This window comes from Flavobacterium sedimenticola, from assembly GCF_030053345.1.
Classification (GTDB): Bacteria; Bacteroidota; Bacteroidia; order Flavobacteriales; family Flavobacteriaceae; genus Flavobacterium; species Flavobacterium sedimenticola.
The window spans coordinates 57,672-113,447 of record NZ_JASGBP010000010.1; the positions used below are offsets into that span (position 1 = coordinate 57,672).

The 55,776-nt window shown below is 39.3% G+C and carries 57 protein-coding genes (1 of these 57 cut by a window edge); 29 read left to right on the plus strand and 28 right to left on the minus strand.

Translation table 11 applies throughout. From position 1 onward, the window contains the following. Positions 1-1,087, plus strand: partial view of a glycosyltransferase family 39 protein gene (locus tag QHT84_RS12650; RefSeq protein ID WP_283239931.1) — the 3' portion only. The gene continues 173 nt to the left of window position 1, outside the view; only the last 1,087 of its 1,260 coding nucleotides appear in the window; the start codon falls outside the window, past its left edge; its stop codon occupies positions 1,085-1,087. Here QHT84_RS12650 and QHT84_RS12655 read toward each other — a convergent pair. Beyond that, the gene (locus QHT84_RS12655) at positions 1,056-1,739 is read right to left on the minus strand and encodes a cell division ATP-binding protein FtsE (RefSeq protein WP_283239932.1); all 684 of its coding nucleotides are present in this window, start codon (positions 1,737-1,739) and stop codon (positions 1,056-1,058) included. The genes QHT84_RS12650 and QHT84_RS12655 overlap by 32 nt on opposite strands. A gap of 199 nt (positions 1,740-1,938) precedes the next feature. On the opposite strand from QHT84_RS12655, the gene QHT84_RS12660 reads away from it, so the two are divergent. The 7 genes from QHT84_RS12660 to secDF all read left to right on the plus strand — a co-directional run bounded on the left by QHT84_RS12660 (position 1,939) and on the right by secDF (position 15,501). After that, a complete protein-coding gene (locus QHT84_RS12660) occupies positions 1,939-4,953 on the plus strand; it encodes a tetratricopeptide repeat protein (protein WP_283239933.1) in 3,015 nt (1,004 codons plus the stop codon). Positions 4,954-4,964: 11 nt separating this feature from the next. Then, complete coding sequence (locus tag QHT84_RS12665; RefSeq protein ID WP_283239934.1) at positions 4,965-6,701, plus strand: TonB-dependent receptor; 1,737 nt, start codon at positions 4,965-4,967, stop codon at positions 6,699-6,701. A gap of 69 nt (positions 6,702-6,770) precedes the next feature. Then, on the plus strand, positions 6,771-7,220 hold the full coding sequence (locus tag QHT84_RS12670; RefSeq protein ID WP_283239935.1) for a hypothetical protein: 450 nt from the start codon (positions 6,771-6,773) through the stop codon (positions 7,218-7,220). Between the two features lie 168 nt (positions 7,221-7,388). Beyond that, positions 7,389-9,005 carry an asparagine synthase B gene (gene asnB, locus QHT84_RS12675; RefSeq protein ID WP_283239936.1) on the plus strand — a complete coding sequence of 539 codons (1,617 nt, stop codon included), beginning with the start codon at positions 7,389-7,391 and terminating at the stop codon, positions 9,003-9,005. A gap of 185 nt (positions 9,006-9,190) precedes the next feature. Next, entirely contained in the window at positions 9,191-11,131 is a 1,941-nt protein-coding gene (gyrB, locus tag QHT84_RS12680) for a DNA topoisomerase (ATP-hydrolyzing) subunit B (RefSeq protein WP_283239937.1), read from the plus strand. 241 nt (positions 11,132-11,372) lie between these two features. Further along, entirely contained in the window at positions 11,373-12,308 is a 936-nt protein-coding gene (gene mdh, locus QHT84_RS12685) for a malate dehydrogenase (protein ID WP_283239938.1), read from the plus strand. 226 nt (positions 12,309-12,534) lie between these two features. Next, a complete protein-coding gene (gene secDF / locus QHT84_RS12690) occupies positions 12,535-15,501 on the plus strand; it encodes a protein translocase subunit SecDF (RefSeq protein WP_283239939.1) in 2,967 nt (988 codons plus the stop codon). A 56-nt stretch (positions 15,502-15,557) separates the two neighbouring features. Here secDF and QHT84_RS12695 read toward each other — a convergent pair whose 3' ends face one another. The 5 genes from QHT84_RS12695 to QHT84_RS12715 all read right to left on the minus strand — a co-directional run bounded on the left by QHT84_RS12695 (position 15,558) and on the right by QHT84_RS12715 (position 19,562). After that, complete coding sequence (locus tag QHT84_RS12695) at positions 15,558-15,929, minus strand: DUF4258 domain-containing protein (protein ID WP_283239940.1); 372 nt, start codon at positions 15,927-15,929, stop codon at positions 15,558-15,560. A 66-nt stretch (positions 15,930-15,995) separates the two neighbouring features. Beyond that, positions 15,996-17,189: an alanine dehydrogenase gene (locus QHT84_RS12700; protein ID WP_283239941.1), complete on the minus strand. Its 1,194-nt coding sequence runs from the start codon at positions 17,187-17,189 to the stop codon at positions 15,996-15,998. Positions 17,190-17,234: 45 nt separating this feature from the next. After that, positions 17,235-17,642, minus strand: a complete 408-nt coding sequence (tsaE, locus tag QHT84_RS12705) for a tRNA (adenosine(37)-N6)-threonylcarbamoyltransferase complex ATPase subunit type 1 TsaE (protein ID WP_283239943.1) — start codon at positions 17,640-17,642, stop codon at positions 17,235-17,237. A gap of 14 nt (positions 17,643-17,656) precedes the next feature. Next, positions 17,657-19,210, minus strand: coding sequence for a T9SS response regulator signal transducer PorX (gene porX / locus QHT84_RS12710; protein ID WP_283239944.1), 1,554 nt, complete (start codon positions 19,208-19,210; stop codon positions 17,657-17,659). A 148-nt stretch (positions 19,211-19,358) separates the two neighbouring features. Further along, on the minus strand, positions 19,359-19,562 hold the full coding sequence (locus QHT84_RS12715; protein WP_283239945.1) for a YgaP family membrane protein: 204 nt from the start codon (positions 19,560-19,562) through the stop codon (positions 19,359-19,361). A gap of 119 nt (positions 19,563-19,681) precedes the next feature. On the opposite strand from QHT84_RS12715, the gene QHT84_RS12720 reads away from it, so the two are divergent. The 13 genes from QHT84_RS12720 (at position 19,682) to QHT84_RS12780 (ending at position 31,663) form a co-directional block, all read left to right on the plus strand. Continuing rightward, positions 19,682-20,314 carry a Crp/Fnr family transcriptional regulator gene (locus QHT84_RS12720; RefSeq protein WP_283239946.1) on the plus strand — a complete coding sequence of 211 codons (633 nt, stop codon included), beginning with the start codon at positions 19,682-19,684 and terminating at the stop codon, positions 20,312-20,314. Positions 20,315-20,442: 128 nt separating this feature from the next. Further along, positions 20,443-21,861 (plus strand): MBL fold metallo-hydrolase, encoded by a 1,419-nt coding sequence (locus QHT84_RS12725; RefSeq protein WP_283239947.1) that lies wholly within the window; start codon positions 20,443-20,445, stop codon positions 21,859-21,861. A 9-nt stretch (positions 21,862-21,870) separates the two neighbouring features. Beyond that, positions 21,871-22,074 carry a hypothetical protein gene (locus QHT84_RS12730; RefSeq protein WP_283239948.1) on the plus strand — a complete coding sequence of 68 codons (204 nt, stop codon included), beginning with the start codon at positions 21,871-21,873 and terminating at the stop codon, positions 22,072-22,074. Continuing rightward, the gene (gene trxA / locus QHT84_RS12735) at positions 22,067-22,372 is read left to right on the plus strand and encodes a thioredoxin (RefSeq protein ID WP_283239949.1); all 306 of its coding nucleotides are present in this window, start codon (positions 22,067-22,069) and stop codon (positions 22,370-22,372) included. The genes QHT84_RS12730 and trxA overlap by 8 nt, the downstream gene beginning before the upstream one ends. Before the next feature lie 5 nt (positions 22,373-22,377). Continuing rightward, the gene (locus QHT84_RS12740) at positions 22,378-22,650 is read left to right on the plus strand and encodes a heavy-metal-associated domain-containing protein (protein ID WP_283239950.1); all 273 of its coding nucleotides are present in this window, start codon (positions 22,378-22,380) and stop codon (positions 22,648-22,650) included. Between the two features lie 19 nt (positions 22,651-22,669). Next, the gene (locus QHT84_RS12745) at positions 22,670-22,840 is read left to right on the plus strand and encodes a hypothetical protein (RefSeq protein WP_283239951.1); all 171 of its coding nucleotides are present in this window, start codon (positions 22,670-22,672) and stop codon (positions 22,838-22,840) included. Positions 22,841-22,959: 119 nt separating this feature from the next. Next, positions 22,960-23,160 carry a hypothetical protein gene (locus QHT84_RS12750; RefSeq protein ID WP_283239952.1) on the plus strand — a complete coding sequence of 67 codons (201 nt, stop codon included), beginning with the start codon at positions 22,960-22,962 and terminating at the stop codon, positions 23,158-23,160. Between the two features lie 136 nt (positions 23,161-23,296). After that, positions 23,297-24,604: a TolC family protein gene (locus QHT84_RS12755; protein WP_283239953.1), complete on the plus strand. Its 1,308-nt coding sequence runs from the start codon at positions 23,297-23,299 to the stop codon at positions 24,602-24,604. Between the two features lie 49 nt (positions 24,605-24,653). Further along, positions 24,654-25,739, plus strand: coding sequence for an efflux RND transporter periplasmic adaptor subunit (locus QHT84_RS12760; protein WP_283239954.1), 1,086 nt, complete (start codon positions 24,654-24,656; stop codon positions 25,737-25,739). Positions 25,740-25,779: 40 nt separating this feature from the next. Beyond that, positions 25,780-29,007 carry an efflux RND transporter permease subunit gene (locus tag QHT84_RS12765; protein ID WP_283239955.1) on the plus strand — a complete coding sequence of 1,076 codons (3,228 nt, stop codon included), beginning with the start codon at positions 25,780-25,782 and terminating at the stop codon, positions 29,005-29,007. Between the two features lie 4 nt (positions 29,008-29,011). After that, the gene (locus tag QHT84_RS12770; RefSeq protein WP_283239956.1) at positions 29,012-29,317 is read left to right on the plus strand and encodes a hypothetical protein; all 306 of its coding nucleotides are present in this window, start codon (positions 29,012-29,014) and stop codon (positions 29,315-29,317) included. Positions 29,318-29,329: 12 nt separating this feature from the next. Further along, entirely contained in the window at positions 29,330-29,515 is a 186-nt protein-coding gene (locus QHT84_RS12775; RefSeq protein ID WP_283239957.1) for a YgaP family membrane protein, read from the plus strand. Positions 29,516-29,623: 108 nt separating this feature from the next. Continuing rightward, positions 29,624-31,663: a M13 family metallopeptidase gene (locus QHT84_RS12780; protein WP_283239958.1), complete on the plus strand. Its 2,040-nt coding sequence runs from the start codon at positions 29,624-29,626 to the stop codon at positions 31,661-31,663. 38 nt (positions 31,664-31,701) lie between these two features. Here QHT84_RS12780 and QHT84_RS12785 read toward each other — a convergent pair whose 3' ends face one another. From QHT84_RS12785 to rsfS, 7 genes are all read right to left on the minus strand, one after another. After that, the gene (locus tag QHT84_RS12785; protein ID WP_283239959.1) at positions 31,702-32,478 is read right to left on the minus strand and encodes a superoxide dismutase; all 777 of its coding nucleotides are present in this window, start codon (positions 32,476-32,478) and stop codon (positions 31,702-31,704) included. A 2-nt stretch (positions 32,479-32,480) separates the two neighbouring features. Next, a complete protein-coding gene (locus tag QHT84_RS12790) occupies positions 32,481-32,756 on the minus strand; it encodes an acyl-CoA-binding protein (protein ID WP_283239960.1) in 276 nt (91 codons plus the stop codon). A 12-nt stretch (positions 32,757-32,768) separates the two neighbouring features. Then, the gene (locus QHT84_RS12795) at positions 32,769-33,419 is read right to left on the minus strand and encodes a phosphatidylserine decarboxylase family protein (protein WP_283239961.1); all 651 of its coding nucleotides are present in this window, start codon (positions 33,417-33,419) and stop codon (positions 32,769-32,771) included. Beyond that, positions 33,409-34,212, minus strand: a complete 804-nt coding sequence (locus tag QHT84_RS12800) for a phosphatidate cytidylyltransferase (protein ID WP_283239962.1) — start codon at positions 34,210-34,212, stop codon at positions 33,409-33,411. Before QHT84_RS12800 ends, QHT84_RS12795 begins: the two co-directional genes overlap by 11 nt. A gap of 1 nt (position 34,213) precedes the next feature. Then, complete coding sequence (locus tag QHT84_RS12805) at positions 34,214-34,819, minus strand: LUD domain-containing protein (protein ID WP_283239963.1); 606 nt, start codon at positions 34,817-34,819, stop codon at positions 34,214-34,216. Positions 34,820-34,933: 114 nt separating this feature from the next. Continuing rightward, positions 34,934-36,856: an ATP-dependent zinc metalloprotease FtsH gene (ftsH, locus tag QHT84_RS12810; protein WP_283239964.1), complete on the minus strand. Its 1,923-nt coding sequence runs from the start codon at positions 36,854-36,856 to the stop codon at positions 34,934-34,936. Between the two features lie 20 nt (positions 36,857-36,876). Then, entirely contained in the window at positions 36,877-37,248 is a 372-nt protein-coding gene (gene rsfS, locus QHT84_RS12815; RefSeq protein WP_283239965.1) for a ribosome silencing factor, read from the minus strand. A 93-nt stretch (positions 37,249-37,341) separates the two neighbouring features. On the opposite strand from rsfS, the gene QHT84_RS12820 reads away from it, so the two are divergent. Then, complete coding sequence (locus QHT84_RS12820) at positions 37,342-38,070, plus strand: biotin--[acetyl-CoA-carboxylase] ligase (protein ID WP_283239966.1); 729 nt, start codon at positions 37,342-37,344, stop codon at positions 38,068-38,070. Here QHT84_RS12820 and QHT84_RS12825 read toward each other — a convergent pair whose 3' ends face one another. The 10 genes from QHT84_RS12825 to QHT84_RS12870 form a co-directional block, all read right to left on the minus strand. After that, positions 38,071-38,439 (minus strand): VOC family protein, encoded by a 369-nt coding sequence (locus QHT84_RS12825; protein WP_283239967.1) that lies wholly within the window; start codon positions 38,437-38,439, stop codon positions 38,071-38,073. It lies immediately after the preceding gene. Further along, on the minus strand, positions 38,436-38,918 hold the full coding sequence (locus tag QHT84_RS12830) for a DUF1572 family protein (protein WP_283239968.1): 483 nt from the start codon (positions 38,916-38,918) through the stop codon (positions 38,436-38,438). Before QHT84_RS12830 ends, QHT84_RS12825 begins: the two co-directional genes overlap by 4 nt. Before the next feature lie 10 nt (positions 38,919-38,928). Further along, complete coding sequence (locus QHT84_RS12835; protein WP_283239969.1) at positions 38,929-39,492, minus strand: DUF4256 domain-containing protein; 564 nt, start codon at positions 39,490-39,492, stop codon at positions 38,929-38,931. Then, positions 39,489-39,887, minus strand: coding sequence for a VOC family protein (locus tag QHT84_RS12840; RefSeq protein WP_283239970.1), 399 nt, complete (start codon positions 39,885-39,887; stop codon positions 39,489-39,491). Before QHT84_RS12840 ends, QHT84_RS12835 begins: the two co-directional genes overlap by 4 nt. Before the next feature lie 52 nt (positions 39,888-39,939). Continuing rightward, positions 39,940-40,290 (minus strand): DUF2200 domain-containing protein, encoded by a 351-nt coding sequence (locus QHT84_RS12845; RefSeq protein WP_283239971.1) that lies wholly within the window; start codon positions 40,288-40,290, stop codon positions 39,940-39,942. A gap of 221 nt (positions 40,291-40,511) precedes the next feature. Beyond that, the gene (locus tag QHT84_RS12850; RefSeq protein WP_283239972.1) at positions 40,512-40,739 is read right to left on the minus strand and encodes a hypothetical protein; all 228 of its coding nucleotides are present in this window, start codon (positions 40,737-40,739) and stop codon (positions 40,512-40,514) included. 17 nt (positions 40,740-40,756) lie between these two features. After that, positions 40,757-41,338, minus strand: coding sequence for a hypothetical protein (locus tag QHT84_RS12855; RefSeq protein ID WP_283239973.1), 582 nt, complete (start codon positions 41,336-41,338; stop codon positions 40,757-40,759). A 211-nt stretch (positions 41,339-41,549) separates the two neighbouring features. Next, the gene (locus tag QHT84_RS12860) at positions 41,550-42,164 is read right to left on the minus strand and encodes a response regulator transcription factor (RefSeq protein WP_283239974.1); all 615 of its coding nucleotides are present in this window, start codon (positions 42,162-42,164) and stop codon (positions 41,550-41,552) included. Continuing rightward, the gene (locus tag QHT84_RS12865; RefSeq protein ID WP_283239975.1) at positions 42,161-43,864 is read right to left on the minus strand and encodes a sensor histidine kinase; all 1,704 of its coding nucleotides are present in this window, start codon (positions 43,862-43,864) and stop codon (positions 42,161-42,163) included. Before QHT84_RS12865 ends, QHT84_RS12860 begins: the two co-directional genes overlap by 4 nt. 96 nt (positions 43,865-43,960) lie before the next feature. Continuing rightward, complete coding sequence (locus tag QHT84_RS12870; RefSeq protein WP_283239976.1) at positions 43,961-44,413, minus strand: hypothetical protein; 453 nt, start codon at positions 44,411-44,413, stop codon at positions 43,961-43,963. Between the two features lie 223 nt (positions 44,414-44,636). On the opposite strand from QHT84_RS12870, the gene QHT84_RS12875 reads away from it, so the two are divergent. Further along, a complete protein-coding gene (locus QHT84_RS12875; RefSeq protein ID WP_283239977.1) occupies positions 44,637-46,124 on the plus strand; it encodes an aminotransferase class V-fold PLP-dependent enzyme in 1,488 nt (495 codons plus the stop codon). Between the two features lie 8 nt (positions 46,125-46,132). On the opposite strand, the gene QHT84_RS12880 is transcribed toward QHT84_RS12875, so the two are convergent. Beyond that, on the minus strand, positions 46,133-47,005 hold the full coding sequence (locus QHT84_RS12880; protein WP_283239978.1) for a lysophospholipid acyltransferase family protein: 873 nt from the start codon (positions 47,003-47,005) through the stop codon (positions 46,133-46,135). A gap of 104 nt (positions 47,006-47,109) precedes the next feature. On the opposite strand from QHT84_RS12880, the gene QHT84_RS12885 reads away from it, so the two are divergent. Then, the gene (locus QHT84_RS12885) at positions 47,110-47,751 is read left to right on the plus strand and encodes a rhomboid family intramembrane serine protease (protein ID WP_283239979.1); all 642 of its coding nucleotides are present in this window, start codon (positions 47,110-47,112) and stop codon (positions 47,749-47,751) included. Between the two features lie 55 nt (positions 47,752-47,806). Continuing rightward, the gene (locus tag QHT84_RS12890; protein ID WP_283239980.1) at positions 47,807-48,535 is read left to right on the plus strand and encodes an SIMPL domain-containing protein; all 729 of its coding nucleotides are present in this window, start codon (positions 47,807-47,809) and stop codon (positions 48,533-48,535) included. 59 nt (positions 48,536-48,594) lie between these two features. On the opposite strand, the gene QHT84_RS12895 is transcribed toward QHT84_RS12890, so the two are convergent. Further along, positions 48,595-49,146 carry a hypothetical protein gene (locus QHT84_RS12895; protein WP_283239981.1) on the minus strand — a complete coding sequence of 184 codons (552 nt, stop codon included), beginning with the start codon at positions 49,144-49,146 and terminating at the stop codon, positions 48,595-48,597. 922 nt (positions 49,147-50,068) lie between these two features. On the opposite strand from QHT84_RS12895, the gene QHT84_RS12900 reads away from it, so the two are divergent. Genes QHT84_RS12900 through QHT84_RS12915 form a run of 4 tightly spaced genes read left to right on the plus strand, consistent with a single transcriptional unit; the run spans position 50,069 to position 51,961 of the window. After that, positions 50,069-50,827 (plus strand): hypothetical protein, encoded by a 759-nt coding sequence (locus QHT84_RS12900; protein ID WP_283239982.1) that lies wholly within the window; start codon positions 50,069-50,071, stop codon positions 50,825-50,827. 51 nt (positions 50,828-50,878) lie between these two features. Then, complete coding sequence (locus QHT84_RS12905) at positions 50,879-51,274, plus strand: DUF5675 family protein (RefSeq protein ID WP_283239983.1); 396 nt, start codon at positions 50,879-50,881, stop codon at positions 51,272-51,274. A gap of 12 nt (positions 51,275-51,286) precedes the next feature. Beyond that, positions 51,287-51,730: a hypothetical protein gene (locus QHT84_RS12910; RefSeq protein ID WP_283239984.1), complete on the plus strand. Its 444-nt coding sequence runs from the start codon at positions 51,287-51,289 to the stop codon at positions 51,728-51,730. 12 nt (positions 51,731-51,742) lie between these two features. Then, complete coding sequence (locus QHT84_RS12915) at positions 51,743-51,961, plus strand: hypothetical protein (RefSeq protein WP_283239985.1); 219 nt, start codon at positions 51,743-51,745, stop codon at positions 51,959-51,961. A gap of 267 nt (positions 51,962-52,228) precedes the next feature. Here QHT84_RS12915 and QHT84_RS12920 read toward each other — a convergent pair whose 3' ends face one another. The 3 genes from QHT84_RS12920 to QHT84_RS12930 form a co-directional block, all read right to left on the minus strand. Then, the gene (locus QHT84_RS12920) at positions 52,229-53,179 is read right to left on the minus strand and encodes a DUF4476 domain-containing protein (RefSeq protein WP_283239986.1); all 951 of its coding nucleotides are present in this window, start codon (positions 53,177-53,179) and stop codon (positions 52,229-52,231) included. A 197-nt stretch (positions 53,180-53,376) separates the two neighbouring features. Further along, the gene (locus QHT84_RS12925; protein WP_283239987.1) at positions 53,377-53,799 is read right to left on the minus strand and encodes a DUF6943 family protein; all 423 of its coding nucleotides are present in this window, start codon (positions 53,797-53,799) and stop codon (positions 53,377-53,379) included. Between the two features lie 1,306 nt (positions 53,800-55,105). Beyond that, a partial coding sequence (locus tag QHT84_RS12930) for a T9SS type A sorting domain-containing protein (RefSeq protein ID WP_283239988.1) occupies positions 55,106-55,776 on the minus strand: 671 nt, incomplete at its 5' end.

A 55,776-nucleotide genomic window follows, 5' to 3' on the forward strand; every position in this document is an offset into this window, starting at 1 on the left:
CTTTTACCGACCGATGGTGATGGCTTTTATTACAGGAATCCCGTATTTGTTCGGGAGTTCGGATGCCGGAATTTTTACATGGAGTTTGGTGGTGAATATTTTCTGTTGGTTATCGACTTCCATTTTACTCTTCGAAATCCTCAAAAATTTTGTGAGCCCAAAAAAAGCTTTTGGTGTTGCGATTTTGCCTTTTTTGGTGGTAGGGAATACCGTACTCAACTTTCATTTGCTTACCGAAAACATCTTTGTGTTTTGTATCATGCTGGCGTTTTATACGTTGCTGCAGTATTATAAAACCCGGCATTTCGGTTACTTGTCTTTTTCGTTGGCGGTGTTTATAAGCAGTATGCTCATTAAGCCGGGAGCTAAATTTTTAGCTATTGTAATCGTATTGTTCTATTTCAAAGAACTCCTTAAAAACTACCGACAACGCAGTATGATTTTCTTTTACGGCAGTGTTTTGATGGTACTGATTCAGGTGGTTGGGATGCGAATTCAATATGGTGATTTTACGATTAGTTACATCGACGGTGTCACCTATCACAATTACATTTGCAGTAAGGCCGAATGTTTTAAAAACGGAACGACGTACGACCAAATTAATAATCCGAGAGCCGAATATTTGTTTACACTCGATTTTACCGAGCAGAAAAAAATAGCGGCAGCCGATTTAAAAAATCAACTCCAAAATAACTTTCCCAATTTTGTGAAGGCTTATTTTGATGATGTGAAAGAAAATACCATTTCGGGGAATTCTTGTATTCATTTTTTGGAAAACAAGAAAAACAGTCCCGATTTCGACTTTTGGAAAACATTCTTTTTTGATGTGACCAAATGGCAAAACAGACTGTTGAGCTTGTTGGCTGTGGTTTTGGCGGGTTATTTTATGTTGAAGAACTTCAGGACTAACCGATGGAAATTTGTAATAGCCTTTTTTATTGCCTACATCATAATATTGTCCGGCATTTCCTGTGGTCAGGGCGACCGCTTTCACTTGGTGACTTTTCCGTTTGTATTCTTGCTTTTAGGACTTTTTGTGTATCGCCAAAAGGGTACTACACTGTTTTCTGAACCACCTCAAACATAGTGTTGTCTTCGCACTTCAGGGTTTTGGCCGGGAATTTCATAATCACGGCATAATCGTGCGTCGACATGATTACGGTTTTCCCGTTTTCATTAATTTTTTTCAACACGCCCAAGACTTCCGCGCTGGTTTGAGGGTCCAAATTTCCGGTGGGTTCATCGGCCAAAATCAATTCGGGGTCATTGAGTAGTGCGCGGGCAATGGCCACGCGTTGCTGTTCGCCACCCGATAATTGATGCGGCATCTTGTTCGCAATACCTTTTAAGCCTACTTTTTCTAAAACATCGATGATTTTGTTTTGCATCGAAGCCGCATCGGTCCAACCGGTGGCTTTCAGTACAAACAACATATTCTCATTTACACTGCGATCGGGCAACAACAGAAAATCCTGAAATACAATGCCTAATTTTCTTCTTAAAAACGGAATATCGCTTTCTTTCAAGTTGGCTAAGTCGTAACCTACAATTTGACCCTGACCCACGGTTAAGGGCAAATCGGCATACAAGGTTTTCATAAAACTACTCTTTCCGGTTCCGGTTTTACCAATAATGTATAAAAACTCACCTTCTTTGACATCCAAGTTGATTTGGGATAAAATCACTTTGTTTTCCTGATAAATCGTAACGTCTTTTAATGATAAAACTATTTGTGACATGAGTAATTTTGTTTATGTGGTAAAAGTAGTAAATATAAATTCCAAATTCCAAATTCCAAATTCCAAAATCACAAGGTTTGACATGTAAAAAAGAACTTTCCACTTTAAGAATTGTTTACAACAATGTTTATAATAAATAACAATGTTTTTACGTTATAGGCTGTAGAGTAATATTTTTGAAAAACTAAAAATACGAATCATGCGTAAAGTTTTAATGTTATGTTTTCTGCTGGTAACGGCAGTGTTTTTTGAAGTTTCAGCCCAACAATCTGCTATTTATACGCATCCGCTGTCAGAATTTGACAAAGCACTTTTATTGTATAAAGACAAGCAGTATCAGTCGGCTCAAATTTTGTTTGAAAAAGTCAAACAAGAGAACAAACAAGACGATATACAGGCCGATTGCGCTTATTACATTGCCAATTGCGCCATTCATTTAAATCAAAACAATGCCGATGAGTTGATGGAAAAATTCGTGGCCGATTATCCTACGAGTTCTAAACAAAATCAGGCTTACATCGAAGTGGCGCAATATTACTTTGAGCAAGGCAAATACCCGCAAGCCTTGCAGTATTTTGATAAAGTAGATGAAAGCGCGTTGACCTACGAACAAACTGAAAAATTCAACTTTCAAAAAGGGTACGCGTATTACACCGCCGGAAACAAAAAAGAAGCCGCCAATTATTTCAATAAAGTTTCCAATTCGAAAGGATACGGTTCTCAAGCCAAATATTACTTAGGTATGATGTTGTATGAGGGCGACAATTACCAAGAAGCCAATAAAGTCTTCGAACAGATTGAAGATAAAGAAAAGTACAAAGACAAGCTTTCGTATTTTCAGGCGGATATGCATTTCAAAGCCGGAGCGTTTCAAAAAGCCATTGATGCCGGTTTGGAGGCCATGTCGAAATCGACGGCTCTAGAGAAGTCGGAGTTGAATAAAATCATTGGTGAAAGTTATTTCAACTTACAGCAGTACGACAAAGCGTTGCCGTATTTGAAAGAATACAAAGGTAAAAAAGGGAAGTGGAGCAATACCGATTTTTACCAATTAGGCTATGCTTACTACAAACAAAAAGACTACGAAAATGCCATTCTTCAGTTTAATAAAATTATTGACGGGAAAGATGGTGTAGCGCAAAACGGCTACTACCATTTAGGAGAATGTTATTTCAAAACCGACAAAAAGCAACAAGCTTTAAATGCGTTTAAGAGTGCTTCCGAAATGGATTTTGACACCAAAATTCAGGAAGATGCTTTCTTGAACTATGCTAAGTTGAGTTATGAAATCGGAAACTCCTACCAAAGTATTCCCGATGTGTTGTCGGCTTTCCTTACGAAGTATCCGAATTCCCCAAGTAAAACAGAGATTGAAACGCTCTTGATTAACTCTTATATTACCTCCAAAAACTACAAAGATGCTTTGGTGTTATTGGAAAAAAACAACACGGAAACCAACAAACCGGCCTACCAAAAAGTAACATTCTACCGCGGGATTGAGTTGTATACCGACGGGAATTACAAAGAAGCGTTGGCCATGTTTAAAAAATCGATAGCCACGCCGAGAAACGAAAAGTTCACCGCCAGAGCCACCTTCTGGAAAGGCGAAACCGAGTATGTGTTGGATAATTTTAATGAGGCGTTGTTGAGCTTCAAACAGTTTACGGGTTATGCTTCGGCTAAGGAAACGCCTGAAAATAAAAACATCAATTACAATATCGCCTATGCGTATTTCAAACAAAAAGAATACGACCAAGCCGGGAATTATTTCCAAAGTTTTATTGATGGGAACAAAGACGATAAAGTACGTTTGAACGATGCTTATTTGCGATTGGGTGACAGCCGATTTGTAACGTCCAAATATTGGCCGGCCATGGATGCCTACAACAAAGCCATCGAAATGAAAGGGATTGATGCCGATTATGCGGCATTCCAAAAAGCCTTGAGTTACGGTTTTGTGAATCGCAACGATCGTAAAATTGAGGATTTCAATAAGTTTTTACAAAATTTCAAAACATCACAATACCGTGATGATGCCTTGTTTGAACTAGGAAATACCTATGTAGCCGAGAACAAAACCGATTTGGCGGTGAAAACCTACGACCAGTTGTTGAGCGAATTCAAAAACGGTTCGTTTGCTTCGAAAGCGGTATTGCGACAAGGTTTGGTGTATTACAATGCCCAAAAAGACGAATTGGCTTTGGCCAAATTTAAAAAAGTAGCCGCCGATTATCCGCGTTCTCCCGAAGCGTTAGAGGCCGTGTCTACCGCGCGTTTAATTTACATGGATAACGGCAAAGTAGACGAATACGCTTCTTGGGTAAGAACGCTCGATTTTGTGGAAGTGTCCGATGCCGAATTGGATAACGACACGTATGAATCGGCTGAAAAACAATATTTACAAAACAATACCAAGCAAGCCATTTCCAGTTTGAGTGGGTATGTTTCTAAATTTCCGAACGGCATTCACGCACTCAAAGCCAATTTTTATTTGGCGCAGTCGTATTATGCCGATGGTTTGGAAAGCAATTCGGTTCCGAATTACGAATTCGTAATCAGCAAACCGCGAAACGAATTTACAGAACAATCCTTGGCGCGTTTGGCTGAAATTCATTTGAAAAAAGACGATTACACCAAAGCGGTTCCGGTTTTGAAACGTTTGGAAACCGAAGCCGATTTTCCGCAGAATGTCACTTTTGCGCAAGCCAATTTGATGCGTGCCTATTACGAACAAAAAGACTACACCAATGCGGTGGTTTATGCCGATAAAGTGTTGGCCAATCCGAAAACCGACAACAAAATTAAGAGTGATGCGCAAATTATTGTAGCACGTTCGGCGATTAAGGTAAATGATGAGGCCAAAGCCCGGGTAGCGTATGCCAAATTGATGACTATCGCCAAAGGAGAATTGGCAGCAGAAGCGTTGTATTACGACGCCTACTTCAAAAACAAAGACGGAAAATTCGAGGATTCCAATAAAGCGGTGCAAAAATTAGCCAAAGAGTATTCGGGCTACAAGTATTTTGGTGCCAAAGGATTGATTATTATGGCTAAAAATTATTATCAGTTAAAAGATAATTTCAGCGCGACTTCTATCTTAGACAGCGTTATTAAAAATTTTGCCACCTATACTGATGTGGTGGCCGAAGCGCAAACCGAATTGGATTTTATTAAAGGCGAAGCCGCGAAAACGAACTCATCTATCCAAAATTAATTTTGATTCCCATGAACAAGACAGTGCACTATACGCTCACAACCATACTATTTTTGATTGGCTTGCCCAAGGCCTTTTCTCAAAAAACAAATGACAACATCGGTACCGAAGTGGTGAATGTGGTGAAACCTTATACGCCGACCATTTCAGATGCTTTTAAAGTAAAAGAAACACCTTCTTTGGATGATGAAGAAACCCAGCGCAAAGAAAACATCCAGTACAATATTTTTTCTTTTCCGGTAGCGTCTACTTTTGCACCGGCCAAAGGCAAAGCGGCAAATGTGGATAAAGAACCCGCCGAGAAAATTTTTAGCAATTACCTAACCTTAGCGGCCGGAAATTACGGTACCATAAACGCCGAGTTATTTGTGACACAAAACGTGAGCAATACCGATTATTTTGGAGGGATGTTGCGCCACAATTCCACGCAAGGCGGCATTAATGATGTAGTGTTGGACGATAAATTCTTGAATACGGCTTTAGATCTAACGTATGGAAGCCGAACCAAAACGATGACTTGGAATGCTGATGTTGGCTACCAAAACCAAGTTTACAATTGGTACGGTATATTTCCAGGAACATTGTCTGATGCCACCATTGACGGTATCGACGAGCAACAAACCTATCATACGTTGTATTTAGGCGGAAGATTGGGTTTAGGGGATAGTTTCTTAAAAGAAAGCTCGATTAAATTCAGTCGCTTTTGGGATGCTTTCGGTTCGGCCGAAAATCGTTTTGTAGCTAAGCCTTCTTTGGCGTTTGATATTGTAAAAGAAAAAATAAAAGCCGATTTTGTGTTGGACTACATCAGCGGCACATTTGATCAAACCTATTACGGAGGCGCTTCGTTTAAATATGGTTTTACCAATGTGGGTTTTCAACCGAGTGTCGTGATTAAGAAAGACGATTTAACCGTTAATGCGGGTGTCGGATTCTTTTACAGTGCTGCGCAGGAAGCCGGAGAAAGCAAATTCTTTATCTATCCGCAAGTGACCGGTTCGTATAAAGTAGTGGGTGATTTAATGATTTTTTATGCCGGAATCGAAGGTGGCTTGAAGCAAAATTCCTATCGCGATTTTGTACAGGAAAATTTCTTTGTATCGCCAACGTTAGCCGTAGCGCCGACCGATCAAAAATTTGATGTGTATGCCGGATTAAAAGGAAAACTAGCTAATAGTGTGAGTTATAACATCAGAGCTTCGTATTTGAATGAAGAAAACAAACCGTTGTTTAAAAGTAATGGCTACGATGAAAGTAGTGCCAATACCGATGGGTATGCCTATGGCAATTCTTTTGATGTAGTGTATGATAATGTAAAAACCATCAGCTTTTTCGGGGAGTTGAAAGCCGATTTTTCTAAAAATGTTACTTTCGGAATCAACGGTACGTTCTCGAGTTACTCGATGGATATCCAAAAAGAAGCGTGGAATTTACCGGGAATCAGCATTGGAACCAGTTTGGATGTGAATATCACGCCTAAATGGTATGCCGGTGCCAAAGTATTTTTTGTAGGCGAACGAAAAGATCAATTTATCCGCAGCTCTATTTTAATCGACTATCCGATTGTGAATGCCACACTTGACAGTTATTTTGATTTGAATGCCCATTTAGGTTACAAACACAACGAGCGTCTGACCTTCTTTTTAAAAGGAAACAATTTGGCCAACCAAGATTATCAACGTTGGTTGAATTATCCGGTGCAAGGCATTCAGGTAATGGCCGGAGCCAGTTATAAATTCGATTTTTAAACTTTTTTAATGCCCATAACAATCCTGTAGCGTTACCTTTGCGCTACAGGATTTTTTTATACTGCGTATATGACTTTCAAAGGAGAGGTGTATTCCCGTTACCAAGAGTTAGTTCAAGACCGAATAGATGTCTTTCAGGATATGATTGCAGGCTTAACCGAAGATGCACAGAATGATGCCAAAGGTTCGGCCGGAGACAAACACGAAACGGCTTTGTCGATGATGCATTTAGAGCAGGAGAAACTCAACCACAAGCTCCAAGAAATTCTGAATCAAAAAGCCGTTTTGAATAAAATTGATCCTACGGCATCGCATCAAAAAGTAGCTTTGGGTAGCTTGGTACGAGCCAACGGGATGTGGCTTTTTGTGAGTACGGCCTTGCCTAAAATCGTTGTCAATGGTAAAAGTGTATTTGCACTTTCACCACAATCGCCTTTAGGCCGTCAATTAATGGGTAATCCGGCAGGAACAGTTATCGCTGTTAACGGGAAAGACTACCTTATTGAAAGCATCGATTAACAATTTTTAACTTCAAACGTATATCTGCCACTTTTTTAGTTTCATATTTTTCGTAATATTCTATATTTAATTTAAAATTAAAATCAATACTTTGTTTTAAGTTTTCAATTAAAATCAATATAATCATTTTTGCTTCATCAAATAAATGAAAGAAGTAAAATTAAGATTATGTGCGGAATATTAGCCATTATAGGAAAGGGAAAAGACGAGCAATTGGTGAAGCAATTGTCTAAACGAATGTCGCATCGCGGACCCGATGAAAGTGATATGCATGTTACCGAAAACGGACATATTTTAAGTCATGAGCGATTGTCTATTATCGATTTGCATTCCGGCAGACAACCTATTCAAGGCTGTTCGACTGCATGGATGGTTCATAATGGTGAAATATACAACCACCAGGAATTGCGTGATACGGTTTTAAAAGATCATGTGTTTCGTTCCAAATCCGATTCAGAGGTAATTGTGCATTTGTATGAAAAATTCGGATACGATTTTGTTCACATGCTCGACGGCGATTTTGCTTTTGTGGTGGTGGATGGTGACGATTACATCGCCGGACGCGATCCGCTGGGCGTAAAACCGTTGTATTACGGTATGGACGACAGAGGACGGATGTATTTTGCTTCCGAAATGAAACCGATTGCCGACCAATGTAAAACCTTTTCCACCTTTCCCCCGGGCCATTATTACACCGCCGAAACCGGTTTTGTGAAATACTACACGCCCGAGTATGAAGATTATAAAAAATGTGATGCCGAAGTTGATTATGCGCTCTTGCGAGAAGCCTTGACCGAAGCCACGCGTAAGCGATTGATGAGTGATGTGCCTATAGGGGTGTTGTTATCGGGCGGATTAGATTCGTCGCTAACCTCTTCCATTGCGGCTCGATTGTTACAAGATAAGGGCAAAGAACTGCATTCCTTTTCTATCGGATTGGATCAGGAAGCGCCTGATGCCATTGCAGCTCGAAAGGTGGCCGCGTTTTTAGGAACGAAACATCACGAAGTACATTTTACCATAGATCAAGGAATCGAAGTGTTGGATAAATTAATTTGGCATTTGGAAACCTACGATGTGACTTCCGTACGTGCCAGTACACCCATGTATTTTTTGTCGAAAGCCATTACCGATTTGGGCATCAAAGTGGTTTTATCAGGGGAAGGTGCCGATGAGGTGTTTGGCGGCTATCTGTATTTCAGAAACGCGCCGACAACCGAAGATTTTACCAAAGAAACCATTGAACGCGTACAAAAGCTGTTTACAGCCGATTTATTGCGTGCTGACAAATCGACGATGGCGCACGGCTTAGAAGCCCGAGTACCGTTTTTGGACAAAGACTTTCTCGATGTAGCCATGAAAATCAAAGGCGAAGAAAAATTGCCTAAAACCTATGGGGGCCGAGAGAAATACATCCTTCGAAAAGCTTTTGATACGCCGGAACAGCCCTATCTTCCCCAAGAAGTATTATGGCGTCAAAAAGAACAGTTTTCCGATGGCGTAGGGTACCGTTGGATTGATACGCTCATCGAGTATTGCGCTTCTCAAGTAACCGATGAACAAATGGAGCAGGCGGCCACGCTATATCCGTATAACACTCCGGTGACCAAAGAAGCCTATTATTACAGAACTATTTTCCATAAATACTATCCACAAACGAGTGCGGCGCAAACCGTTCGAAAATGGATACCGAAATGGCAAGAAAATCAAGATCCGAGCGGTCGAGCCAACGCGGCTCACGTGCAAGCGGATGTTGAAATCGCAAAGTCAGGGGTTGTAGCCTGATTGAATTGAAGTTTAGTTTGTTTGTTAAAGAACGTCCGTCATTTTTGGCGGGCGTTTTTTTGTTGAAATCATCCTAAAAATGTTAATAACTTAAGGCTTTTACGACTGTTTTTCAATAGGAAATCGGGGTCGTTTTTATATATTTGCGTGTTAGACAAAAAATACATTTTTTACGATAAATTTATATGAGCGAAGAGATTAAAAAGAACAATTATTCGGCCGACAGTATTCAGGCGTTAGAAGGAATGGAGCACGTAAGAATGCGTCCGTCCATGTACATTGGAGATACGGGAGTCAGAGGTTTGCATCACTTGGTTTACGAAGTAGTAGACAACTCTATTGACGAAGCTTTGGCCGGACATTGTGATACCATCACAGTCACGATAAACGAAGATAATTCTATTACCGTTGAAGACAACGGTCGCGGTATTCCGGTAGACATGCACAAGAAAGAAGGCGTTTCAGCCTTAGAGGTGGTTATGACCAAAATCGGAGCCGGAGGTAAGTTTGACAAAGATTCCTATAAAGTTTCCGGTGGGTTGCACGGGGTTGGTGTTTCGTGTGTGAATGCGCTTTCCGATCATTTGCGTGCTACAGTTCATCGTGAAGGGAAAATTTGGGAACAAGAATACGAGCGAGGAAAAGCGTTGTATCCGGTAAAACAAATCGGCGAAACGTCTAAAAGAGGAACGGTAGTGACTTTTAAACCCGACGGTACGATTTTTACGCAAACTTTAGAATACTCCTATGATACCTTAGCGGCACGTATGCGTGAGTTGTCTTTTTTGAATAAAGGCATCACCATTACGTTAACCGATAAAAGACACACCAAAGAAAACGGAGAATTCGAAGGCGAAACATTTCATTCGAAAGAAGGATTGAAAGAGTTTGTCAAGTTCTTAGACGGCAATCGTATTCCGATTATCGGTCATGTGATTTCGATGGAGAACGAAAAAGGAGAGGTTCCGGTAGAGGTGGCTTTGATTTACAACGAAAGTTATTCTGAGAATATTTTCTCTTATGTAAACAATATCAACACGCACGAAGGCGGAACGCATTTGCAAGGATTCCGAATGGGGTTGACCCGTACCTTGAAAAAATATGCCGATGCTTCGGGCTTGTTGGAAAAATTAAAATTTGAAATTTCGGGAGATGATTTCCGTGAAGGATTAACTGCCATTATCTCGGTAAAAGTAGCTGAGCCGCAATTTGAAGGTCAAACCAAAACCAAATTGGGGAACCGTGAGGTGGTTTCTCCGGTATCGCAAGCGGTAGCCGAAATGCTCGAGAATTATTTGGAAGAAAACCCGAACGATGCCAAAATCATTGTACAGAAGGTTATTTTAGCGGCTCAGGCGCGTCATGCGGCCAAGAAAGCGCGTGAAATGGTACAACGCAAAACCGTATTAGGTGGTGGTGGTTTACCGGGGAAATTATCGGATTGTTCCGAGCAAGATCCGGCCAAATGTGAAGTGTACTTAGTAGAGGGAGATTCCGCGGGCGGAACGGCCAAACAAGGTCGCGACCGTAATTTCCAAGCCATTTTACCGTTGCGCGGTAAGATTTTAAATGTGGAAAAAGCGATGCACCACAAAGTATTTGAAAACGAAGAAATTCGAAATATTTTTACGGCGCTTGGTGTAACTATCGGAACCGAAGAAGATTCCAAAGCCTTGAACTTAGAAAAACTGCGTTACCACAAAGTGATTATCATGACGGATGCCGACGTGGACGGTAGTCACATTTCGACCTTGATTTTGACATTCTTCTTTCGCTTTATGAAAGATTTGATTGAAGCCGGACACGTATACATTGCTTCTCCGCCATTGTACATGGTGAAAAAAGGAAATAAAAAAGAATACGCCTGGAATGATGACCAGCGCGACATGATTTCGCAACAAATGGGTGGCGGTGTAAGTATCCAACGCTACAAAGGTTTGGGTGAAATGAATGCGGAGCAGTTGTGGGAAACCACGATGGACCCGAATTTCAGAACCTTGCGTCAGGTTACTATTGAGAGTTTGGCTGAAGCCGATCGTATTTTCTCGATGTTGATGGGTGATGAGGTACCGCCGCGCAGAGAGTTCATTGAGAAAAACGCGGTGTACGCTAAAATCGATGCGTAACTAGCCCCGATTATTTGATATTAAGAGGAGGAAGCCCGGTGGGCTTCAGGTATTTTAAAATTTTCAAATAGAGTTGAATATAACACAAGAGCCATAGCCCCGATTGAAGCGAAAATCCTTTTTTGGTTTGCTCACAAACTAAAAAAGATTGTAACGGAAAGCGGGAAACAGCTCCCAAAAAAAAGAAACAAACAACACTCGCAGTCGGAAAGGGCTGCGGCCTTAAAATTAGATAAAACAAATGAAAGTTACCATTGTAGGAGCAGGAAACGTAGGTGCTACTTGTGCCGATGCGATTGCTTACAGAAGAATTGCCAGCGAAATTGTGCTGGTTGACATCAGAGAAGGTTTTGCAGAAGGAAAAGCGTTGGATATTACGCAAACGCAAACCACGTTAGGGTTTAATACCAAAGTAATCGGAAGTACTAACGACTACGCGAAAACTGCAGGTAGTGATGTAGTAGTGATTACATCGGGTGTGCCGAGAAAACCCGGAATGACACGTGAAGAATTAATCGGTATTAATGCCGGCATTGTAAAAGGCGTTGCGGAGAGTTTGTTGAAACACTCGCCGAATGCCATTTTTGTGATTGTATCGAACCCTATGGATACGATGACGTATTTGGCCTACAAATCGTTAGGCTTGCCTAAAAACCGTATCATCGGTATGGGTGGAACACTCGACAGCTCTCGTTTTAAAACCTATTTATCATTGGCTTTAGACAAGCCGGCGAACGATATTCAAGGTATGGTTATTGGCGGTCACGGCGATACCACTATGATTCCGTTAACCCGTTTGGCTTCGTACAACGGTGTGCCGGTTTCTCAATTTTTATCCGAAGAAGCTTTGGCTAAAGTAGCGGCTGATACTATGGTGGGCGGAGCTACCTTAACCGCTTTGTTAGGTACTTCGGCTTGGTATGCACCGGGTGCTTCGGTGGCCTATTTGGTGGATGCTATTTTGAATGACCAACAAAAAATGATTCCGTGTTCCGTATATTTGGAAGGCGAATACGGACAAAACGATATTTGTATCGGAGTGCCTTGTATTATTGGTAAAAACGGTGTGGAAAGCATCGTGGATATTCAGTTGAATGATGCTGAAAAAGCGTTGTTTGCCAAGAGTGCCGATGCGGTTCGCAACATGAATAACGACCTAAAATCTCATTTGGGATAATATATATAGGTAAGACTCTAAAAAGGCTGCAAATTTTGCAGTCTTTTTTTTTGATATTAATCGAGAAAATATTGGTTAATCTTATCGATAATTATATATTTGCACGTTTCGTAAAAAACGGAATGGTTGTAAATTCAATACTTTAGGTTATAACGTTTTGAATTTCAACATTTTTTGCTTTTTTGTGAAGTGAACATAACCCAGAATTAATTAATTTTTAGTAATAATGCAGAATAAAGGACTAGTTAAATTTTTCGCAATTTTATTTGCCTTGGTAAGTATCTACCAACTTTCGTTCACGTTTGTGGCCAATAAAGTAAAAGATGACGCCAAAACTTTCGCCGGAGGAAATCCGGAGAAGGAAATCAAATATCTTGATTCGATAGGAAAAGAAAAAGTATTTCTTGACTTCTTTACCTATGATGAAGTAAAAGACAAGCAAATCAATAAAGGGCTTGACCTTGAAGGCGGTATCAACGTAACCCTTCAAATATCGGTTAAAGACGTGTTGAAGCAGTTGTCTAATAACTCTAAGAATCCGGTATTTAACAAAGCTTTGGAAGATGCTACTAGAAATCAAAGAGGAAATCAATCGTACTTCGATGCCTTTTTTGAAGCATTTGACGCTATCAAAGGATCTACCAAGTTAGCTTCTCCTGATATTTTTGCCAACCGAAATCTGCAAGGTGAAATTGATTTCAACATGACTGATGAGCAGGTGAAAAAAGTATTGGCTAAAAAAGTAGATGAGTCGGTTGAGTCGGCTTTTGGCGTATTGAGAAGTCGTATCGATAAATTCGGGGTAACACAACCTAACATTGCTAAATTAGGGCAAACCGGAAGAATCTTGATTGAATTACCGGGTGCTAAAGATGTAGACCGTATTAAAAAATTAGTATCAAGTAAAGCCGAATTGGAATTTTGGGAAGCCTACAACGGTATGGATTTCACCAATTTCTTGAGTGCAGCCAACAACTCGTTAAAAGCTACCGTGAAGACGGAGAATGTACAAGAAGAAACAGCCAAAGCGACTGATTCTATCAGTAAATTATTGACTGATAAAGACAGTGATTCTGCGGTTGCCAAAAAAGGAAATAATCCATTGTTTGACAAATTAATATTGAGTCCGGGCGGACCGATTTTAGGTTTTGCAGCTCCAAAAGATACAGCGGTTATCAATAGTTATTTCAAAAGACCGGAAATTCGTTCGTTATTACCTGCCGACAAGAGGTATGTTAAATTAGTTTGGGGTAAACCGGTAGTTTCGGTAGATGAAAAAACCAAAAAAGAAACGTCAAGAGTGGATTTGTATGCTCTAAAGAGCAACAGAGACGATATTGCGCCGTTAAGTGGCGGTGTTATTGTTGATGCTATGGATTCCTTTGATCAAATGGGTAAACCATCTGTTGAAATGCAAATGAATGGTGCCGGAGCTAAAACGTGGGAAGAAATGACCGGTAAGGCGTTTTCACAAAAAACATGTATCGCCATTGCTTTAGATGATGTAGTATATTCTGCACCGGGCGTAACCAGTGGTCCGATTGCCGGAGGAAGATCCATCATTACCGGGAACTTTACAGTGGCTGAAACCAAAGACTTAGCGAACGTGTTAAGAGCCGGTAAATTACCTGCTACTGCAGAAATTGTTCAATCGGAAGTGGTTGGGCCTTCTTTGGGAGAAATTGCTATTCATGCCGGTTTAATTTCATCGATTGTTGGTTTCCTATTGGTTTGTTTGTGGATGGTATTCTACTACGGAAGAGCCGGTTGGTATGCTAATGCGGCTTTGTTGTTAAACTTATTGTTCTTGTTTGGGGTAATGGCCAGCTTTGGTTTCGTATTAACGTTACCGGGTATTGCAGGTATCGTTTTAACCTTAGGAACAGCAGTAGATGCGAACATTATTATTTATGAAAGGGCTAAAGAAGAACTCAGAGACGGCAAATCGTTGGCCGATGCTGTTGTAGCCTCATACGGTTGGAAAGGTGCGATGCGTTCTATTATTGACGCCAACGTAACCCACGTGTTAACCGGTGCTATTTTATATACCTTCGGAACCGGACCAATTAAAGGATTTGCGTTAACCTTATTGATTGGTATTTTTACCTCATTATTCACTTCTATTTTTATTGCCCGAATCTTTATTGACAGAGATATTGCGAAGAACAGAAGTTTGATGTTTGCTACCAATTTGACTAAAAATTGGTTTACCGGTTTCCACTTCGATTTCATCGGTATTAAGAAATTCTCTTATGTTTTCTCTACCTTAGTGGTTATCGGAAGTTGTGTTTCTTTCTATTTCAATGGTTTGGATGAAGGTGTTGACTTTGTGGGAGGAAGAACATTCCAGGTTAAATTTGAAAAACCGGTTGAGTCGAGCAAAGTATCTGAAGAATTGTCCGCTGCTTTCGGAACTTCGGTAGAAGCCAAAGTTTTCGGTGAAGACAATCAGTTGAAAATTACGACCAAATACAAAATTAAAGAAGAAGGTGTTGAAGTAGATAAAGAAGTAAACATGAAGTTGTATGAAGGCTTGAAACAATATTTCGGTGCCGACATGACATATGAAAAATTCATCAATACTTTCGACGGAAAAAAAATCGGTGTATTGCAAGCGTCTAAAGTTGGGGCTGCTATTTCTGCCGATATCAAAACCAACTCTTTCTGGGCAGTTATCGGAGCGATGTTGGTAGTTGGTTTGTACTTGGTAATTTCTTTCCGAAAATGGCAGTATTCCTTAGGTGCGATTGCGGCGGTATTCCACGACGTTATTTTCGTTTTAGGACTATACTCATTGTTGTACAAATACATGCCTTTCCATATGGAAATGGACCAGCACTTTATTGCGGCCATTCTGACGGTTATCGGTTATTCGATGAATGATACCGTAATTGTATTCGACAGGGTTCGTGAATTCTTGGCCGGAAATATCAAAGGAAGCTTTAAAGATGTGGTAAATGCCTCTATTAATACTACCTTATCCAGAACTATCAATACTTCATTAACGATGATTTTAGTATTGTTAATCATGTTTGTGTTTGGTGGCGATTCGATCCGAGGCTTTATCTTCGCCATGTTGGTGGGTATTGTTGTAGGTACGTATTCTTCGTTATTTATTGCGACACCAATCTTGGTTGACAGTGTAAGCAAAAAGGATATTGAAGAAATTGAAAACCGTCACAAAGGACAATAATCAGTATTTTTCAAACATAAAAAAGGGTTGTCATTTGACAACCCTTTTTTTATTATTTATTTCCGGATGTTTTTTAAAACGGCCTTGTCGGAATAATTGATAATCTCAACAGTAATATCTTGATTGGCTTTGCTTTTTCCGGTGATGATGTAAAGTTTGCCGCCTTCTTTGGGTTTGTTGCTCAAATCAAAATCGACATCGCCATTAGTGAGTATGTTTTTAAGATCTTCTTTGCTGATGCCGCGTTGACTCATTTGTTGGCTGGCGATACTGTCGTAGTGAAAAGGTTTGTTCCGAATATCGTTTAAAACTCTCGCATTGGGGAAGTAATTACACCGTGTATCTTTGCCGCTAAGCACCAAGACCACAAAAAACATCCCAATGACAAATCCTACTAAATAGTAGGCTAATCGTTGGTAAAATTTCATGAGTATTTATTTTTCGGTAAAAATAATCAATGTTAGAGATACGGTACAGGGAAAACCCGATTTATTTTAGAAAACAATCAGATTGATGTCGTTGTCCGGTAAATTAAACCAATCGCCAATGGCTTTGTTGGTTAAAATGCCGTGGTAAAGATAAACCCCGTTTTTTAATCCTTTGTTGCAGCGGATGGCACTTTCGATACCGCCGTCTTCCGCTATTTGTAGCAAATAGGGTGTAATAATGTTGCTAATGGAAAGCGAGGCAGTTTTGGAGTAGCGCGACGGTATATTGGGCACGCAATAATGAATAATATTGTTTTTGATAAAGGTAGGTGATTCGTGTGTGGTCACTTCCGAGGTTTCAAAGCAACCTCCGGTATCGATACTCACATCTACAATCACAGCCCCTTTTTTCATATGTTCTACCATGGTTTCCGTTACCACAACCGGACAGCGGTCTTTGCCGCGCATGGCACCAATGGCCACATCACAACGGCGGAGTGCTTTTAGTAAAGATTTAGGTTGTATGGTAGAGGTGAATATACGTTGATTTAAATTGTTTTGTAAGCGGCGTAATTTGGTGATTGAATTGTCAAATACTTTAACGCTGGCTCCTAATCCCAAGGCAGTTTTGGCAGCAAATTCCCCTACGGTTCCCGCACCCAAAATAACAACATCGGTGGGAGGTACTCCGGTTATGTTGCCCAACAGTAATCCTTTGCCGAATTCGTTGTTAATCATCAATTCGGCGGCGATTAAAACAGAGGCTGTACCGGCAATTTCGCTCAGCGACTTTACGGCCGGATACGAACCGTCTTCGTCTTTGATGTATTCGAAAGCTAGAGCCGTAACCTTTTTTTTAGATAAGGCTTCAAAGTATTCTTTTTTTCGGGTTTTGAGTTGTATGGCTGATATTACGATAGCGCCGGTGTTTACCAGGGCAATTTCTTCCATGGTTAACGGTTCTACCTTTAAAATCATCGGACAACTGAAGACCTTTTTGGTGTCTTTGGTAATGGTCGCTCCGGCATCGCTGAATTCTTTATCCGTATAACTCGAGCTTAAGCCGGCACCCGATTCAATCATCACTTTATGACCGTGAGAGGTTAATGAATTCACCGCATCGGGTGTGAGACAAATACGTCTTTCCTGATAAGAAGTTTCTTTGGGAATCCCGATAAAGAGCTCGCTCTTATGACGATAAATCTCTAATTTTTCCTCTTGAGGTAAAAGTTGTTGTTTGGTAAACGGGGTTAACGACATGACGCTAGACTGAATTTAGAACCAAATTACAAAATTTTATCTAAGTTATATCAATCGGAGGTGTCTTTTACCATCCGCGGCTATTTGGAGTGTTATTTTGCTATAGCGTTCCGGTAAGAGATTCGGAATTTTTTCGGCCCATTCGATAAAACACCATTGCCCTGAATACAAGTATTCATCAATACCCATGTCTAAAGCTTCGGCTTCCGATTTCAAACGATAAACATCAAAATGATACACTTTGGATTGGCCGCCTGCGTGATATTCGTTCACCAAGGCAAAAGTCGGACTACTCGTAGCATCCATTACGCCCAACTCTTTAGCTAATGCTTTGATTAATGTGGTTTTGCCGACACCCATCGGACCGTTAAAAACAATGACTTTATTTGGGTTTTCGGCTATGATTTTTTTGGCAACTTCTTGTATTTCGTCAAGTGAAAAGATAATTTCCATTAGAATAGGTTGGACTATTTCGGATTAAACACTAAAAACGGCACAATCATTTCTTCTAAAGAAATACCACCGTGTTGGTACGTATTGCGATAGTAACTCACATAATGATTGTAGTTGTTTACATAGGCCAAAAATAAATCATTCTTGGCAAATATATACGAACTGCTCATGTTTATTGCCGGTAATCCAATTTTCTTCGGATCTTTCACCGCATATACATCTTTGTCTTCGTAGGTCAAACTGCGACCGGTTTTGTAGCGCAAGTTCAAACTGGTGTTTTTGTCGCCAATTACCTTAGACGGATTCTTTACGTTAATCGTTCCGTGATCGGTGGTCAAGATTAACTTAAAGCCCAGTTTTTGCGCTTGTTGAATAATTTCCAATAACGGAGAATTTTTGAACCAACTCGATGTGAGCGAGCGATATGCTTTATCGTCTGAGGCCAATTCTTTCACCACCTCCATTTCGGTTTTAGCGTGCGACAACATATCGACAAAGTTGTATACTACAGTAACCAGTTGATTGTCTTTGAGTGCTTTGAAGTTGTCGGCCAGTTTTTTGCCGCCGGCCAAATTGGTGATTTTAAAATAGTCTTGTTTGATATTCAATCCCAATCGTTTTAAATGTGCGGTTAAAAATTCGGCTTCATACAAATTCTTACCACCGTCCTCTACATCATTTTTCCAATATTGCGGGAATTGTTTCTCCATCTCCAACGGTGTCAATCCCGAGAAAATAGCGTTTCGGGCATACTGCGTAGCAGTAGGCAAACTGGCAAAATAAGGGATTTCTTTTTCCAATTTGTAATGATTGCCCACTACGTTTTCAATGGCTTTCCACTGATCGTAGCGCAAGTTGTCGATGACAACAAAAAGAACAGGCTTGTCTTTTTTGACCAATTCGGGCACCACCAATTCTCTGAAAAGGGTATGCGACATCACCGGTTTTTCACCTTTGGATGAAAACCAATCTTCATAATTACGCTCGATGAACTTACCAAATTGCACATTGGCTTCTACTTTTTGGCTCTCCAAAATTTCAATCATGCTTTGGTCATTAATGCTATCCAATTCCAACTCCCAAAACAATAGTTTTTTATACAGTTCTATCCAGTCTTCATAATGATTGACCATGGCCAATTCCATTGCAATTTTTCGGAATTCTTTTTGGTAATCTAAGGTGGTTTTCTCCGATATCAATCGCGAATGGTCGAGGTTTTTTTTCAAGCTCAACAAAATCTGATTCGGATTTACCGGTTTAATAAGGTAATCAGCAATTTTAGAGCCGATGGCTTCTTCCATGATGTATTCTTCCTCACTTTTGGTAATCATAATAATCGGCGTAGACGATTTCTTCTCTTTCATTTCCGAAAGCGTTTCCAATCCGCTCATTCCGGGCATGTTTTCGTCTAAAAAAACAATATCAAAATTCCCTTCTTCATAAGCGTCAATAGCATCCCGGCCATTATTATAGGTCGTTACTTTATAATTTTTACTTTCTAAAAATAAGATGTGAGGTTTTAACAAATCAATCTCGTCATCCACCCAAAGTATTTTGATTTTGTCCATAGTATTCCAGATTTTGGTGCAAATTACTATTTATAAAACGCAGTACTATTAAAATTATTATAAAATGCTGAAATCTTTTGGGAATGACCCAACCAAAAAAGTGCTGTCTCTATGACAACACTTCTTCACATTAAATAGAGTAACAGGGTTATTTGGTTTTACACGTATTGATGCCCAATAACGGGTACAACGGGCAAAAACCAACCAAACTGGTAAGCACAAAAACAGCGGCAAAAGCTAATAAAACATAGCTTACAGTACCGGTAACGGTGCCACTGAAATACAAATAAGCAAACACGGCAGCCAAAATTACTCGGATGCCTCGGTCTGCTGTTCCCATGTTTTTTTTCATGACGATAGCGTAATTTATTGGTTTATAGAAGATAAAGGTAGTGGTTTTGTTTTTTCGACGGAATGATTTTTATCATGTCGATTTTTAACCGAAATTTACAAGGCTAAACCCATGTCATTATGTTGTCGCTGTTGAAAGAAAGTTACGGTTATATTTTTGAAGAAAAATTATTGGATGAAATTGCGCAAGTCGCCCAATTGAAAACGTTTGAAGAAGGCGATATTCTGATTGATTTCGGCGATTATATCAAAACCATGCCGCTGCTGTTATCGGGCGCCATAAAAATTCTGCGTGAGGATTTTGACGAAGGGGAACTGCTCTTGTATTTTTTGGAAAAAGGCGATACCTGTGCCATGACGATGGCTTGTTGTTTGGGTGAAACCAAGAGTGAAATCCGTGCCGTGGCCGAAACCAAAGGCGAAGTGGTGATGATACCTGTCGCCAAGATGGAAGAATGGCTGGGCAAATACAAAAGTTGGCGCAACTTTGTATTCAACAGTTATAACAGCCGTTTGAAAGAAATGCTGATGGCTATTGATAATTTGGCCTTTATGAATATGGATGAGCGATTGTACAATTATCTTTTAGACAAAGCCCAAATCAACAAAACCGATTTTATTCAGAACACGCATCAGGAAATTGCGTACGATTTACATACCTCGAGGGTAGTGATTTCACGACTGTTAAAAGCGCTGGAAAACAAAGGTAAAATCAAACTCCATCGCGCTTCCATTGAACTCGTTCGGGCTTAGTTTTCGGGCAATGTAACTTTTGATACAGAAAACGGTTTATCTACTTCTTAATTTTGTTCCCGGTCAACTGATAATTATCATTTCAATTTCCAACTTGAAAAGATACTTTTGGTAGAAAACTGAGAACCATGAAACTAGAACAAATTTACACCGGATGTTTGGCTCATGCCGCTTATTATTTAGAATCAAACGGCGAGGCGGCCATTTTTGATCCGCTGCGCGAAGTGCAGCCGTACATTGACCGCGCCCGAAAAGACAACGCCCAAATCAAATACGTTTTCGAAACCCATTTCCACGCCGATTTTGTGTCGGGTCATTTGGATTTAGCCCAAAAGGAAAAGGCGGTTATTGTGTACGGACCAACGGCCAAACCGGGTTTTGATGCTTTGGTGGCCGAAGACAATCAGGTGTTTGAAGTCGGTCTTTGCAAAGTTAAAGCCATTCACACGCCCGGTCATACCATGGAAAGTACCACGTATTTAATACTAGATGAAAATGGCAAAGAACACGGCATTATCACCGGAGATACGCTATTCATAGGCGATGTGGGCCGACCGGATTTAGCGCAACATGTGGTGGCCGATTTGACGCAAGACAAATTAGCGCGGTTGTTGTACCATTCGTTACGAGAAAAAATTATGCCGTTATCGGATGATTTAATTGTGTATCCGAATCACGGTGCCGGAAGTGCTTGTGGTAAAATGATGCGCAAAGAAACGACCGATACGTTGGGAAATCAGAAAAAGACCAATTACGCCTTAAATCCGAATATGACGGAAGATGAATTTGTTTTGGCGCTATTGACCGGATTGACTACACCTCCGGCTTATTTCCCTAAAAACGTGCTGATGAATATTCAAGGCTATGAAAGTTTGGATACCGTTATGCATCGCGGTCAAAAACCTTACGATGCCAAATCTTTTGAAATGGTCGCTAATCAAACGCAAGCATTGATTTTAGACACTCGTAAAGCAGCTGACTTTGCTCAAGGATTCATTCCGAACAGCATCAACATCGGTTTGGAAAGTAACTTTGCCATGTGGGTGGGCGAATTAATCCCCGATTTGCAACAGCAGATTTTAATCGTTGCCGAAAATCACGAGAAAGTAGAAGAAGCCATGATTCGATTGTCCCGTGTTGGGTACGATCACACTATTGGGTATTTGGAAGGTGGATTTGAAGCTTGGGTCAATGCCGGCAAAGAAACCGACTCTGTAAATCGAATTACTGCCGAGGAATTAGAACGATTAGAAGAGATTCAAGCCCCGCCGATTATCGATGTCAGAAAGAAAAGCGAATACGATTCGGAACACTTAGTAAACGCAATCAATATTCCTTTAAACGAGATAAGTCAACGAATGTCGGAGTTTCCGAAAGACCAACACTTTGTAGTGCATTGTGCCGGCGGCTATCGCAGTATGATTGCCGCTTCTATCTTAAAGCAAAGAGGATTTGATAATTTTGTAGATGTGATTGGAGGTTTTAATGAAATCAAATTAACCCATTTGCCGATTACCAATTATGTTTGTCCGACCACTTTATTATAATAGTTGAAAATGAAAAGAATACTGTTTTCCAATTGGCATTTAATGCGTTATTTCAGAGTAGCGCTTGCCTTGTTTTTGTTTTTTCAAGCGTATGAAACAAAGCAATGGCTTTTTATAGCCTTTGGTGTTTTCTTTTTATTTCAAGCCATTTTTAATTGGGGTTGCGGCCCTAACGGATGTCATGTAACCTATAAAAACCAAAAAGATGAATAGCAGTTTCGACCAAATCATCAATTCAGACAAACCGGTGTTGATTGATTTTTTCGCCACTTGGTGCGGACCGTGCCAAATGCTCGGACCGATATTAAAAGAAGTAAAAGATAATCTCGGCGATAGGGTTTCCATTATCAAAATTGATGTAGATAAGAACCAAGCATTAGCGGCATCACAACAAGTTCGTGGTGTGCCGACGATGCTGTTGTTTCAAAACGGCAAACAGCTTTGGCGGCAATCCGGAGTGTTATCCAAAGAAGAGATTATCAAAAACATACTCGAAAAATCCAATAACTAAAGAATATGCAACAGCAATTTGAAGTTGAAAATATCAAGTGTGGTGGCTGTGTCAACAGCATTACTACAGCTTTGCTCAAAATAGCCGGTGTTACCGCTGTTGAAATCGACAAAGATAACGACACGGTTTTGGTGACCGGTGCCGTGAAACGTGAACGCATTACAGATAAACTCAACGAATTGGGTTATCCCGAAAAGGGTGGCAATACGCTGATGCGTAAAGCAAAATCGTATGTAAATTGCGCGATTGGCAGAATGACAGCGCATCATGATAAATAAAAAAACGTTTTTCACCATCATGGGAGTTGTACTTGGTGCCGTGGCGGGTTATGCCTACTATTTTTATATTGGCTGTGCCGGCGGGACTTGCGCGATTACTTTGAAACCGTTGAATTCCACAATCTATGGGGGCATTATGGGCGGATTGTTATTTAATATTTTCGCTTCCAAAACAAAGCAAGACAGTTGATTAGCCCTTTTTTATCATTAATAATTAAGTAAGTTTTAAGTTAAATTTTTGTCTTTCCCTGTTTTTTAATTTTACATTTGATAGCAGTAAACAGATTAATCACTAAATAAATTATAAAAATGAAAAAATTAGTTTCCGCATTTGCCGCTGTAGCGCTTTTAATGGCCATGAATGTTAATGCTGCCAATGGCGAGCCAAAGCAAAAAAAGAAAAAAGCCAAAACTGAAAAATCGTGCTCAACAGAAGAGAAAAAAGAATGCAGCACCGAGAAAAAGGCCGGATGTTGCGCTGCTAAAAAAGCAGAGGAAAAAAAGGCATAATTCAGAGTTTTGTAACGTAGTAAACGCTTCCCATAAGGAGGCGTTTTTTTATGGTTGAAACTCTGTAACAATTGTAACTGTACACGCTTTTCCGGCGTTTTATTTTTGCTTCATAATTCAGATAAAAACTATGAATATGAGCAAACTATTAGTAACACTGGGATTTGTATTCCTTTCTGCCTTCGGATTCAGTCAAGATACATTGACGATTTCTAAGAGCGATTTGAGACAAAAACTTTCCGAAAAAAATCTGCAACTCCAAATGGCTCGAAAAAATTACCAATCGGCCAAAGCAGATTACCAACAATCCAATGCACTCTTTTTGCCCAACATTACAGCGTCCTATACCGGAATGGTTACTACCAATCCGTTAATGGCTTTTGGTTCCAAATTAAATCAGGAAATTTTAACCCAATCCGATTTCAATCCGGCTTTGTTAAACGATCCGAAAACCACACAAAATTTCGCGACTAAAATCGAAATCCAACAACCGTTATTGAATATAGACGGAATTTTCGGAAGACAAGCCGCCAAAGCCAAAATGGAAGCGTTTCAATTGCAAACCCAACGTACCGAAGAATATTTGTTGTTAGAGGTTTCCAAAGCGTACAGGCAACTGCAATTGGCCTACAAAGCGGTTAACGTTTTGGAAAAAGCAGCATCCACTGCCAAAACCAATTTGAAGCTGGTGGAAAACTATTTCAAACAGGGCTTGTTACAAAAAACGGATGTTTTAAATGTGCAAGTTCGGGTGAATGACATTTCGAACCAACTGCAATACGCTAAGAGTAATGTCCAAAATGCTTCGGATTATTTAGCGTTTTTAATCAATGAAGATACCCAAGGCAAAACATTCAAGCCTGCAGAAGCTTTAGACAATACCATTAAAGTTGAAGTTGTTGATTGGCAATGGTCAGACCATAGAAAAGATATTCAAGCGATGCAAAAATCTTCAGAAGCATACCAAAAAATGCTAACGATGAGCAAAATGAGTTTCTTACCCAGATTGAATGCTTTCGGAAGTTATGAGTTGTATGATAGTCAGTTTTTAGGAACAGCGGCCAAAGGGTATTTGGTTGGCGCACAATTGTCGTGGACTGTTTTCGACGGTTATAAATCCATCGGGAAATACGATAAAGCCAAAGCCGATTTTCAAAAAGCAAGCCTCGAAACGGAGCAATACAAAAAACAAAGCCAACTCGAGTTCAACAAAACCCATCGCCAACTAAAAGACGCCGAAAACAAAGTCGGTTTGTCACAATTAGCCTTCGAACAAGCACAAGAAGCGTATCGCATTCGTCAAAACCGATTTGCCCAAGGCTTAGAAAAAACCACCGATTTATTGGTTTCCGAAACGCAAATGATTCAGAAAGAATTGGAGCATTTACAAGCGGTTTTTGAATACCAATTTACACAGGAGTATTTGACTTTTTTAACGAAGTAGTATTAAGATTTGAGTATTAAGTAGTAAGACAATTATAAAACAGAACAATATGAATAATAAAATAATAACAACACTATTGCTGTCGGCTTTCCTATTCCTTTCTTGCGGAAAAGACCGAAAAGAAATTACTGAAAACACATCGGCTATTCCGGTAAAAGTGAGTGGAAATTCACTTTCAACTAACCCTTCTTTTATAACGGCCAGTGGCAAAATTGAAGCCGAAAACAGCGCTAACGTCAGCACCCGAATGATGGGTTATGTGACCAAAGTACATGTGAAAGTCGGACAGAAAGTCAATGCCGGTCAACTCTTGGTGAGCATCAACAACACCGACTTACAAGCGAAAAAAGCCCAAGTTGACGCTTCTATCTTGCAAGCGACTGCGGCTTATAACAATGCTAAAAAAGACTTTGAACGATTCACCGCTTTGTTCAACCAACAAAGTGCTTCTCAAAAAGAGTTAGACGATATGACGTCGCGCTACGAAATGGCCAAAGCCGGATTGGAAGCGGCCAAACAAATGCGAAATGAAGTCGTGGCGCAATTCGGATACAGCAATATCACCGCGCCGTTTTCCGGAGAAGTGACCAACACCTTTGTCAAAGAAGGCGATATGGCCAATCCTGGAATGCCGTTGGTGAGTGTTGAAGGTGCTTCCCGTTTGCAAGTCACCGCGATGGTTTCGGAAAGCGATATTGCGGACATTCAAAACGGAATGGACGTGAAAATTTTAGTGAAATCCATCAACAATGAAGTAACCGGAAAAGTAACGGAAGTCAGTAGTTCGGCTAAAAATACCGGCGGACAATATTTGGTAAAAATCAACTTGACCCAAACCGATAAAGCCATTTTATCCGGCATGTTCGTAAATGTTCAATTTCCGTTAGCTAACAAAACACAAACTACTGTTTCAACTGATAAAGTTTTAGTACCCGAAAGCGCCTTGGTCAAACAAGGTCAGCTCACCGGAATTTACACAGTCGGAAACGGGAATACAGCCATTTTAAGATGGTTGCGTATCGGTAAAACTTTCGGCAATCAAGTAGAAGTATTATCCGGTTTATCATTTGAAGAATCATTCATTGTCTCTGCCGAAGGGAAGTTATTTAACGGTGCTAAAATCAGTGTTCAATAACAACTTTAAACTTTGAACCTTAAACTTTTAAACTAAAATCATGCAAGAAGGTATATCAGGTAAAATAGCCCATTTTTTCATCAATTCGAAGTTAACGATACTGTTAATGGTGGGTTTGATGATCATAGGCGTATACAGTTCGTTTCTGATTCCGAGAGAAGAAGAACCGCAAATTAATGTTCCGATGGCCGACGTAATGGTGGGTTATCCGGGAGCGAGTCCGAGTGAAGTGGAAAGTCGCGTCGTAAAACCGTTAGAAAAAATTCTTTCCAACATCAAAGGCGTAGAACACGTGCACAGTATGGCTATGAACGGTCAGGCGATGTTAATTGTTCAGTTTTATGTTGGGCAAGATGTGGAACGCTCGTATGTAAAATTATACGACGAGTTGGCCAAACACGAAAATCTATTCCCGCAAGGCGTGTACAAACCGATGGTAAAAACGCGATCTATCGACGATGTTCCGATGTTGGGATTAACGTTGTGGAGCGAAAAATTAAACGATTTTGAAATCCGTCAAGTTGCGGAAGAAGTGACTTCAGAGATTGAAAAAGTGAAAGATGTGGCCATAACCAAAGAAATCGGCGGCCGAAATCGCGAAGTCAAAGTGATTTTAGACAAAGACAAAATGGCCGAAAACGGTGTGGATGCTTTGGGCATCATGCAAATGATTCAAGCCAACAACGGCAGTTCGCAATCGGGTAGTTTTGTTGCAGCCGACAAAGAATATTTGGTGACCACGGGTGCCTTTTTACAAACCGCCGAAGATGTCGAAAACTTGGTGGTTGGTGTGAATGCCAACATGCCGGTGTATTTAAAACAAGTGGCTTCGGTCCAAGACGGACCTTCAACACCAAGAAGTTATGTGTCTTTCGGATACGGAAAAGCGAATGAAAAATTCGCTAAAAATAATTCGGAATATCCTGCCGTAACCATTTCTATCGGAAAAGTAAAAGGTGCCGATGCGATGAAAATTTCCGAAAAGATTTTGGAGAAAGTCGACCATTTAAAACAAACCTTAATTACCGATGATGTTCATGTAGAAGTCACCCGTAATTACGGTGAAACCGCTTCGGATAAGGTAGGTGAGTTGTTATTACACTTAGGTATTGCCATTATAGCGGTAACCCTATTGGTGATGTTGGCCATGGGCTGGCGCGGTGGTTTGGTGGTTTTTTTCTCAGTGCCACTGACTTTTGCTTTAACGTTGTTTGCCTATTATATGTTGGGCTACACCTTGAACAGAATCACCTTATTCGCTTTAGTGTTCGTAGTTGGAATTGTAGTAGACGACAGTATCATCATCGCCGAAAACATGCACCGACATTTCAAAATGAAGCGACTGCCGTTCAAGCAAGCCGCTATTTATGCGATTAACGAAGTCGGAAACCCAACCATTTTAGCCACGTTCACGGTTATTGCGGCCATTTTACCGATGGCGTTTGTATCGGGTATGATGGGACCCTATATGAGTCCGATGCCGATTGGCGCTTCGATTGCCATGTTATTATCGTTGTTTGTGGCATTGACTGTTACGCCGTATTTGGGTTACCATTTGTTGCACGAAAAGGAAGCACAAGAACACAAAGCCGAACAAGGACTTGAAACGTCATGGATTTACAAAATTTACAGCAAAATGGAGCGTCCGTTTTTGGAAAGTTATAAAAAACGCCGTTTGATGTTAGGCATAACTGTATTGTTACTTTTGGGTTCGGTACTGATGTTTTTTACCAAATCAGTAGCGGTGAAAATGTTGCCATTTGACAACAAAAACGAATTCCAAGTCGTAATCGACATGCCGGAAGGGACTACTTTAGAAAGAACTGCGGCGGTAACTCAGGAAATCGCACAATATCTATCTACAGTGCCCGAAGTGGTGAATTACCAAAACTACATTGGTACTTCTGCTCCGATTACCTTTAACGGTTTAGTCCGTCATTACGATATGCGTGGCGGTAGTAATATGGCCGACATTCAGGTGAATTTGTTGCACAAGGAAGACCGTGATTTACAAAGTCACGACATCGCTAAAATCGTTCGTCCGGAAGTGCAGAAAATAGCTAAAAAGTACGGCGCTAACGTAAAAATTATTGAAGTGCCGCCGGGGCCGCCGGTGTTATCGACTTTAGTAGCTGAAATTTACGGCCCTGATTATAAAGAGCAAATTAAAGTCGCCAACCAAGTAAAAGACATCTTAGAAAACACCTCTGATATCGTAGATGTCGATTGGATGACCGAAGACAACCAAACCGAATACCGCTTCGAAGTCGACAAAGAAAAAGCAATGTTAAACGGAATCGCACCACAACAAGTGGTAGGCAATTTAACTTATTTGCTAAAAGAATATCCGGTTTCAAATTTATATGATGAACATTCCAATGATAATGTAGGCATCGTGTTGGCTTTGGATGATAAAGACAAAACGAGTTTACAAGACATTCAAAGTCTAAAAATTAAAGGCAGTCGCGGCAATGTGGTTCCGGTAAGTGATTTGGTAAAAGTGGTGCAAGATACGTTGCAAAAAACCATTTACCGCAAAGACCAAAAAAGAGTCGTGTATGTAACGGCTGATATGGCCGGTGCCTTGGAAAGCCCGGTGTACGCCATATTAGGAATGAATGAGAAGTTGCAAAAAATGCAATTGCCGAAAGGGTATAAAGTCAACGAGTTGTACATGGAACAACCTTCGGATGAAAGTGACTTTACCGTAAAATGGGATGGCGAGTGGCAGATTACTTTGGAAGTATTCCGCGATTTAGGAGCGGCTTTCTTAATCGTAATCGTCATCATTTATATGTTGATTGTGGGTTGGTTCCAAAACTTCAAAACACCTATGGTGATGATGATGGCGATACCACTTTCCTTGGTTGGCATTGTATTAGGTCACTGGTTGTTGGGCGCTTTCTTTACGGCAACTTCTTTTATCGGAATGATTGCGTTGGCAGGTGTAATGGTGCGAAACTCGGTCTTGCTCATCGACTTTATCGAGATTCGTTTGAATGATGGTATTCCGTTGAAACAAGCCATAATTGAAGCCGGAGCGGTGCGAACTACACCCATTTTATTAACTACCGGCGCTGTAGTAATCGGAGCTTCCATTATTTTATTTGATCCGATATTTCAAGGATTGGCAATTTCGTTAGTGTTTGGAGCGATAGTTTCTACGTTACTGACTTTGATTGTGGTGCCGTTGATTTACTATATCACCGAAAGAAAAAAATGGGAAGGCCAAGCCAAGCCTTCTGAAATTGAAGAATCTAATGCTTAATGCTATGAAATTATTAATTATTACCGCTATAGCCGAATTTGAGAAAGACATCAAAAAACTACTAAAAAATGCTGAGGTTGTAACGTTTAGTTATCGAGATGTCACGAGTTACAAAGACGTTTCGGAAGAGTTTATCGAGACCAATTGGTTTGCTTCCGAAATGAACGAAACCGAATCTTTACTCTTTTACGCTTTCGTGAAAAAAGAAAATGTGGATTTGCTCTTCCAATGGGTCGCTGATTTTAATGCCCAACAACCTACTAAAGCACACGTACAAGTTGCGGTGCTGAATATTGAAAAAATGAATTAAATACTAATTATTATGAAAAACAGAATGATCAGAGCCATCGCCGGAACCTTTATATTAATTAGTTTGTTATTGGCGATTTACGTCAATCAGAATTGGTTGTGGTTTACTGCTTTTGTCGGCGCCAATTTGCTGCAATCTTCCATCACCAAATGGTGTTTGATGGAAGACATACTGACCAAATTGGGAGTCAAAGACTAATGAATCAACCACCTTCGGGTGGTTTTTTTATGTTCTATTTTAACAAATACATTACATTTGGTAACATTTTAAAATGATTTATGTCCAATAGCCATTAAAAACACGTATATGAAAATACTAACTAAACTAACCATAGGTTTGTTTTCTGCCACATTGCTGGTGAGTTGTAACTCAAAAGAAGCCGATTTTGTCGATCCGTTATTGACAAACCGAGATACCATGGTGAATCCCGGAGATGACTTTTTTATGTATGCCAACGGCGGATGGTTCAAGAGAAATCCTATTCCGGCCAGTGAAAAAAGTAACGGCATTTTCCGAACCATAGGCGATACCATCAACTCGCAAATCAAACAAATTTGTGAAAAATCGGCCAAGATGACTGATGCGCCCAAAGGCAGTAACGAACAAAAAATCGGCGATTTCTATGCTTCCGGTATGGATACGTTACAAATTGAAAAATTGGGATTGTCGCCTTTACGAGCCGATTTGAATAAAATCAAAGCCATTAATGATGTACCATCGTTGTTGAATACCATGGCTTATTTACATACCATCGGTGCCAATCCGGCCTTTTCCTTGTATGTCGGTCAGGACGATAAAAACAGTGCGAAGTACGCAGTTTTCTTGGGTCAGGGTGGATTAGGCTTGAGCAACCGCGATTACTATTTCAATACCGATAAAGAAACGGTGAATATTCGTGCTGAATACGTTAAGCATTTGCAAAAAATAAATCAATTGATGGGGAAATCGGAAGCTGAAGCTAAAGCAAATGCTGCGGTTATTATGAAACTGGAAACCGAGCTGGCTCAAAATTCCCGTAAGTTAGAAGCGCTGCGTGATCCGATTAAAAATTACAACAAAATGGGTATGGCTCAAATCAATGCTGCCACACCCAATATCGATTGGAAAATCATGACAGCCACTATCGGTATTAAAAATGCGGATACTGTTATTGTGGGTCAACCTGAGTTTTACAAAGCGTTGAACCAAATGATAAAAAAATATACCATTGAAGAGTGGAAAACGTATTTAGAATGGGATTTGGTAAACTCCTATGCGTCGTATTTGCACAATGCCATTGAGCAACAAAATTTCTATTTCTATGCTACCGTGATGACCGGTGTAAAAGAGCAAAAACCGCGATGGAAACGCATTGTAGAGCAAACCGATGGTTCTTTGGGAGAGTTAATCGGTCAAGTCTATGTGAGAGACTATTTGCCTAAAGGGTCAAAAGAAAAATTACTGGAAATAGGTAATAATATCCGTGATGTTTATGCCGAGCGTATAAAAAATCTTGATTGGATGAGTGAAGCCACCAAGAAAAAAGCATTGTTCAAATTGAGTAAAATTGTGATGAAAGTAGGCTATCCCGATAAATGGAAAGATTTGAGCAGTGTAACCATTAGCCGCGGGACTTATTTAGCCAATGTCATGGCAGCCAATAAATGGGCTATAAACGATATGGTTTCTAAATTCGGAAAACCGGTCGACCGAACGGAATGGGGGATGTATCCGCAAACGTATAACGCGTATTATAATCCGAGTAATAATGAAATTTGCGTTCCGGCTTGTAATATTTTGGTTCCCGGATTTGAAGGCAGAATGCCGGATGATGCCGTATTGTACGGGATTATCGGAGGTTCCACTTTCGGTCACGAAATTACGCACGGATTTGACGATCAAGGCAGTCAATATGACGAAAAAGGCAACTTAAACAATTGGTGGACTGCGGAAGATTTGGCAAAATTTAAAGCCAAAACCAAACTCATAGTGGAACAGTTTAATCAGTTTGAAGCCTTACCCGGTAAATTTGTCAACGGCGATGCCACTCAAGGCGAAAACATAGCCGATTTGGGCGGCGTTGTGATGGGTTTTGAGGCCTTCAAAAAGACATCGCAATATAAAAACAAAGAAAAGATAAGCGGATTAACACCGGAACAGCGTTTCTTCCTGGCTTACGGGTATGCCTGGATGGTGAATATTAAACCGGAAGCCTTAGCCAATCAATTGTTAACGGATGTTCACGCTCCGGCTAAGTTCAGAATTAACGGACCGTTGCAAAACAATCCTGATTTTCATAAAGCGTTCAACATCAAACCGGGCAGTACCATGCGAAGACCCGATAATTTGAAAGTCGCCATTTGGTAAAAATAAAAAATCCCTAATCGAACAGATTAGGGATTTTTTTATTTGGCAGCATTCACCTCTAAATACCGTTCACTGACTTTCTTCCAATTAATAACATTGAAGAAGGCTTCGATGTATTTTTTTCGCTTGTATTGATAATCGAGATAATAGGCGTGTTCCCATACATCCAAACACAAAATCGGAGTGCCTTTTACCGGTTGGTTCGGCATCAAAGGATTATCTTGGTTGGGTGTACTGGTCACCGATAATTTTCCGGCCTTATCGACTACCAACCAGGCCCATCCAGAACCAAATTGTTTTTCGGCAGCATCGGAGAATTGGTTTTTAAAAATTTCAAAAGAACCAAAATCTCGGTTCATTACTACCGCCAAAGTGTCTTTGGGTTGCCCTCCGGCTTTAGGAGCCATACTTTCCCAAAACAAACTGTGATTGTAGTAACCGCCGGCATTGTTTCGCAAATCGGCATTATTCATGTTGAGTTTCTTTAAGATATCTTCGATGGTCAAATCGACCATTGCGGGGTCATCAGCCACTAATTTGTTCAAATTGTTGGTGTAGGTCAGGTAATGCTTGGAGTAATGCACTTCCATAGTCAAAACGTCAATACTAGGCATCAAGGCGTTGTATTCGTAGGGTAATTTGACTAATTCAAATTGTCCGGGGTCAGCACTTACATCATCGGGGTGTCCGATAGTCACTTTTTCTTCGGCTGAAGGCAAAGGCACCTCAACAACTTCGGTTAGCTTTTTTTTATTGCAAGAAGCAATGATTAAGAGAAAACAAAAGTAAAATACAATGGCAACAATCCTTTTCATACTCATTTTTTTTCGTTTACAATAGCGTTAATGGCTTCGATATATAATTCCTTGGCTTCATCAGACGTAAGATGACTGATTTGCATCCAAGCATTAGTTTTAAAGGCATTTCTCAAATCTACCTGAGGAATGTAATTGGTTTCGATAGTACCGAAAGAAGCTTGTTTGTAGTAGGCATATAATCGCAATTGTACATCTTGCGGCAAGGAAGACTGTGTCATTTTGGAGGCTATTTCAACAGCTTCCCGAAATCGAATATCTAATTCTTTTTCCGACATAATTTTGGACTATTATTTTGACGCAATAACCGTTTGATTGCCAACAGCGTTTTGTTGTAAGACCACATCAACTTTAGTTCCGAGCGGCAAATACAAATCTACTCTCGAACCGAATTTGATAAATCCGGCATCATCACCTTGGGTAACTTGTTGGCCTTCTTCAGCATAATTTACAATACGTTTGGCTAGAGCTCCGGCTATTTGACGGTACATAATTTCCCCAAACTGAGCCGTTTCGATGACCACGGTAGTTCGTTCGTTTTCAGTACTGGCTTTCGGATGCCAAGCCACTAAGTATTTGCCGGGATGGTATTTGCTGTATTTTATGGTTCCGGAAGCGGCATATCGGGTTACGTGAACGTTAATCGGCGACATAAAAATAGAAACCTGCAAACGTTTGTCTTTAAAATATTCTTCTTCAAATACCTCTTCGATAACTACTACTTTGCCGTCAACAGGCGCCAATATTTGATTAACATTTGGGACTATTCTACGATTTGGGTTTCGGAAGAACTGCAAAATCATGACAAAGAGAAATATAGCAATCAGTTGTATCGTAATTCGCAGCCAATGCCAATGCACAAATTTGTCTGCTAAAAGCAAGACAACAATAAAACTGATGATACTGATAAAAATGATTTTATAACCTTCCTTATGAAACATAATAAATAATTTGGTAGAACAAATACACAAACGGTGCTACAAATATAATACTATCCAGGCGATCCAGAAAACCTCCGTGACCCGGCATGATGGTGCCGCTGTCTTTTACCCCGGCAATACGTTTAAATTTAGATTCGATTAAATCGCCCAGCGTGCCGAAAGCGCTAACAATCATGGCGATAATAATCCATTTGGTAGTGTCTTGATGCAAATAAAATTGGGCGAGTATAATTCCGGCCACTATTGAAAAAATAACACCTCCGGCAAAACCTTCAACGGTTTTTTTGGGTGAAATTCTTTCGAAGAGTTTGTTTTTTCCCATAGTAATCCCTACCAAATAGGCAAAAGTGTCGTTAGCCCAGATGATAATCAGGATACTGATAATAATTTCAGGAACATAAATGTTGTAAACAAATGGTATTTTGGTGAAAATAATAATCGGAATAATGAGATAGCCGATTAAAAAGACATATTTAGAAAGTTGGTCTAAATGACGGTCTTTCTTTTCAAAAAGAAACAATAAGGCTCGCACAGAGACGGTTAAGGCCGCAATGAGCAACAGAATTTCATTGGTTTTGACTGTGTTGTTGAGGTTGAAAAGAATATAACCGCCGGTGGCGATGAGTAACGGAAATATCGGTTTCAGATGTACTAATTTACAAAACTCGACCACAGAGAACAAGAGCAACAAACCAAACAGAAGTAAAAAACTATACTGTGAATATAGTGTGGCACCAACCAACAGCAGTACATACACCACTCCGGATAAGGCTCTTGTTAGGGTTGTTGTCATGCTATAAATCTTCTAAAAGCAGGAGGTATAAGTTCTTGGCGGTGCTTCCGTATTGCAGGAAATCTTCGTCTTTGGCTTTTTCGAAATATTTAATGGTCGTAATATTGGTTGGGTAATCTTTGTCGTATTTCTTTTTAATGACACGCAAGCCGTCACTTTTGGTTTCCAAAATCTGACTGGTAGTGGCTAATATGATGATATTGATAGGTAAGTCGTTGGGTTTATTTTGCTTGATTTGATTGGATGAAAACAACACCGAACCTTCATCGGCAATCAGGTTTTCACAACTGGCAAATAAAAATTTCGGATTAGTAGGTTTGTCATAACTGAGCTTGTTTTCGTCGAGCATACTAAATAATTTCGGCTCATAACACAAGGCTTCACATTCAAACCAATCGTTTTCTTCCAAGATATTCAGAAACTGATCTTTTACTTCATTTAAATTTTCGCAGTATAAAAATTTACCGCCATTTTTTTTGAAATTATAGGTAAACTTTTCGTCTACAGGAAGTAACGAAAAGCTCGAAGGTGCATTGTTAAATTCGCTTTGACTTTCTTCGTCAGAGGCATCGTTTCCCGTGCCGAAAATTTTTCTGAAAAGACTCATGCTGGTTACGTATAATCGGGTTTTGAATTTGAAATCCCTCAAAGATAAAAAAATCTTAATTCAAAAGTATGTTTTGAATTAAGATTTTAAAAAAATGTTAAAAAACCGTAAACGCTATTCGGCTACTGTTTCTTCGGGATGATGGTCGAACGGTCGCTTTCCGAAAATGGCTTCCAAATCGTCCTTAAAGATGACTTCTTTTTCAATGAGTATATCCGCTAATTGCTGGAGTTTCTCTTTATTATCTTGTAATATTTTAATGGCTCTTTGGTATTCGTTTTCGATTAAGTTGGATATTTCTTTATCGATTACCAGAGCGGTTTCTTCCGAATAAGGTTTTGAGAAATTATACTCGCTTTGTCCCGAAGAATCGTAATAGGTAATGTTTCCTAATTTGTCATTCAGACCGTAAATGGTCACCATAGCGCGAGCTTGTTTGGTTACTTTTTCCAAATCGCTTAAGGCTCCGGTGGAAATTTTGTCAAACATCACTTTTTCAGCGGCACGGCCTCCCATAGTAGCACACATTTCGTCGAGCATTTGTTCCGGTCGCACAATCAAACGTTCTTCCGGTAAATACCAAGCGGCGCCCAAACTTTGTCCACGCGGCACGATTGTTACTTTAACCAACGGTGCGGCGTGTTCGAGCATCCAGCTTACAGTGGCGTGTCCGGCTTCGTGAACGGCAATGGCGCGTTTTTCTTCCGGAGTGACAATTTTGTTTTTCTTTTCCAATCCGCCTACAATGCGATCAACGGCATCTAAGAAATCTTGTTTGTCCACGGCTGTTTTGTTGTTTCGTGCCGCAATCAAGGCAGCCTCGTTACATACGTTGGCAATATCGGCACCGGAGAATCCCGGTGTTTGTTTGGCTAAGAAATCGACATCTAAATCGTCCACCTTTTTTAATGGCTTCAAATGCACTTCAAATATTTCCTTGCGCTCGCGGATGTCCGGTAAGTCGACATAAATTTGACGGTCGAAACGTCCGGCCCGCATTAACGCTTTGTCTAATACATCGGCTCTGTTGGTAGCGGCCAATACAATAACATGGGTGTTGGTTCCGAAACCGTCCATCTCGGTCAACAACTGGTTTAAGGTGTTTTCGCGCTCGTCGTTAGAGCCCGAGAAGTTGTTTTTACCACGCGCTCTACCCACAGCATCAATCTCATCAATAAAAATAATCGCCGGTGATTTGTCTTTGGCTTGTTTGAATAAATCGCGAACGCGGGAAGCGCCGACACCCACAAACATTTCCACAAAATCAGAACCCGACAAAGAGAAAAACGGCACTTTGGCTTCCCCGGCTACGGCTTTGGCTAATAGTGTTTTTCCGGTTCCCGGAGGACCAACTAACAAAGCTCCTTTCGGGATTTTACCACCCAAAGTGGTATATTTATCAGGGTTTCTTAAAAACTCTACAATTTCTTGTACTTCTTCTTTGGCGCCTTCCAAACCGGCTACATCTTTGAACGTGACTTTTACATCGGTTTTTTCGTCAAACAATTTAGCGCGCGATTTTCCGATATTGAAAATTTGCCCGCCACCGCCACCGGCTCCGCCACCCGACATTCTTCGCATGATGATAATCCAAAGACCAATGATGACAATGATAGGCAATAAAGTGATGAATAATTCGCTCCAATTGCTTTTCGGTTTGAAGTCGTAATCTTTGAGTTTGCCGTCTATTTTGGCTTTTTCGATTTTGTTTTGGAACACTTCATCATTCCCTATTTCGAAGGAATAATGTGGTCCTTTGTTAGGGTTGCCTAACATGTCTTTGGCCAATTTACTGTGGGCTTTGTCTTTTAAAGCCGCAGCTGTAAGATAGGCTTCTCCTTCGGTTTTATTGTAGATTACTACTTTTTCAATTTGACCTTTATCTAAAAACTCATTGAATTTAGAAGATGAGATTTTGACAGTATCCTGAAAACCGGAACCGCCTAAGTAGTTTAATCCGAAGAAAATAATAATCAATCCGGCATAAATCCACCATGGATTTATTTTAAAATTATTGGGTTTCTTTTCAGTAGCCATATATTTTTTCAGTGCAATTTTTAATAATTAGTAGGGATAGTGGTAATTTGGGCATCACCCCATAAGCCTTCAATGTTGTAGAATTCGCGTATTTGTTTTTGGAAAACATGCACCACAACGTCAACATAATCCATTAAAACCCACTCGGCATTATCGGTTCCTTCTACATGCCAAGGTTTGTCTTTTAATTCTTTGGAAACCAGTTTTTGGATGGAGTTAACGATGGCGTTAACTTGGGTATTGGAGTTACCGTTGCAAATAATAAAATAATCGCATACGGCGGTATCTATTCCTCTTAAATCAAGTATGTCAATGTCATTTCCTTTAACTTCTTCAATGCCTTTGATGATACTTGCCAGAAGTACATCGGTGTTTACTGCTTTTTTCGTCATCTACTATTTATGTGTATTTGGCAAAGGTATTACTTTTTGTCCTTATTTTTGCTTAACAAAAGTCTAAAATTCACTCTTGTTTTTTAATTCGTTATGACACTAATCAAACTCGATGCCATAGATTCCACCAACGATTATTTGAAGCAATTGAATCGAGAAAAGTGGTTGGAAAATTACACGGCTGTCATGGCTCATGAACAAACCAGAGGGAAAGGCCAAATGGGAAATGCGTGGGAGAGCGAACCCGGTAAAAACCTCACCGTCAGTGTTTTGGTTAAAGATTTGCCCACGGATATGGTTTCGGTATATGATTTTAATGTGGCTGTGGCATTGGCTTGCATTGCGCTGTTGGCATTTTACGGCATTGAAAAAACAAACATCAAGTGGCCTAACGACATTATGGCAGAAAACAAAAAAGTAGGCGGTATACTAATTGAAAATCAGTTTAAGTCGAATGGGTACTATACTTCCATTGTGGGTTTCGGGTTGAATTTGAATCAAACCGATTTTGAACATTTACCCCAGGCCAATTCGCTGACCAATATAACCAAGCAAACGTATGTTATTGACGAAGTAGCTGAAAAGTTTGTCAAGCTGTTGAAGCTTCACTTGTTGCTATTTCCGGAGCGCGTTACCGAAGCTTGGTTTCGTTATAATGAGCTGCTTTTTAAAAGAAATAAACCGTCAGCTTTTGAAGCTGTATCGGGTCGACGTTTTATGGGAATTATCCGGGAAGTTTCCAAAGAAGGTAAGTTAGTAGTGATGCTTGATGATGATAGTGTAGTGCAATTTGATTTAAAAGAAGTCAAAATGTTATACTGATTAAGCGTCATTGAATTCGCCGATATGCCATAAAATGCCTGACGGGTCGTGTAAAAAGCACTCTTTTCCCCAATCCATTTGGCGTAGGGGCAGTAAGCGTACCTTTTCGTATTTGGACGAGAGATCTAAAGCGAACCAAGATTGATAAACATCTTCTACCAGATGTACTTCCATAAAAACCATCGTATTATCTACCCAATCTTTTACATAAGCATCTTGCAGGTAGAAAGCAAAATTTCCCCATTTGAAACAACTTAGGGTAGGAGTTAAAACCACTTCTTCAAATCCCAACTCTTTATAAAAACTTCGAGATATTTTGTAATCTTTTGCACCGATAAAGGGACGAATAGACTTGATAGGGTTTTTCATAAGGTTTCATTTCTTTGAAGAACTAATTTTTTCAGCAACACAATTTGACCCAAATGATAATAGCTGTGTTCTATCATGGCTTCAATATTGCGACGGTAGGTTCCATATTTTTCAGCGACAAAGACTTGGGATAATGTAGCTTCGCTCATGGATTGGACATGGTTGGCAAATGTTTCGCTGTGATTCCAGAAAGTAGTTAAAAAATAATCCCATTCTTCTTGGGTCTGTAACGACCTAAAATCAAAACTGTATTGGTCTTTAATATCCAATGTACCGCCATTGAAAACGGTATTTAATCCGTTGATGTAATAGTGTATGTGTTGCGCTAAAACCGCTATAGAATTGGCCGAACCCAAAACGGATGTTGCCATTTCCAAGGAGGTTCCGGTTAATTGTTCTTTGAAATTGGTATTGGCAATCCATTTTCCGTTTATTATCACGTCTCTGAATCGGTTGGCTAAATCTAAACCTGTTTCCATACGATTTGTTTTATAATTTTAAAAGACCTCTGAAACCTCGCGCTGCATAATATGACTCGGCTCCGTTGTGATAGGTAAAAACGCAGTTGTATCGGCGGTCACCAAATAAGGCGCCGCCCAGTTTTCTGATGGCTGGTGGTGTGGCAATCCAACTCGATGTTTTTGCATCAAAGACACCTACTTCCTGCAGTTTTCGGTATTGGTTTTCTGTTAAAAGGGTAATGCCCATGTCGGTAGCTACATCGAGCACACTGTTTTGCGGTTTATTTTCTTTTCGGCTGTCTAAAGCTTCTCGATCATAACAGTAACTTCTTCTTCCTTTGGGACTTTCAGCGGAGCAATCGTAAAAATGGTATTGCTGATTCGTTTCATCAAAATCGATTACATCGGGTTCGCCTCCGGTAGCTTCCATTTGGTGAAGCGACCAGAGTTGTTCGGGAGACGATTGTAACTTTTCTTCAATCTTCATCCAGATCATTCCGGGATGTCTGTGCTTGTTCTCGAGAAAACGATTTTTTAAAACAGCTATCAGTTCTTCGGATTGCTGTTGTGATAGTACTTTTTTGGTTTTCATGGGGATTGTTTTTGTGCAAAAGCGATGATATGTCCGTCCGGATCGGCAAAATAACACACTTTGTCGCCCCAGTCTCGGTCAGTTATTGGGCTTATCAGTTGGGCGTCTGAGGCAATAGCATTGTCAAACTCAAACTGAATATTTTCGACATAAAAATAGAGTTCGCATCGCGGAACACCATTAGCCAAATCGGGATGCGGCATTGGCGGAGTCAAAATTTCAGCCATTCCTTTGTTGGGCATTAATCCGATTTTAGAAAATTCCGAAAGGGTAAACTCAGTCATTCCCGGGACGTCTAAGTCGGGTTTTTGACGTAAAATCTTTTGATAAAAAGCACGGCTTTTTTCCTGATTGTTAACGTAGAGAATGGTTTCTAAAAATTTTTGTGACGCCATGACATCAAATGATTTGTACTATTTGATTTGTTTACTTCCGAAGATACGATTCTCAGCTTCTTAAAATTTTTTCCATCGCTTTTCCTTTCGCTAATTCATCAATCAGCTTATCCAAAAAGCGAATTTTTTGCATCAGTGGTTCTTTGATTTCTTCTACACGATAGCCACAAATAACCCCCGTAATTTTGGATACATTCGGATTCAGTTGCGGCGCCTGATTGAAAAACGTTTCAAAATCGGTTTTGATCTGTAAATGTCTTTGCAATGCGGTTTCATCATAGCCGGTGAGCCAGCAAATAATGGTGTCGACTTCGGCTTTTGTTCGGCCTTTCTTTTCCGCTTTATTGATGTAATGCGGATACACACCGGCAACTGACATTTTGTATACTCTGTGATTTTCCATTGGTAAAGAAATTTAAATAGAAAACAACGACAACTAAAAAGCCGACGCCCATGCTAAAATAGTAAAAAAACGATGAGTAATCGAATACGGAGAAGAAGTTGTCCGTTTTTTTATGAAAGTGTTTCGGAGAAGAATTGTCTGAACATAGCACCCCAAAACCCTCTTAATACAGTCTCAAAATACTAAGAGGGCGGAGTGGTAGGTTCTAAAGTGCCGATGCATCAGCGCATGCTGGTTTGCACAAAGTGCAATAACGTTTTGCGCTCCACCGGCGTGGGGAATATCTTAAAGCAACGATCAACTGCAGAAGCGATTCGTATCCGAGGAAACTCCGGGAATTCTTCGGCAATAACCTGAATAATGAACTTACGTTCCAATGGTTTATCGGCACTGATAAACGGTTTGTCGTAAATTATTTTGCATTGCTTTTCTACATTACTCCAACACATGATTTCTTATTTTTTAGTTAGTTAGTATTGTTTTCAATTGTATCTAGCGACCAAGTGTAAACTACGTTACAGAAAGCACCTGTTTTTTTTCTGTCAATTTCGCCATCCGCAAAAAACTCGTCTCCAAATCGTTCGAACATTGATATGAACCCCATATCCCTGTCAGGTACTCTGGCCAGCACTTTGCCTACCAGCGGTAGCGACTTTTTGGTGATTACCAACCATGGGTTTTCGGTATCTAACATACCGTCAACTGTTTGTAGTGCTTCGCCACCCATTTCATTTTCAATATCCTGAAGCACTGAGACTGCGTTTCTTACCGCTGAGCGGGAATGCCGTACATAAAAATGGACATTAAGCTCTTTGGAAGGCGGCATATTTCTCCGTAACAGCAGTAATCCTTCGCTTCCCGGACCATTATCATCAAAGTGGATTTCATTTTGCTGATTGGGTGTCACTTTGATAGGATTACTCGGCAAGGTACTCAGTACCATTTTGTCGGGATCTGTTGGATGTTCTGCAATTACTACAAAATAAAGTTTCCAACGTCTTTTGGGACGTTCTATGTTGAGTTGATTGATTTCTAATCGTACTTTCATTCTTCTTATTTTACGAAATTTTAAAAAGACCTGCCCATGGGTGTACTGCTTTACAAATACCACTAAGAAAGAAGATAATAGATGGGCAGGATTTTTAAACTAACCAAAACTCAATTAGCTGTTATTTTGATTATCTAAAATTCGGGATAAGAAATCAAAAAAAAAATCCCCATTAATGGGGATTTTTTATGCTGATTTTGGTGTAATTTTACTACAAATAGTCGTATTTCCGCTCTAAAGCGTATTTGGTCAAATCGGTTTTGCCAATCGTTTTGATTTTTTTTGACATGTTTTTTCGATGGGAATCTACCGTAGATTTTTCTATAAAAAGCGCATCCGCAATTTCTTGGGATGATTTTCCCTCGGCAATCAGCGTTAAAATTTCTTTTTCTCTTGCGCTGAAAAACAATTCATTTTTGGGTTTATCAAGTTCTTCATCGGTTTCATCGGCAAAATATGTAAATCCTTCCGATACGGCACGAACCGCGTCAAGTACCGTTTGTAATGAAGAGTTTTTCATGATGTATCCCGAAGCACCGGCTTCTTTCATTTGCAAAATAGCATCGTCGTTATCAAACATACTGAAAGCAATCACCTTCGTATTGGGCAATTCTTTCTTGATGGTTTGAGTGGCATTGATACCGTCACATTTCGGCATCCGAATATCAGTAATGACCACATCGGGTTTTAGTTGTAGGGCTAAGGTGATAAGTTCGAGACCATCGTTGGCATAGCCCACAATTTCAATGTCACTTTCATTTTTGAGGAATGCTTTCATTCCGTCAATCAAAGCCTGATGGTCTTCGGCAATTACGAGCGTAATCATAGCGGTATATCTATAATGATGGTGGTACCTTTTCCTTCAAAACTATCAATGTTAAAAGTACCGTTGAGTTGTTCTACTTTCTTTTCTATATTGTGTAATCCCATACCCTCATTTTTATTGAGAGCTTTCACGTTGAAGCCTTTACCGTTGTCTTCAATGATGATGTTAATACTGTCGGAATCTTGGGTGAGACTGATGGTAATTTGACTGGCTTGTGCGTGTTTGATGGCATTGGTGAGTATTTCCTGAATCATACGAAACAAGGTAACTTCGAGTTTGTTTTCCAGTCGGTTTTCCATCCCGAAAGGGATTACTTCGACTTTTAATTTGTTCGGAATGGCCACTTTTTTGGCGATGTTTTGAACCGCTGTCACCAATCCTTCATTGCCGATTACCCCGGCATTCTTAGCGTGAGCCATACCTCTGACTTTCTGATAAGCTTCTTCAATCAAATCGTCGGTTTTGGTGAAGAGTTCTTTTTGATCTTCCGAGCTGTAACCGCTTTGTTGGTAGAGGTTTTGAAAATTCAAACGCAACGTAGCCAAAATACTGCCCAAATTGTCATGTAAATCGTTGGCTATTTTGAGGCGTTCTTTCTCTTGTCCTTCCAATAGTTTGTCAATTTCAAGTAACTCTTGTTCTTTGAGTACGTTCTCCAGTTTTTGGCTTTCCAATAAGCGTTCCTGTTCGGCTATTTTTTTCTTTCGGTTAATGTAACTGATACGGAAGTAAGCACCGGTTAGGAAAATGAGAAATATTCCGATAAAGCCGTATATCACTAACTTGTTTTTCTCGTCTTTGATTTTTAAGGCTTGGTTTTCGAGTTCTTTTTCTTTGGTTTCGTATTTGGTGTTTAACTCATGAATTGCTTTTGCTTCTTCTTGCTCATTAATTATCTTTTCTAATTCAACTTTTTTATCATTATATTCAATAGCTTTTTCAAAGTTCTTAAGTTGTTTGTATGTGTCAGACATTTTTCCATATAGTTGAATTTTGAAGTTAGTTTTATAATCCTTCATTTCAAGAGTGTCTGTGATTAGATAATTTTTTATGGCTTCTTCTAATTTTCCTTCCTCTCTACAGAATGCCGCTTCATTTATAAAAATATAGGCCATTAAATCTGTGTTTTTTGTCCTTTTAAGGTATTTTAGAACATTAGCATTATACTTTCGAGCCCTATCAATGTCATTCATGGATAACCCATAGACCACAGCAATCGATATATCGAGCTTAGCCATTAAAACGGAATCCTTTATTTTTTTAGCTTCTTCTTTGGCTTGATCGTAATAATGAATGGCTCTTTTAGGTTCCTTACTAATTAAACCATTACCTATCTCTCTTAGTGTTGAACAAAGCAGTGGAATATTATTCTCTTTCCGTGCATAAACTACAGCTTCATCAAGTAGATGTTTATAACTTTCATATTTATATTTTGAGAGTCCTTTGATTTGAGCAATAATTATATTTATTTCAATAACCTTGTTGAAATTTTTTAACTTTTTATAACTGTCTTTAGCCTTTAAAAAGAAATCTAAAGCCTCATCAGCATAATTATTCAGATAATTAGTTTTGGCATAAAAATGATAATATTTAGCTCTCTCTTCCTCATTTATGTTGTTAGGATTTATTTTTTTTAAAAAAGAAATTCTTTCTGTATAATTTAGTTTTTCAAATTGATTTTCTAGTTTTTTTAAAACCATGTTTTGAGACAATGCAGGTATAGTAGCAACAAAAAATATTGCAAATAGTAACAATGCCTTAATCGGTTTATTTTTTAACATTCTCAAAATCAAATATTATCCGGGTAAATTTCCTGATCCGTTGGCACCGGGAGGTGAGCCATTAGCCAAATAAACATAAATCCCGGCTTTGTAATTTTCAATATACTTATTATCATCAGCATTAGTGGTCGGGTCAAACCCAATGCCGTGATGTACATACACGATAATTTCATCATTTTTGGTAATGTCGGCGATGTTTTTGTCGGAAGGAGTACAATAGCTTGTGTCTAACACACTGAACGAAATATCATTTTCGAGCAAGTTGTTATCCGGAGGGTAATGACTGAAATTGGTAGCGTTTCCATCTTTGGTTTGTAAAATAGCCACGATAGCAAATCGAGTTGGGCTACAAATGTTGTAATACGCACTGATGTAAAATTCGTCTTTGCCAATATCCGTGGTTTGTACATTCAGATTAAAGGATTTTTTGACCGGATCAAAATTTCCTGTGGATTGGTATACGAGCATCTTTTTTGGGTTTAGGTTAGTTGTATCAAAGATGAGAAATAAATTTGTAAAAAAAAATCCCCATCAATGGGGATTTTTAAAAAGGATAATGGAGTATTAGTAGTACAAAAGTTGGGATTGTTTGCTTAAAAGGTTGGTAATGATTCAATATCTACATTCACATAAATTGTCGTGCCCGTCTTTTTTTCAAAAAAATGTATCTTTGAACCCAAATTGTTGTTAAATGATACCCATTGCCACGCAAACTGCTTTAGAACAATATTTCAAACCGTTCCGACAAAATATTATCGGTATTGATCAGGAATTTGAATCGCCTTTCGGTAGAAAAAAAATCATCTATACCGATTGGACAGCCAGTGGTAGATTGTACCGTCCGATAGAAGAAAAACTCATCAATTTGTTTGGTCCTTTTGTCGCCAATACCCATACCGAAACTACAGTCACCGGAACCGCTATGACTATGGCGTATCACGAAGCTAAGCAAATCATCAAAAGGCATGTGAATGCTAATGAAAATGATATCTTAATCAATACCGGTACCGGAATGACCGGTGTAGTCAACAAGTTTCAGCGTATTTTGGGAATGAAAATACCCGAAAATCTGAAAGATTTTGTCACCATTCCGAAAGCGTTAAAGCCTATTGTGTTTATATCCCACATGGAGCATCATTCCAATCAAACGTCATGGTTAGAAACCATAGCTGATGTGGTTGTGATTCCGGCCAATGACGAAGGATTACTCTGTATGCACGAATTCAAAGCATTGTTAGCGCAATACCAAGATCGAAGTTTTAAAATAGCATCCGTTACATCGTGCTCAAATGTCACGGGTATTCGTACACCGTATCATGAAGTAGCCAAGTTGATGCATCAAAATAACGGGGTTTGTTTTGTAGATTTTGCTTGTTCCGGACCTTATGTAGACATCAATATGCACCCCGATGAAGAAAGTTACTTGGATGCGATTTTCTTCTCCCCACACAAGTTTTTGGGTGGTCCGGGAACGTCGGGAGTTTTGATTTTTAATAAAAATTTGTACAAAAATAATGTGCCCGATTGTCCGGGTGGCGGCACTGTTTCGTGGACCAATCCTTGGGGCGAGCACAAATACATCGATAATATTGAAGATCGTGAAGACGGCGGAACGCCCGGTTTTTTGCAAGTAATTAAAACCGCTTTGGCCATTCAGTTGAAGGAGCAAATGGGAGTTGCCAATATACTCGAACGCGAGCATGAGATAGTCGACTATATATTTGCCGAACTGAATTCTATTGAAAATTTGCACATTTTAGCTGGCCAGCATCAAGACCGATTAGGTGTTATTTCGTTTTATATTGATGATTTGCATTACAACTTAGGGGTGAAGTTGCTCAATGACCGTTTCGGAATTCAAACCCGTGGCGGCTGTAGTTGTGCCGGAACCTACGGGCATTATTTATTGCATGTAGACAAAGAAAAATCTCACGACTTGGTTTGTAGAATCACTTCGGGTGATTTAATTCAAAAACCGGGATGGATTCGAATGTCGATACATCCTACTACAACTAACGAGGAAGTACAGTTTGTTTGTGAAAGTATTAAAGCGTTGGCTGAGCATCACAAAGCATGGTCGGTTGACTATGAGTACAATTCCAAGACCAATGAATTTTTGCATAAGAAGGCACAACATACCGAAGCAGCCATGGTAAAAAGTTGGTTTAGGCTTTACTGAAATTAAAACTACTTTTTTCTGTGTTTCCAGCGTTTGTGTGTCCACAAATAATATTCGGGCGCCTCGTAAATCTGTTTTTCTACTCTTCTCAAAAAATCATCTGAAATCTGATAATTCGGAACTTCTTTCGGATTTTCAAACATTTCTTCAAAAGTAGCTTCGTAATAGCCTCTTTTTACTTTTTTCACCCGAAGAAACAGTACATTCATATCAAATCGTTTGGCCAACATTTCGGCGCCGGTGTGTATCGGCGTTTCGATACCCATAAAAGGACCCCAATGATAAGCTTTACTGGCTTGCGGCGATTGGTCGCTGGCAAAACCATAAAGTCCTAAATGTTTATTTCTTTCATTTTTTTCGATAGTCGGAATGGTTTCACGCGTGGTAATCAGGGTTGCTTTAAATCGAGATCGAATATCCCGAACTAATTTATCAAAGTATTTGTTGTTTATTTTTTTATAAATGGCAAAACCTTCAAATTGGGTATAATGATTCATCGAAATTACCCATTCATAACTGGCGTAATGTGCACATAGCAGGGCAATGCTCTTTTGTTTCTTTTCGTAGTTAAGGTATACATCCAAGTTGGTGAAAGTAAATCGTTTTTCAATTTCCTTTTTTGAAATAGACATGGTTTTAATCATCTCCAAAAACATGTCACATAGGTGTCGATACGATTTCTTTTCAATGGCTAATCTTTCTCCATCAGACAAATGGGGTAAAGCGATGGAAAGGTTGTGACGAACGGTCTTTTTTCGGTACCCAATAAGATAATATACAATCAGATAAATGCCATCTGAGATTAGATACAGTAATCTGAAGGGGAGTATAGAGATAAACCTTAACAGAGGATAGAGAAGAATAAAAGCAATAAATTGCATCTGTGATAATTTTATGCAAATATAAATGGAAATGTCGTTTTAAAAGATTTGCAGTAGCAAAACCTGGAGAAGTATTAGTATTTTTACGGAAAATATATTGAAAAATGAATAATCTTATTTTGTTAGGGCTCATATTGGTCAACGTTCTTATCAGTATTAAAGGATTTAACGATGCGGATTTTTTCAGAAAGTACCAGTTTCATGTGGGAAGTATCAGAGCCGGCGAACAATTCAGAATGTTCACGTCTGCCTTTTTGCATGCCGATGTGATTCATTTGGCATTTAACATGATTGCCCTTTATTCATTTGCTCCTGTAGTTTCAGAGGAGTTCGGTAATTTTTCGTTCTTAGTGATTTACGGAGGCAGTCTTATTTTCGGAAGCCTTCTAACCATGATATTTCACGGTAATGATTACAGTTATAGGGCTGTTGGCGCTTCAGGAGCGGTAACCGGAATTATCTACTCTGCTATATTGCTCTTTCCCAATATGAGTATTTTGATTTTTGGAGTCCTTCCGATGCCGGCCTATATTTTCGGAATTTTGTATTTATTATACTCCATTTACGGTATGAAGGCCCAAAATGACAATATTGGTCATACCGCTCATTTTGGAGGAGCGGTTGGCGGTTATGTTATTACTTTGTTAAAAGAGCCAATGTTGTTTCAAGATAATACCTTGATGGTTATTTTGTTAGCCATTCCTATTATTATTTTGTTCATTATGGCCAAAGTCGGGAAGTTATAAATGGCATAACTTTTGAAATGCCCATTTGCAAATCATAAATCAAAAAAAGAAAGCTATGACAACGAAAATTCAAGAAAAGTTCACTCAAATGAGTAAAAAATCAGTAATCATTTTGGCCTTACTAATTACAGGCATTTCGATGGCACAAGAGTCAAAACCTCAAATTCCTCAAATAACCGTTACGGGTGAAGGAAAAGTAAAAGTAACTCCCGATCAGGCTATCGTAACTGTTGGGTTCCAAAATTCGGGTAAAGACGCCAAAGAAGTTAAGCAACTCAACGACGAAGTAGTCGATAAAGTAATCAAGTTTTTAAAGAAAAGCGGTATTGCAGCATCGGATTACAAAACCAACAATGTGAGTTTGAACAAAAGTTATGACTACGAGAAGAAGAAGTATACCTTTATGGCCAATCAAACGATAAGTATTACTCTAAAAGATTTATCGAAGTACGACGATATCATGATGGGACTTAATGATGCCGGAGTGAATTCGATTCAGGGTGTAGAATTTAAATCGTCTAAAATGGAAGAATTTGAAAAAGAAGCCCGAAAAAAAGCGATGCTCAATGCCAAACAAAAAGCGACTGATTATGTATCGGTACTCAATCAAAAAATAGGTAAAGCTTTATTAATAAGTGATAATTCTCAAGTATATTATCCGCAACCGATGTTCAAAGGAAATATGATGGCTATGGCTGCTGAAGCAGATTCGAGCCGAGAAACATTGGCCGTAGGTGAAATTGAAATTAATGCCAACGTTACGGTCTCTTTTGTTTTAGAGTAAAACGTGAAGTTGATTATAAAAAAATCCCGTTTCAAACGGGATTTTTTTATGACTGCTTTTTATGATTTCGGAAGTGGAGCGCCCACGGCAATATCACATCGGTGACCGTCTTGTCCGTGTGGCGGATTCATCCCAGGGGCGGTTGTTGTTGTGGCTGAGCCGCTTTCGGTGCTCAAAATGGCCGGAGCGCCCGAGGGTTGTGTCGTTGTCGAGGTAGTAGTAATGGTAGCCGGATTAATTTGTTGTGTGGTTCCGGAACCGGCTTTTACGGCTGGCTTTACAGGAGAGTTCAATGGGGCGCCTACAGCTATGTCGCATCGATGTCCGGGTTGTCCGTGTGGCGGATTCATCCCCGGTTTGGTAGTTACCGGCGCCGGATTCAAAGTTACCGGTTGTCCTGTCGTTACGGGCTGCGCACTTTGCATAGGGGTAACATTTTGCGTTACCGGTTGCATATTGGGTGCGGTTTGATTCGGGATGGTTTGCACGCGCGGCATAATAATTTCTTTGGGTTTATCGCCGGATGTGGTTACGGCTTCTTCCTCTTTTTTACAAGACACCATCAGAAATGCAGCGGATAATAAGGAACTGAAAATTACTTTTGATTTCATAAGCTCAATTTTTGAAAATCAAATATACCGTATTTTGGTTTACCACCAACAAAAAAAGCACTCAAGTAAACTAGGTGCTTTTATTATTTATACATTCATACGTGGGGAGAGCAGGATTGCTTCGCCATCCTACGGAGTTACGCTCTGAAAATGCATAAAACAAAAAAACGCTCAAGTAAACTTGGCGTTTTTTATTATTTATACATTTATTCGTGGGGAGAGCAGGATTCGAACCGACCTTGCAATTCCTTTATTTACGAGGGTTTTAAAAACCTAAAAAACTAGGGTCTCGATTTTGCATCTGTACTGCAAAAATCATCAAATCTTATGAGGTAAATTTAATGATTATTAGTTATTTGAACAAATTAATTGGATGGAATCGTACTATTTTTTGTACTTCATAATGAACTAGTTTGGAAGCTTTTCAGTGAACCTGTAGACCTAAATCTATTAATCTTACCCTACAACATGCAACGCAAAACTTCTTCTACTGGAAGACCGGAATATTTGCAGAATTCTTCTACTGAAATATATTGATGATCTTCTTTATTAAGGTGTTTTTTTATCTTGATTAAATACAATCTTGCTTGAGTGTATTCTTTCCCCATTATGCGTTGAACGTCTTTCGGGTACATGCAGATTCTTCCATTGCTTGCTCCCATTTAACTTATTGATACTTTATATATGCCTTTGGTATGTCTTTGTCATGCCGAACATATTACACAAAACTAAAGAATTTTTGAAGAACTCCACAAATTAAAATTGGTGGTTATAGTTGATTATTTGTGGGTATTGATAGATACTCTTTTTAATGTGATTTTTATGTCTGAATCTTTGTTCAAATCATTGAGATTTAGTTGCAACGATTATCGAAATGAAAGTGAATTGTGAAAATGAGTATTAATCAAAAATTGTAAAGATTATGGCTAGACAGAAAGGCATAATTAAATTGAAAGGTACTATCGGGGATATTACCTTTTACAAGACGCAAGATGGGCATTTGGCACGCGAGAAAGGAGGAATTGATGCCAGTAGAATTGCCAGTGACCCAGCGTTTCAAAGGACTCGTGAGAATGGTTCTGAATTTGGTAGGGCAGGAAAGGCTGGGAAGCTTTTGCGCACTGCTTTAAGACCATTACTTATTAATTCTGCAGACAGTAGAATGGTAAGTAGGCTTACCCAAGCTATGGTAAAGGTTATTCAGGCTGATACCGTTAGTGAAAGGGGTTTGCGAAACGTTATTGACGGTGAGGCAGAATTGTTGTTTGGCTTTGAGTTTAATATTCGCGGAAAGTTAGGTACTAGTTTATATGCGCCATTCGTAGCTGCTATTGACAGGATTTCGGGAGAGATTACTGTTGATATCGCATCATTCATTCCGGCGAATATGATTGCTGCACCAAGTGGGACTACCCATTTTAAAATCATTTCCGGAGGCGCAGAAGTGGACTTTGAGGCTGAGACTTATGTTGTAGCTACCTCTGAAACGGCAATCTTGCCATGGGATGCCACACCAACTGCAGCTATCACTCAAACTAATGCCGTTACGGCCAACTCGACAAAGCCCTTGTTTTTGGCTTTGGGTATTGAGTTTTACCAAGAAATCAACGGGCAAATGTATCCATTAAAAAATGGTGCTTTCAACCCCTTGTCAATTGCTAAGGTTGATAGTGGAGTGTAATGGACTTCGACTCCCGAAGTCTCGGGACAGTCTCACAAACACAGTTTAGAAGTGGTTTTAGTATTAACCAGAACTTATTTCCCCAAGGGAACTAATGGTAAACTCGAATGCGAGGGCAAATTCATTTGTTATACCATTGAATTGCCTTGGAAGAATAACGAAACGAAGGTTTCCTGCATTCCTGAGGGGAAATATTTTATCAGAAAGCGATACAGTAAGAAGTATAAATGGCATTTGGAAATCATTGCAGTAAAAAACAGAAGTTTTATTCTGTTTCATCCGGCCAACAATGCCCGCAAAGAACTGAATGGCTGTATTGCACCGGTAACCAAGATATCGGGAGCCGGATTAGGTTTACTATCCCGAAAAGTTCTTGTCAAGTTTAAAGCTATCGTCTACAAAGCCATGGAGCAAAAGCAACGCGTTTTAATTATTATCAAATCTTAAATTTTTTACATTATGAAAACAATTTTTTTAAATAAACTGAAACAAGTATTGTTTCTTTTAATGGCTGTTTTAGGAACACTTATCAGCTATTCCCAACCAACTCGTACAGCTACCATAGGTGGTGGTAAGACACCAGATATGGGTGGTTTTTTTGATGTTGGAGGGAAAAAGGATCCCGGGCCAAATTTATTTACCATACAGCGTGGTTCAATTCAATTTGATAGAATATCAATATTTGAAGTTGGAGGCATAAGCCATGATTCGAGTGTTTTTACCATAGTTGCTGAAACAGGGGTGAAGTTAAAACCGCAGTCTACATTGATAAATGTTGAAAATAATTTTGGTAAAAGTCAAAAGAGTTTTTTGGTCGACTCAATAGTTCAAGAATATATGAACATGGCCGAGAGATTTGTTATAACTGAATCAAAGCGAGTCAGAGTTTCATTGATTGTTTAAAGATTAATTGTTATGACTATTAGAAAAAGAGCACAAGCTCCTACTCCGAAATTTTTTAAAGTGCTTCGAAACATTGGATTGGCTCTTGCTGCAATTGGCGGAAGTATATTGGCTGCACCAATAGCTTTACCAGTTGTTGTAACCACTGTTGGAGGATATTTGGTTGTTGCCGGAGGGGTAGCTTCGGCCGTAAGCCAATTAACTGTTGAAGATGCCAATGTCAACAAATAATTCAACGATGATAGGGACAGCCGGGGGTACACTTTTAAGTGTTGTGCCTAATATTTATTCGGCTGATATTGTAAAGACTGTACTTTTGGCCTCTATTGGAGCTATAGTTAGTTTTACAATCTCTTTGATTCTTAAAAGAGTTTTGAAGAAGCACAAAAAATAGTTTAATCTTTGTTGTGGTAACCTAGATTAAAAATGGTGAAGCCAAGTCGAGAGACTTGGCTTTTTTGGTTATTAATCTAGAAGGCTTTTTGAAAGTAATAAGATTTATTGTCTGCTTTGAATATAATCTGATAAATTGTCAACATTACTGCTGAAAGTAAAGATTCCATTCAATTTGAAGTAGTTTTTGGGTTCAATGCAATAGTCATATGCATATTTAGCAAAGTCTAATTTATTGTCTTCAAAGTTAAATAGATTGGCAATTTGGATTATTTGATTAACATTAAGGCAATTTACATTAATCACTTGTTTTGCCGTTTTGAGTCGGGTATCTTCGAAGCTTTGTTTTTTGATAGTTGCCAATGCTGAATTGAAATTGGCTGCTGTCATTGATGGTCGGCCGTTACAACCACGAGAGGGTTCAGGGGAATTAATAATTACATTTCCAGATTGTGTTGAAGAAGAAGTAGTGGTGGTGGTGGTGGTTTGTGTTATTACTCCATTTCCTATGTTGTCATTTATAGAGACTCCCATACTGATTCCACCTACATTTACTCCAACACCTACATTAGTGCCTCCAGATTGGGTTGTTGTTGTAGTTGTTTGAGTCACACCAGCAGTTTGATTTACAATTACAGGGATTTTAGGCTGACCATAATGGATTACATGAATATTTGACGGTGGTATAAAGTCGGGGCGGACCGGAATAGATGAAAAGTAATTCAATTTCATTTTTGTCTTATTGTTTTTATCTCGTTTGATTTTATAAGTTACATCGGAGAAGACATCATCTACATCAGTAATCATCAAATTGTTTTTTGAGATTTCTGATAGTGCTGTGTCCTCAAATTTTATTTTTACGTTGTAGTAAGGCTGATTTAAATCTTCAACTCTGAGATTTGTTTGAGGAGTATCATTGATTACTTCACCGTTTAGAATTAAAGTAAAACGGTCTCCATCTTCTGAAAAAATATTAAGATGTCCCACTGGGCCAGACTGAGAAAAACTGTATGTTGATACTAACAACAGCGTCATTAAAATAATTTGTTTTTTCATTTGTAAGTTTTTAAAACGTGATTTAAAATAGTTTGAGAAATAATTATTCTCCTTACTTTTTTAGAACTTTTCTATCAAATAGTCTAACTTCTTTTTATAAAGAAGTATTATATAGCAAATATAGATTGTCACAAGTTTTAATTTATACCTGAAAGCAGGTAATTTAATCTGAATTCTTTTGGGTTTAGGTTTTAGGGTTATCTTTTACAATATCTGTTCACTATTACTCTTTTTAAATCGTTTATAAGCATTATGTTCTGATGAAATTGATTTGCTTTTTCCTCCAGTAATTGCAGTGCTCGAATATCTTTTTGATGTTGCTCGAAATCGGCTAGCATTTCATCGGCTTTGCTTGAAAACTCACATACGAAATCATGGATTCGTAAAAAGGGAATTACAGAACCTACAAGGTTTCGGTGCCAAAATTTGGATTGCCATAGGCTGTACGTTATCCAAAAAATACTTTCACAATCCTGCTCCTTTTCGAAAATGACAACAAAGCAGTTTGTAAATGGTTCTTTTGATGGCTTCCCGCCATTTAGTCCTTTGTTAAGGATGAATAAATGAGGTTTCAGATAATTGATATCTTTTTTGTGTGTTTTGATAATGAAGTTTGTCATGATACTGGATTTAAAAATTACATCTTCTTTTCTTTCAGTTTCCAGAGGACGTGTATGCTGCGCTTTTCTTCGTATACAAAATTTTCTCAAAAGAAAAAGAGAAAAAAAGAAAGCCAGTCGTTGAAGTGGAGGGTTTCAAAAAAAGCAAGTTTTTCGGGTAAAATACTACCCGAGAAGAGAACGAAACATTAATCGTCTACACAAAAAATAAAAGTGATTGGAATTGTTAGGGTGGAGATTTTATCCGAAACCCGAAGGGCTTGAACTTGCTTTTTTGAATACCCGGAACTTACCTTTGCAGTCTTTTTTTATTTTTTTTTTGATTCCGAATTCATTGTTGTTTTCAAAGATGGGTGGAATCTACTACAGGGTTTGGGAAAGGGTATAAAATTCCGGTACGGATTTTATACGCTTTCTTGGTTTTGGTTTTATGTGTGCCTTGAGTATTGAACAGTAATCGATAACTGACTTAAGCAGTAAAGTTGTTAAGAATTAGCATAGGCACTTATAAAAGCAATGCAGATTCTGACCTAGTGCGACGGGGCAGTAGCGCGGGCATGGGTATGATTTTTTATTTGCTAAGTGGTATAGTTGTGATTGCTTTTTGGCTGGCCGATGCCTTGTTGATAACATACATTTGGAAGAGTTCCACAAGCAGCTAAAGTATATAGTTTGTTGTAGAGGCATTGGCTAGCCCGGAAAGCAATATAAACAATCGTTCCAGGCAAATGAAAAATTATACTCTTGCCGGGAACTTTGGTTTTATGGGTGCCGGGATAGTAGGCAGTGGGCAGTGGCAGTATTCAGTAGTTTTGCGTTAAAGTACTCGGAAAGGCACTTATAAAAGCAATGCAAACACTACCGATTTAAGCGGTTAGCTGATAAAGACAGTTAACGAGTGAGTAAATAGCAATTTAAATAACCGGAATGCTTCTATTGAAAAGGTAAACGTTGTTTATGGCGGCGGTGAAGTGGTGGTTTTTTTTAATAGCTGGGTGATGCGATGGGAGCTATTAAAAAAGTTGCCGCTGAACCGCCGACCAGAGCGTTGGGTGCGCGGCTTTTTTACATAATGTTGTTATAGATGCTTCAGCGCTATAACGCCACATTATGTAAAGAAGCTTGGAAGGAGAACTACCTCGCCAAGATGATAAACGAACGCTTTTCAACCAAGTATTTGTTAAGTTTTTTCAGTAGCCATAGTCAAAGATGTACTATTGTATGTTAACACTCAACAAGATTTTGTTTTTATGTAAATAATCAGTACAGTAAAAACTATTTACGTGAATGGATATATTTAATGTTCTTATTTTTTGATTATTCTAATGATTTTGAACCCATTTTCCGAATTTACTTTTACATAGTAAATACTATTTGCTAATGATGATAAATCAATAGTATTCTCATTTGAGTTTGTTTGTTTGCTTATTAGAATCTGCCCTAAGGTATCGATAACACTAATATGCAAAATATTTAATCTCGATTTTAAATAAACAATGCCGGTGGTTGGTGACGGGTATGCTGTAATAGAACTATTATCAAATGAAATTGTGTTAAGCGTTACACTTACTACAATTTCAAAAGGTTCACTGAGACACCCATCAATTGTATTTACAGCAAAATAGTTTTGTCCATTTTCCAAGACGGTATCCAACGGTAATGGGTTATTTCCTGATAGTGCATCTGATAAGGTGTCATACCAAATTACATTTGTTGGATTAATTATCAAATCTGCTATTGTTACATCACTTAAATTTTCAACGTTAAAGTTTTGAGTATTATTACCTGTTGGTGCAGGTGTAGTATTTACGGTAATGGTTAATGTTGTTGTAGTAGCACATTGCCCGGCAGTAGGCGTAAAGGTATATGTAGTGGTGTCGGTATTGTTTAGTGTTGGCGCCCAAGTACCGGTTACACCGTTATTGGAAGTAGTTGGTAAGGCGTTTAAAGTAGCACCAGCGCAAATTGGATTTACCG

What these genes read in the sequence shown, in the direction of transcription:
- QHT84_RS12780 (WP_283239958.1), top strand. Translation starts at nt 29,624, where the DNA reads ATGAAAATACTAACTAAACTAACCATAGGTTTGTTTTCTGCCACATTG.
- tsaE (WP_283239943.1), bottom strand. Translation starts at nt 17,642, where the DNA reads ATGGAAATTATCTTTTCACTTGACGAAATACAAGAAGTTGCCAAAAAA.
- QHT84_RS12855 (WP_283239973.1), bottom strand. Translation starts at nt 41,338, where the DNA reads ATGAAAGTACGATTAGAAATCAATCAACTCAACATAGAACGTCCCAAA.
- QHT84_RS12895 (WP_283239981.1), bottom strand. Translation starts at nt 49,146, where the DNA reads ATGAAATCAAAAGTAATTTTCAGTTCCTTATTATCCGCTGCATTTCTG.
- QHT84_RS12755 (WP_283239953.1), top strand. Translation starts at nt 23,297, where the DNA reads ATGAGCAAACTATTAGTAACACTGGGATTTGTATTCCTTTCTGCCTTC.
- QHT84_RS12820 (WP_283239966.1), top strand. Translation starts at nt 37,342, where the DNA reads ATGACACTAATCAAACTCGATGCCATAGATTCCACCAACGATTATTTG.
- QHT84_RS12860 (WP_283239974.1), bottom strand. Translation starts at nt 42,164, where the DNA reads ATGATTACGCTCGTAATTGCCGAAGACCATCAGGCTTTGATTGACGGA.
- ftsH (WP_283239964.1), bottom strand. Translation starts at nt 36,856, where the DNA reads ATGGCTACTGAAAAGAAACCCAATAATTTTAAAATAAATCCATGGTGG.
- QHT84_RS12745 (WP_283239951.1), top strand. Translation starts at nt 22,670, where the DNA reads ATGGGAGTTGTACTTGGTGCCGTGGCGGGTTATGCCTACTATTTTTAT.
- QHT84_RS12790 (WP_283239960.1), bottom strand. Translation starts at nt 32,756, where the DNA reads ATGTCGGAAAAAGAATTAGATATTCGATTTCGGGAAGCTGTTGAAATA.
- QHT84_RS12850 (WP_283239972.1), bottom strand. Translation starts at nt 40,739, where the DNA reads ATGTGTTGGAGTAATGTAGAAAAGCAATGCAAAATAATTTACGACAAA.
- QHT84_RS12840 (WP_283239970.1), bottom strand. Translation starts at nt 39,887, where the DNA reads ATGGCGTCACAAAAATTTTTAGAAACCATTCTCTACGTTAACAATCAG.
- trxA (WP_283239949.1), top strand. Translation starts at nt 22,067, where the DNA reads ATGAATAGCAGTTTCGACCAAATCATCAATTCAGACAAACCGGTGTTG.
- QHT84_RS12660 (WP_283239933.1), top strand. Translation starts at nt 1,939, where the DNA reads ATGCGTAAAGTTTTAATGTTATGTTTTCTGCTGGTAACGGCAGTGTTT.
- rsfS (WP_283239965.1), bottom strand. Translation starts at nt 37,248, where the DNA reads ATGACGAAAAAAGCAGTAAACACCGATGTACTTCTGGCAAGTATCATC.
- QHT84_RS12925 (WP_283239987.1), bottom strand. Translation starts at nt 53,799, where the DNA reads ATGACAAACTTCATTATCAAAACACACAAAAAAGATATCAATTATCTG.
- QHT84_RS12725 (WP_283239947.1), top strand. Translation starts at nt 20,443, where the DNA reads ATGAAACTAGAACAAATTTACACCGGATGTTTGGCTCATGCCGCTTAT.
- QHT84_RS12655 (WP_283239932.1), bottom strand. Translation starts at nt 1,739, where the DNA reads ATGTCACAAATAGTTTTATCATTAAAAGACGTTACGATTTATCAGGAA.
- QHT84_RS12730 (WP_283239948.1), top strand. Translation starts at nt 21,871, where the DNA reads ATGAAAAGAATACTGTTTTCCAATTGGCATTTAATGCGTTATTTCAGA.
- QHT84_RS12795 (WP_283239961.1), bottom strand. Translation starts at nt 33,419, where the DNA reads ATGTTTCATAAGGAAGGTTATAAAATCATTTTTATCAGTATCATCAGT.
- QHT84_RS12770 (WP_283239956.1), top strand. Translation starts at nt 29,012, where the DNA reads ATGAAATTATTAATTATTACCGCTATAGCCGAATTTGAGAAAGACATC.
- QHT84_RS12670 (WP_283239935.1), top strand. Translation starts at nt 6,771, where the DNA reads ATGACTTTCAAAGGAGAGGTGTATTCCCGTTACCAAGAGTTAGTTCAA.
- QHT84_RS12900 (WP_283239982.1), top strand. Translation starts at nt 50,069, where the DNA reads ATGGCTAGACAGAAAGGCATAATTAAATTGAAAGGTACTATCGGGGAT.
- QHT84_RS12695 (WP_283239940.1), bottom strand. Translation starts at nt 15,929, where the DNA reads ATGAAATTTTACCAACGATTAGCCTACTATTTAGTAGGATTTGTCATT.
- asnB (WP_283239936.1), top strand. Translation starts at nt 7,389, where the DNA reads ATGTGCGGAATATTAGCCATTATAGGAAAGGGAAAAGACGAGCAATTG.
- QHT84_RS12915 (WP_283239985.1), top strand. Translation starts at nt 51,743, where the DNA reads ATGACTATTAGAAAAAGAGCACAAGCTCCTACTCCGAAATTTTTTAAA.
- QHT84_RS12715 (WP_283239945.1), bottom strand. Translation starts at nt 19,562, where the DNA reads ATGAAAAAAAACATGGGAACAGCAGACCGAGGCATCCGAGTAATTTTG.
- QHT84_RS12830 (WP_283239968.1), bottom strand. Translation starts at nt 38,918, where the DNA reads ATGGAAACAGGTTTAGATTTAGCCAACCGATTCAGAGACGTGATAATA.
- mdh (WP_283239938.1), top strand. Translation starts at nt 11,373, where the DNA reads ATGAAAGTTACCATTGTAGGAGCAGGAAACGTAGGTGCTACTTGTGCC.
- QHT84_RS12885 (WP_283239979.1), top strand. Translation starts at nt 47,110, where the DNA reads ATGAATAATCTTATTTTGTTAGGGCTCATATTGGTCAACGTTCTTATC.
- QHT84_RS12835 (WP_283239969.1), bottom strand. Translation starts at nt 39,492, where the DNA reads ATGAAAACCAAAAAAGTACTATCACAACAGCAATCCGAAGAACTGATA.
- secDF (WP_283239939.1), top strand. Translation starts at nt 12,535, where the DNA reads ATGCAGAATAAAGGACTAGTTAAATTTTTCGCAATTTTATTTGCCTTG.
- QHT84_RS12865 (WP_283239975.1), bottom strand. Translation starts at nt 43,864, where the DNA reads ATGGTTTTAAAAAAACTAGAAAATCAATTTGAAAAACTAAATTATACA.
- QHT84_RS12720 (WP_283239946.1), top strand. Translation starts at nt 19,682, where the DNA reads ATGTTGTCGCTGTTGAAAGAAAGTTACGGTTATATTTTTGAAGAAAAA.
- QHT84_RS12910 (WP_283239984.1), top strand. Translation starts at nt 51,287, where the DNA reads ATGAAAACAATTTTTTTAAATAAACTGAAACAAGTATTGTTTCTTTTA.
- QHT84_RS12845 (WP_283239971.1), bottom strand. Translation starts at nt 40,290, where the DNA reads ATGGAAAATCACAGAGTATACAAAATGTCAGTTGCCGGTGTGTATCCG.
- QHT84_RS12870 (WP_283239976.1), bottom strand. Translation starts at nt 44,413, where the DNA reads ATGCTCGTATACCAATCCACAGGAAATTTTGATCCGGTCAAAAAATCC.
- QHT84_RS12890 (WP_283239980.1), top strand. Translation starts at nt 47,807, where the DNA reads ATGACAACGAAAATTCAAGAAAAGTTCACTCAAATGAGTAAAAAATCA.
- QHT84_RS12920 (WP_283239986.1), bottom strand. Translation starts at nt 53,179, where the DNA reads ATGAAAAAACAAATTATTTTAATGACGCTGTTGTTAGTATCAACATAC.
- QHT84_RS12765 (WP_283239955.1), top strand. Translation starts at nt 25,780, where the DNA reads ATGCAAGAAGGTATATCAGGTAAAATAGCCCATTTTTTCATCAATTCG.
- porX (WP_283239944.1), bottom strand. Translation starts at nt 19,210, where the DNA reads ATGGACAAAATCAAAATACTTTGGGTGGATGACGAGATTGATTTGTTA.
- QHT84_RS12665 (WP_283239934.1), top strand. Translation starts at nt 4,965, where the DNA reads ATGAACAAGACAGTGCACTATACGCTCACAACCATACTATTTTTGATT.
- QHT84_RS12775 (WP_283239957.1), top strand. Translation starts at nt 29,330, where the DNA reads ATGAAAAACAGAATGATCAGAGCCATCGCCGGAACCTTTATATTAATT.
- QHT84_RS12875 (WP_283239977.1), top strand. Translation starts at nt 44,637, where the DNA reads ATGATACCCATTGCCACGCAAACTGCTTTAGAACAATATTTCAAACCG.
- QHT84_RS12785 (WP_283239959.1), bottom strand. Translation starts at nt 32,478, where the DNA reads ATGAAAAGGATTGTTGCCATTGTATTTTACTTTTGTTTTCTCTTAATC.
- QHT84_RS12880 (WP_283239978.1), bottom strand. Translation starts at nt 47,005, where the DNA reads ATGCAATTTATTGCTTTTATTCTTCTCTATCCTCTGTTAAGGTTTATC.
- gyrB (WP_283239937.1), top strand. Translation starts at nt 9,191, where the DNA reads ATGAGCGAAGAGATTAAAAAGAACAATTATTCGGCCGACAGTATTCAG.
- QHT84_RS12825 (WP_283239967.1), bottom strand. Translation starts at nt 38,439, where the DNA reads ATGAAAAACCCTATCAAGTCTATTCGTCCCTTTATCGGTGCAAAAGAT.
- QHT84_RS12800 (WP_283239962.1), bottom strand. Translation starts at nt 34,212, where the DNA reads ATGACAACAACCCTAACAAGAGCCTTATCCGGAGTGGTGTATGTACTG.
- QHT84_RS12700 (WP_283239941.1), bottom strand. Translation starts at nt 17,189, where the DNA reads ATGTCGTTAACCCCGTTTACCAAACAACAACTTTTACCTCAAGAGGAA.
- QHT84_RS12805 (WP_283239963.1), bottom strand. Translation starts at nt 34,819, where the DNA reads ATGAGTCTTTTCAGAAAAATTTTCGGCACGGGAAACGATGCCTCTGAC.
- QHT84_RS12760 (WP_283239954.1), top strand. Translation starts at nt 24,654, where the DNA reads ATGAATAATAAAATAATAACAACACTATTGCTGTCGGCTTTCCTATTC.
- QHT84_RS12750 (WP_283239952.1), top strand. Translation starts at nt 22,960, where the DNA reads ATGAAAAAATTAGTTTCCGCATTTGCCGCTGTAGCGCTTTTAATGGCC.
- QHT84_RS12740 (WP_283239950.1), top strand. Translation starts at nt 22,378, where the DNA reads ATGCAACAGCAATTTGAAGTTGAAAATATCAAGTGTGGTGGCTGTGTC.